This window comes from Methylobacterium sp. P5_C11, from assembly GCF_054049775.1.
Genome location: NZ_JBFULS010000053.1, coordinates 1 through 42,135 on the forward strand (window position 1 = coordinate 1; position 42,135 = coordinate 42,135).

Annotated in this window: 41 protein-coding genes, 1 pseudogene and 1 riboswitch; of the genes and pseudogenes, 22 read left to right on the forward strand and 20 right to left on the reverse strand. The window is 72.5% G+C overall.

The window, feature by feature from the left end; translation table 11 throughout:
• Positions 1 to 205, forward strand: a pseudogene (locus ACXJKQ_RS22065) (ISL3 family transposase); the annotation flags it as partial.
• 195 nt (positions 206 to 400) lie between these two features.
• On the opposite strand, the gene ACXJKQ_RS22070 reads toward ACXJKQ_RS22065, so the two are convergent.
• Positions 401 to 931: an STM3941 family protein gene (locus ACXJKQ_RS22070; RefSeq protein ID WP_457107836.1), complete on the reverse strand. Its 531-nt coding sequence runs from the start codon at positions 929 to 931 to the stop codon at positions 401 to 403.
• 621 nt (positions 932 to 1,552) lie between these two features.
• On the opposite strand from ACXJKQ_RS22070, the gene ACXJKQ_RS22075 reads away from it, so the two are divergent.
• Both ACXJKQ_RS22075 and ACXJKQ_RS22080 read left to right on the forward strand, forming a co-directional pair.
• Positions 1,553 to 2,062, forward strand: a complete 510-nt coding sequence (locus tag ACXJKQ_RS22075; RefSeq protein ID WP_457107837.1) for a hypothetical protein — start codon at positions 1,553 to 1,555, stop codon at positions 2,060 to 2,062.
• On the forward strand, positions 2,059 to 2,553 hold the full coding sequence (locus ACXJKQ_RS22080) for a hypothetical protein (RefSeq protein WP_457107838.1): 495 nt from the start codon (positions 2,059 to 2,061) through the stop codon (positions 2,551 to 2,553). The genes ACXJKQ_RS22075 and ACXJKQ_RS22080 overlap by 4 nt, the downstream gene beginning before the upstream one ends.
• A 29-nt stretch (positions 2,554 to 2,582) precedes the next feature.
• On the opposite strand, the gene ACXJKQ_RS22085 is transcribed toward ACXJKQ_RS22080, so the two are convergent.
• Complete coding sequence (locus ACXJKQ_RS22085) at positions 2,583 to 2,837, reverse strand: hypothetical protein (protein WP_457107839.1); 255 nt, start codon at positions 2,835 to 2,837, stop codon at positions 2,583 to 2,585.
• 242 nt (positions 2,838 to 3,079) lie between these two features.
• On the opposite strand from ACXJKQ_RS22085, the gene ACXJKQ_RS22090 reads away from it, so the two are divergent.
• The 4 genes from ACXJKQ_RS22090 (at position 3,080) to ACXJKQ_RS22105 (ending at position 7,271) form a co-directional block, all read left to right on the forward strand.
• Positions 3,080 to 3,244: a hypothetical protein gene (locus ACXJKQ_RS22090; protein ID WP_457107840.1), complete on the forward strand. Its 165-nt coding sequence runs from the start codon at positions 3,080 to 3,082 to the stop codon at positions 3,242 to 3,244.
• A 108-nt stretch (positions 3,245 to 3,352) separates the two neighbouring features.
• Positions 3,353 to 4,132: an SDR family oxidoreductase gene (locus tag ACXJKQ_RS22095; protein ID WP_457107841.1), complete on the forward strand. Its 780-nt coding sequence runs from the start codon at positions 3,353 to 3,355 to the stop codon at positions 4,130 to 4,132.
• 53 nt (positions 4,133 to 4,185) lie between these two features.
• Positions 4,186 to 5,469, forward strand: a complete 1,284-nt coding sequence (locus ACXJKQ_RS22100; protein ID WP_457107842.1) for an amidase — start codon at positions 4,186 to 4,188, stop codon at positions 5,467 to 5,469.
• 992 nt (positions 5,470 to 6,461) lie between these two features.
• Positions 6,462 to 7,271: a class II aldolase/adducin family protein gene (locus ACXJKQ_RS22105; RefSeq protein WP_457107843.1), complete on the forward strand. Its 810-nt coding sequence runs from the start codon at positions 6,462 to 6,464 to the stop codon at positions 7,269 to 7,271.
• Between the two features lie 387 nt (positions 7,272 to 7,658).
• Here ACXJKQ_RS22105 and ACXJKQ_RS22110 read toward each other — a convergent pair whose 3' ends face one another.
• Complete coding sequence (locus ACXJKQ_RS22110) at positions 7,659 to 8,558, reverse strand: LysR family transcriptional regulator (RefSeq protein ID WP_457107844.1); 900 nt, start codon at positions 8,556 to 8,558, stop codon at positions 7,659 to 7,661.
• A 144-nt stretch (positions 8,559 to 8,702) separates the two neighbouring features.
• Between ACXJKQ_RS22110 and ACXJKQ_RS22115 the strand changes: the two genes are divergently transcribed.
• Entirely contained in the window at positions 8,703 to 10,850 is a 2,148-nt protein-coding gene (locus tag ACXJKQ_RS22115; RefSeq protein ID WP_457107845.1) for a malate synthase G, read from the forward strand.
• An 85-nt stretch (positions 10,851 to 10,935) separates the two neighbouring features.
• On the opposite strand, the gene ACXJKQ_RS22120 is transcribed toward ACXJKQ_RS22115, so the two are convergent.
• Together ACXJKQ_RS22120 and ACXJKQ_RS22125 are read right to left on the reverse strand one after the other, a co-directional pair.
• A complete protein-coding gene (locus ACXJKQ_RS22120; RefSeq protein WP_457107846.1) occupies positions 10,936 to 11,502 on the reverse strand; it encodes a DUF1993 domain-containing protein in 567 nt (188 codons plus the stop codon).
• A 13-nt stretch (positions 11,503 to 11,515) separates the two neighbouring features.
• Positions 11,516 to 12,298: an EscU/YscU/HrcU family type III secretion system export apparatus switch protein gene (locus tag ACXJKQ_RS22125; RefSeq protein WP_457107847.1), complete on the reverse strand. Its 783-nt coding sequence runs from the start codon at positions 12,296 to 12,298 to the stop codon at positions 11,516 to 11,518.
• A gap of 43 nt (positions 12,299 to 12,341) precedes the next feature.
• Between ACXJKQ_RS22125 and ACXJKQ_RS22130 the strand changes: the two genes are divergently transcribed.
• The 4 genes from ACXJKQ_RS22130 to ACXJKQ_RS22145 are packed head-to-tail and all read left to right on the forward strand — an operon-like array spanning position 12,342 to position 15,754.
• On the forward strand, positions 12,342 to 12,515 hold the full coding sequence (locus ACXJKQ_RS22130) for a hypothetical protein (protein ID WP_457107848.1): 174 nt from the start codon (positions 12,342 to 12,344) through the stop codon (positions 12,513 to 12,515).
• The gene (locus tag ACXJKQ_RS22135; protein WP_457107849.1) at positions 12,512 to 13,789 is read left to right on the forward strand and encodes a chemotaxis protein; all 1,278 of its coding nucleotides are present in this window, start codon (positions 12,512 to 12,514) and stop codon (positions 13,787 to 13,789) included. Before ACXJKQ_RS22130 ends, ACXJKQ_RS22135 begins: the two co-directional genes overlap by 4 nt.
• A complete protein-coding gene (locus ACXJKQ_RS22140; protein WP_457107850.1) occupies positions 13,786 to 15,249 on the forward strand; it encodes a flagellar hook-length control protein FliK in 1,464 nt (487 codons plus the stop codon). Before ACXJKQ_RS22135 ends, ACXJKQ_RS22140 begins: the two co-directional genes overlap by 4 nt.
• A complete protein-coding gene (locus tag ACXJKQ_RS22145; RefSeq protein WP_457107851.1) occupies positions 15,209 to 15,754 on the forward strand; it encodes a transglycosylase SLT domain-containing protein in 546 nt (181 codons plus the stop codon). The genes ACXJKQ_RS22140 and ACXJKQ_RS22145 overlap by 41 nt, the downstream gene beginning before the upstream one ends.
• A 310-nt stretch (positions 15,755 to 16,064) precedes the next feature.
• Here the strand turns inward: ACXJKQ_RS22145 and ACXJKQ_RS22150 are convergent, their stop codons facing one another.
• Both ACXJKQ_RS22150 and ACXJKQ_RS22155 read right to left on the reverse strand, forming a co-directional pair.
• Complete coding sequence (locus tag ACXJKQ_RS22150) at positions 16,065 to 16,472, reverse strand: hypothetical protein (RefSeq protein ID WP_457107852.1); 408 nt, start codon at positions 16,470 to 16,472, stop codon at positions 16,065 to 16,067.
• Positions 16,473 to 16,690: 218 nt separating this feature from the next.
• Positions 16,691 to 16,882 carry a hypothetical protein gene (locus tag ACXJKQ_RS22155; protein ID WP_457107853.1) on the reverse strand — a complete coding sequence of 64 codons (192 nt, stop codon included), beginning with the start codon at positions 16,880 to 16,882 and terminating at the stop codon, positions 16,691 to 16,693.
• 87 nt (positions 16,883 to 16,969) lie between these two features.
• On the opposite strand from ACXJKQ_RS22155, the gene ACXJKQ_RS22160 reads away from it, so the two are divergent.
• On the forward strand, positions 16,970 to 17,221 hold the full coding sequence (locus ACXJKQ_RS22160) for a hypothetical protein (RefSeq protein ID WP_457107854.1): 252 nt from the start codon (positions 16,970 to 16,972) through the stop codon (positions 17,219 to 17,221).
• 42 nt (positions 17,222 to 17,263) lie between these two features.
• Here the strand turns inward: ACXJKQ_RS22160 and ACXJKQ_RS22165 are convergent, their stop codons facing one another.
• Positions 17,264 to 17,866 (reverse strand): cell wall hydrolase, encoded by a 603-nt coding sequence (locus ACXJKQ_RS22165; protein ID WP_457107855.1) that lies wholly within the window; start codon positions 17,864 to 17,866, stop codon positions 17,264 to 17,266.
• A 251-nt stretch (positions 17,867 to 18,117) separates the two neighbouring features.
• Positions 18,118 to 18,309, forward strand: a riboswitch (cobalamin riboswitch).
• Positions 18,310 to 18,545: 236 nt separating this feature from the next.
• On the opposite strand from ACXJKQ_RS22165, the gene ACXJKQ_RS22170 reads away from it, so the two are divergent.
• Positions 18,546 to 20,570 carry a TonB-dependent receptor gene (locus ACXJKQ_RS22170; RefSeq protein WP_457107875.1) on the forward strand — a complete coding sequence of 675 codons (2,025 nt, stop codon included), beginning with the start codon at positions 18,546 to 18,548 and terminating at the stop codon, positions 20,568 to 20,570.
• A gap of 13 nt (positions 20,571 to 20,583) precedes the next feature.
• Here the strand turns inward: ACXJKQ_RS22170 and ACXJKQ_RS22175 are convergent, their stop codons facing one another.
• The gene (locus tag ACXJKQ_RS22175; protein WP_457107856.1) at positions 20,584 to 20,910 is read right to left on the reverse strand and encodes a DMT family transporter; all 327 of its coding nucleotides are present in this window, start codon (positions 20,908 to 20,910) and stop codon (positions 20,584 to 20,586) included.
• Positions 20,911 to 21,255: 345 nt separating this feature from the next.
• On the opposite strand from ACXJKQ_RS22175, the gene ACXJKQ_RS22180 reads away from it, so the two are divergent.
• A complete protein-coding gene (locus ACXJKQ_RS22180) occupies positions 21,256 to 22,488 on the forward strand; it encodes a serine hydrolase domain-containing protein (RefSeq protein WP_457107857.1) in 1,233 nt (410 codons plus the stop codon).
• Positions 22,489 to 22,508: 20 nt separating this feature from the next.
• On the opposite strand, the gene ACXJKQ_RS22185 is transcribed toward ACXJKQ_RS22180, so the two are convergent.
• Positions 22,509 to 23,915 (reverse strand): DUF4105 domain-containing protein, encoded by a 1,407-nt coding sequence (locus ACXJKQ_RS22185; RefSeq protein ID WP_457107858.1) that lies wholly within the window; start codon positions 23,913 to 23,915, stop codon positions 22,509 to 22,511.
• A 656-nt stretch (positions 23,916 to 24,571) separates the two neighbouring features.
• Between ACXJKQ_RS22185 and ACXJKQ_RS22190 the strand changes: the two genes are divergently transcribed.
• Complete coding sequence (locus ACXJKQ_RS22190) at positions 24,572 to 25,000, forward strand: MucR family transcriptional regulator (protein ID WP_457107859.1); 429 nt, start codon at positions 24,572 to 24,574, stop codon at positions 24,998 to 25,000.
• A gap of 195 nt (positions 25,001 to 25,195) precedes the next feature.
• Here the strand turns inward: ACXJKQ_RS22190 and ACXJKQ_RS22195 are convergent, their stop codons facing one another.
• The gene (locus tag ACXJKQ_RS22195; protein ID WP_457107860.1) at positions 25,196 to 26,149 is read right to left on the reverse strand and encodes a PAS domain-containing protein; all 954 of its coding nucleotides are present in this window, start codon (positions 26,147 to 26,149) and stop codon (positions 25,196 to 25,198) included.
• 711 nt (positions 26,150 to 26,860) lie between these two features.
• On the opposite strand from ACXJKQ_RS22195, the gene ACXJKQ_RS22200 reads away from it, so the two are divergent.
• Positions 26,861 to 27,796, forward strand: coding sequence for a sugar kinase (locus tag ACXJKQ_RS22200; RefSeq protein WP_457107861.1), 936 nt, complete (start codon positions 26,861 to 26,863; stop codon positions 27,794 to 27,796).
• A gap of 118 nt (positions 27,797 to 27,914) precedes the next feature.
• A complete protein-coding gene (locus tag ACXJKQ_RS22205) occupies positions 27,915 to 28,712 on the forward strand; it encodes a DUF502 domain-containing protein (protein WP_457107862.1) in 798 nt (265 codons plus the stop codon).
• A 102-nt stretch (positions 28,713 to 28,814) separates the two neighbouring features.
• Here the strand turns inward: ACXJKQ_RS22205 and ACXJKQ_RS22210 are convergent, their stop codons facing one another.
• Together ACXJKQ_RS22210 and recG are read right to left on the reverse strand one after the other, a co-directional pair.
• On the reverse strand, positions 28,815 to 29,138 hold the full coding sequence (locus ACXJKQ_RS22210) for a hypothetical protein (RefSeq protein WP_457107863.1): 324 nt from the start codon (positions 29,136 to 29,138) through the stop codon (positions 28,815 to 28,817).
• A gap of 297 nt (positions 29,139 to 29,435) precedes the next feature.
• Entirely contained in the window at positions 29,436 to 31,652 is a 2,217-nt protein-coding gene (recG, locus tag ACXJKQ_RS22215) for an ATP-dependent DNA helicase RecG (RefSeq protein ID WP_457107864.1), read from the reverse strand.
• Positions 31,653 to 31,750: 98 nt separating this feature from the next.
• Here recG and ACXJKQ_RS22220 point away from each other — a divergent pair, with 98 nt between their 5' ends.
• Both ACXJKQ_RS22220 and ACXJKQ_RS22225 read left to right on the forward strand, forming a co-directional pair.
• On the forward strand, positions 31,751 to 32,635 hold the full coding sequence (locus tag ACXJKQ_RS22220; protein ID WP_457107865.1) for an alpha/beta fold hydrolase: 885 nt from the start codon (positions 31,751 to 31,753) through the stop codon (positions 32,633 to 32,635).
• 304 nt (positions 32,636 to 32,939) lie between these two features.
• Positions 32,940 to 34,193 (forward strand): UbiH/UbiF family hydroxylase, encoded by a 1,254-nt coding sequence (locus tag ACXJKQ_RS22225; RefSeq protein WP_457107866.1) that lies wholly within the window; start codon positions 32,940 to 32,942, stop codon positions 34,191 to 34,193.
• A gap of 103 nt (positions 34,194 to 34,296) precedes the next feature.
• Here the strand turns inward: ACXJKQ_RS22225 and ACXJKQ_RS22230 are convergent, their stop codons facing one another.
• The gene (locus ACXJKQ_RS22230; RefSeq protein ID WP_457107867.1) at positions 34,297 to 34,641 is read right to left on the reverse strand and encodes a hypothetical protein; all 345 of its coding nucleotides are present in this window, start codon (positions 34,639 to 34,641) and stop codon (positions 34,297 to 34,299) included.
• A gap of 161 nt (positions 34,642 to 34,802) precedes the next feature.
• Positions 34,803 to 36,068, reverse strand: a complete 1,266-nt coding sequence (locus tag ACXJKQ_RS22235; protein WP_457107868.1) for an AMP-binding protein — start codon at positions 36,066 to 36,068, stop codon at positions 34,803 to 34,805.
• Between the two features lie 454 nt (positions 36,069 to 36,522).
• Here ACXJKQ_RS22235 and ACXJKQ_RS22240 point away from each other — a divergent pair, with 454 nt between their 5' ends.
• Positions 36,523 to 37,299: an invasion associated locus B family protein gene (locus ACXJKQ_RS22240; RefSeq protein WP_457107869.1), complete on the forward strand. Its 777-nt coding sequence runs from the start codon at positions 36,523 to 36,525 to the stop codon at positions 37,297 to 37,299.
• Positions 37,300 to 37,482: 183 nt separating this feature from the next.
• Here the strand turns inward: ACXJKQ_RS22240 and hspQ are convergent, their stop codons facing one another.
• From hspQ to ACXJKQ_RS22255, 3 genes are all read right to left on the reverse strand, one after another.
• Positions 37,483 to 37,821: a heat shock protein HspQ gene (hspQ, locus tag ACXJKQ_RS22245; protein WP_091776447.1), complete on the reverse strand. Its 339-nt coding sequence runs from the start codon at positions 37,819 to 37,821 to the stop codon at positions 37,483 to 37,485.
• Positions 37,822 to 37,960: 139 nt separating this feature from the next.
• On the reverse strand, positions 37,961 to 38,260 hold the full coding sequence (locus ACXJKQ_RS22250) for a hypothetical protein (RefSeq protein WP_457107870.1): 300 nt from the start codon (positions 38,258 to 38,260) through the stop codon (positions 37,961 to 37,963).
• Positions 38,261 to 38,270: 10 nt separating this feature from the next.
• Positions 38,271 to 38,993, reverse strand: a complete 723-nt coding sequence (locus tag ACXJKQ_RS22255) for a DJ-1/PfpI family protein (RefSeq protein WP_457107871.1) — start codon at positions 38,991 to 38,993, stop codon at positions 38,271 to 38,273.
• A 54-nt stretch (positions 38,994 to 39,047) separates the two neighbouring features.
• Here ACXJKQ_RS22255 and ACXJKQ_RS22260 point away from each other — a divergent pair, with 54 nt between their 5' ends.
• Complete coding sequence (locus ACXJKQ_RS22260) at positions 39,048 to 40,031, forward strand: GlxA family transcriptional regulator (protein WP_457107872.1); 984 nt, start codon at positions 39,048 to 39,050, stop codon at positions 40,029 to 40,031.
• Between the two features lie 221 nt (positions 40,032 to 40,252).
• Here the strand turns inward: ACXJKQ_RS22260 and ACXJKQ_RS22265 are convergent, their stop codons facing one another.
• A complete protein-coding gene (locus tag ACXJKQ_RS22265) occupies positions 40,253 to 41,302 on the reverse strand; it encodes an HpcH/HpaI aldolase/citrate lyase family protein (RefSeq protein ID WP_457107873.1) in 1,050 nt (349 codons plus the stop codon).
• 141 nt (positions 41,303 to 41,443) lie between these two features.
• A partial coding sequence (locus ACXJKQ_RS22270) for a DUF2778 domain-containing protein (RefSeq protein ID WP_457107874.1) occupies positions 41,444 to 42,135 on the reverse strand: 692 nt, incomplete at its 5' end.

The window sequence follows — 42,135 nt, forward strand, 5'->3', positions numbered from 1 at the left end:
GACGCGCCCCTGCGGCGTGGCGGCATTGGAGACCTTCGCGGCTGGCTTGGCGCAGGACGGGCCGGCGGTTCGGGCGGCGCTGACGACGCCCTGGAGCAACGCGCAGGCTGAAGGGCAGATCAGTCGGCTGAAGATGCTCAAGCGTACCATGTACGGCCGCGCCAGCTTCGCACTCCGCCGCCGCCGCGTGCTCCTCGCTGCCTGATCCACGCAAAGTGCGGAAGAACCGCGAAGCCGAGGGAGGATCAGTCACAGGTTCGATCCCTGTCGCGCCCACCATTCAACCGACGGAGGTTGAATGGATTTCCGAACCGATAGCGGTCCCTCGGGTTCGGCAAACCTGAATCGGTCCGCCCCCTCCGGTCGAAGACAGCCTGGACCCTGACCGATCGGGGTCTCATCACCGGACTCCGCCGCTCCGATCGGACCAGCCGCGCTCGACCGCCGCGGACAGCGCCGGGAATCCCCCGCGCATTTCGATAGCCGCCATCCAGTATCGATGATCGCCGAGGACCCGGTTCAGCCGCGCGACGCGTCGCGCGCAGTTCGTCCAGGGAAGGGACGCATCGACGCGGGGATCGACCTCGAGCGCGATCACGCGCTGACGCCGGATCGCCACCGTCGCGATGCCGCGAATGGCCGTCCAGGGAATCCAGTCGGTCGAGAGCCTCCGATCGAAGATCCCGCGTGGCCCCACTGAGACCACCGGGCCGCGCTGGAACAGCATCGGGACCACGAGGGCCGCACAGAGGCCGAAGACACCGAGGCCGACATACGCCACGCAGGCCGTGAAGCTCCCGGTTGTCACCGCGGCGCGACCGGGTCCCGGAGGGTCGCCGATCAGCCAGAGGCAGGCGGCGACGAAGGCGCAGGCCCCCGCGAACAGCCCGGCCACTCTCCAGGGCGACCGGTGAATCTCGACGACGGTCAAGGCGATGGGCTCCCGCCGGCTTCCGGCCCGACCCGGCCGGCCGGACCGGGATCCTATAGCGAGGGCTCCCCGGCGGGTACCCGGTCGGGCTGGCCGCCCTGCGGGAGCCCCGTCCGGAGCGGCCCCAGCGGTCGCGGGCCTCGACCGACATCTCCAGCAGGGCCGAGGCGGTCGCCATGATGGCCAAGGCCGTCGCCGACCCGGCCGAGATCAGGACGACAATCGTTGCGACGACTTGCGGAGCGGTCATGGCGCACCTCCTCGGGTGCCATGATAGTGAGGATGGACAGCTATGACGGTGGCGGACGCGCCTGCGTGCGGGTGAGCACGGGCCGCATCGCGTCCCCGCCGGCGCCCCGTGCGGACCCACGGCGGTCGCAACGCACCCTCGGCCCAGGAGTGAGAACCGCAGCCCGTCCGGCCGCACACCGGTCCGACGGCGCCCGCCCGTGTGCCGGCGCAGCCCCCGTGATCGCGGATGCGGCGCGCCCGGCCGGGCTCCGCGGCCACCACCCGCCGCGTTAAGATTCCACCGGCCTGCGGCGGATCGTTTAACTATTTGTTAACCCATCTAAACAGTTTAGTCGGATCAGGATTGCGTTGACAGCGAGTGGAGGATCCGTGAGCGAGCTGCAGAGGCTTCTGAACGATCCCCGGTTCCGGCCGGCCGACAAGAGCCCCCGTGAAACCGGCGCCGCCCCCGAAGCCAATCTCGGCAGCGTCCTGCGCGTCGTTTCGTCGATGCACGCCCGGACCGAGTTTCCGAAGCCGCCCGCGTCGTCGCAGGACTGGGACGCGCTGATCCACCGGGTGCAGGCCGCGGCCCGTCAGGCGCGGGTGATCGAGGCGCAGGCCCGCGAGCGGGAAGAGCGCATCGAACACGTGCTGGAGCAGGTCCGGGCCGAGATCAACACGTCCAACGAGCGTGCCCGGATGGCCGAGATGCAGGCCCGCGACGCGCAGGTGCGCGCCGAGGCGCAGATCATCGCCGCCGAGGAGCGCGCCAAGGCCGCCGAGGCCCGCGCCGGCGCCGCCGAGGACCGGGCGCGGCAGGCCGAGGAGTGGCTGGAACGCGTCCAGCAGGCGATCCTGTCCGAGTTCTCGGATCTCACCGATCAGGCGGCGGCATGAGCATCGCAGCCCGGGCGCGGGCCGACCTGACGGAGGCGTCCCCCCTGGCCCCTCCGGTCGGGCCTCGCGACGGCGATGCCGCTCCGATCGACCGGGTCGTGGCACTGTTCGCCGGGGCCGCGGCGGCCGCCCCCACCATCCCGGCGGACGAGGACGACTGGACGACCTCCCTGGCCGCCGTGCGCGGCGTGGCGGTGCGGGTCCGCACCCTGCAGGCGCAGGCCCGCGACTCGGTCCGGGAGGCGCAGGGTTCGGTGCGCGCGGCCGAGGCGGCGATCCGCGCGGCGGAGGAGCGCGCCCGCCACGCCGAGACGCTGCTGCGGGCGGCCCTCGAACGGGCCGAGCACGCCGAGGCCGAGGCCCGCGCGGCCGGGGAGCGGGCCGACCGGGCGGAGGCCCAGCGGACCGAGGCACGCGCCTGGCTGCGTYGCATGCACGAGTGCATGGTCACCGAGTTCGGTGCCCTGTCCCGGGAGCCGGGCCAGGCCTGAGCGGGCCGGCGCCGGCGAGGGCCGCCGGGCTACGCCGCCGCCGGCGCGGCCATGACGTCGACCGCGTGCTGCGCCCAGCCATAGGGCTCGATGGGGCCGTGATAGACCGCGATCTCGAGCTGCAGGATCCGGATGCAGGCGTCGGACAGGCCCGGCAACAGGTCGCATCCGTCGCCGTCGACCGCGGACAGGATCCCGGGGAGCGGCCGACCCTCGGCATAGGTCACGAGGACGGTCTCACCGGCCTGGGGATCGAGCGGGTTGACGCAGTAGCGGGCCGGCATCCGGTCAGTCCTTCCCATGAATCACCCTGAGGATCGCCCCGATGATCCTCCAGGGCGCTGCGCCCTACCGCGGCCGTGTAACGCCCCGATGAAGGTCAGCCGCCACCGGCGCCGCGCCGGCCCGGATGTCCGCGTCCGGACGGTGCGGATCACCTGTGATTTCGACACCGACCCTTGCAGTCCGACCCCACAGCTTAATCCTGCGAAAACAATTCTCAGGCCAGAGAGTGAGGATCTCGTCGTTGCGTCTTCCGCGTGGCAGGCTCGCCGTGACCCTCAGCCTCGTCCTCAGCACGTCCCTTCCGCTTCTGACCGCGGCGATGGCCCTGTTGTGGGCGGGGTTCGTCGCCCCGGAGCGGGAGGAGCGTCCGGACGTGCGCGGCGCCCGCGACCTGCGCACGTGGTGAGCGCCGCGCCCCGTCCGGGCGCGCCGGGGCTGCTTCCGGGGACCGCGTCCGGCGCGCTATGACGGCCCGGACGCCCTCGCGGCGAGGGCCGGTTCGGGGAGGGCGCACATGGATCTCGGCTTGAGCGGGCGCCGGGCGCTCGTCTGCGCGGCGAGCAAGGGGCTGGGCAAGGGCTGCGCGCTGGCACTAGCCCGGGAGGGCGTCGCGGTGACGATCACCGCCCGGACCGCGGAGATCCTGGAGCGGACCGCCGCGGAGATCCGCCACGAGACCGGCGTCACGGTCACCGCCGTGGCGGGGGACATCGCCACCGAGGCCGGCCGGGCCGCCGCGCTCGCCGCCTGCCCCGCGCCCGACATCCTGGTCACCAATGCCGGCGGCCCGCCCCCGGGCGATTTCCGCGAGTGGGACCGCGACGCCTGGATCCGGGCGCTCGACGCTAACATGCTGGCGCCGATCGCGCTGATCCAGGCCACCGTCGACGGCATGATCGCCCGCGGCTTCGGCCGGATCGTCAACATCACCTCCGGCGCCGTGAAGGCGCCGATCGCGCATCTCGGCCTGTCGAACGGCGCTCGCTCGGGGTTGACGGGGTTCGTGGCCGGCCTCGCGCGGCAGACGGTGCGGCACGGCGTGACGATCAACAACCTGCTGCCCGGCCCCTTCGACACCGACCGGATCCGCAGCAACGCCGCCGCGGGCGCCGCCAAGGCCGGCACGACCGTGGAGGCGTTCCTGGAGGCCCGCGCCCGCGACAATCCCGCCGGCCGCTTCGGGGAGCCGGAGGAGTTCGGGGCCGCCTGCGCGTTCCTGTGCAGCCGGCAGGCCGGGTTCATCACCGGCCAGAATCTCCTGATGGACGGCGGTGCCTATCCCGGCACGGTCTGAGGCGGGTCCCCGCCTTGCATGGGGGTGCGCGGGACGAGGATGCGGTGAGGGTCATGAGCATACGCGAGATCGTCGAAGAACGCCTGGCGCGGATCGAGGCCGGCGATCCGGCGGTCTTCACCCGCCTCTACCGGGACGGCGCCCGCGCGGCGGCGGAGGCCGCCGAGGCCCGCCGCCGGGACGGCGTCGCGCTCGGGCCGCTCGACGGCGCGATCGTGTCGATCAAGGACCTGTTCGACGTGGCGGGCGAGACGACGCGCGCCGGCTCGGTCCTCCTGGCGGACGCCGCCCCGGCCGGGGCCGACGCCCCGGTGGTCGCCCGCCTGCGCCGGGCCGGGGCGGTGATCCTGGGCAAGACCAACATGTCCGAGTTCGCCTTCTCGGGGCTCGGGCTCAACCCGCATTACGGCACCCCCGGCAACGCCGCCGATCCGGCGCGCATCCCGGGGGGCTCGTCCTCCGGCGCCGGGGTCTCGGTGGGGCAGGGGACGAGCGACATCGCGATCGGCTCGGACACGGGCGGCTCCGTGCGGATCCCCGCCTCCCTGAACGGCGTGGTCGGCTTCAAGCCCACCGCCCGGCGGGTGCCCCTGGAGGGGGCCTTCCCCCTGTCGTTCTCCCTCGATTCCCTCGGCCCGCTCGCCCGGACCGTGGCGGCGTGCGCGGCGGCCGACGCCGTGATGGCCGGCGCGGAGCCCGCACCGCTTGAGGCGTTCCCCCTCGCCGGCCTGCGGATCGGCGTGCCCCGGGGCCTGATGTTCACCGAGACGGAGCCCTGCGTCGCCGAGGCCTTCGAGCGGGTGCTGGCGCTCCTGTCCCGGACCGGCGCCCGGGTCGTCGACCACCCGATCGACGATCTCCTGGCCGCCATGGACGCGGCCCTGCCGGACGGCTCCATCGCGGCGATCGAGGCGGCGGCGATCCATGCCGACTGGCTGGACAGCGAGGCGTCCCGCTACGACCCGCGCGTCCACCGCCGGATCGCCGCCGGCCGGTCGGCGCCGGCCGCGCGCTACGTCCGGACGATGCGCCGCCGGGCCGAGCTGATCGCGGCCCTCGACCGGCGGCTCGCGCCCCTCGACGTGCTGGCCCTGCCGGCGACCGCCGCCACGGCGCCGCTGACCGCGCCGCTCCAGGCCGACGACGCGGCCTTCCTGGCGATGAACCGGCTGATGCTGCGCAACACGGCCTTCGGCAACTTCTTCGACCTCGCCGGCCTGTCCCTGCCGATGCCCGGGCTCGCCCGGCCGGCGGGGCTGATGCTGCTGGCCCGGCACGGGCAGGACCGCCGCCTCCTGGCGATCGGGGCCGGGGTCGAGGCCGCCCTGGCGGCCTGACACGGGGCGGCGCGCCCGTCCGACGCCGCCCCGGGATCCGGGCGGGACCCGGCCGTCCCGTGGCCCGGGACTCCCTTGGCCCGGAACTCCCTTGGCCCGGAACTCCCTTGGCCCAGGACACAGGGAAGCGGCCCCGCGCGGCGCACCGCCGGGGGCATGACGAAATCCGTGGCCCCACCCGCCTCCGGGGTGACGCGGGACGCCGCGAAGCCCAAACGCAACGTTGCTCAAAGCCGGCTTCCCGGCGTCCCGCGGACGCGCCGCGCGCACCGGCAGGCCGGTGTCCGTCCGCGTCCGTTCGTGCGTCCGGTGTCCGTCACGCGGGGGCTCGAATGACGCTAAGTCGTTCCAGGGTGCGGATCGCCCCCCGACGCTTCCGAGCGAGCCTTCGTCGCACGCCCCCTCGTGATGGAGGGCGCCGTCTGACCACCACACCGCCCAGGACAGGGTCGCCGATCGGCCCTGAACGGCCCGCGGCATTTCCTCCGCCGGCCGCCGCCCAGCCCGAGCCGGGGGCATGTCGAGTCCCGCGCCCGGGGCTGCCGCAGCCGACGGCAGACGCAGGCACCGTCCCGCCGCCACCGGTCCGGCGGCTGACCGGACCGACGCCCCGAGGCGCCTCACGGCGCGTCACGGCAAGTGGGGGACTTGGAGCACAAAATAGGAACATTGTCAAGATGCGGCGGCGCCCTTCGCGGCCGTTCCCCTCCGTATCCGCAGCCTGCGGCACCCGCGCCGGCGCCTCTCGCAGAAGCCGGCCAGCAGGACGCCACAGGCTCCCGTCGAGCCGCAGGACGAGAGCGCGGGCGGGAGGAGGGGGGCCGCCCGCCCTGGGCCTCCCGGTCCGGCGCATTGCCGGACGGCGTCCCGTGGTGCACCCTGCCGGCGTTCCCGGCCCGATCCGCGCCCCTGGCGCGCGGCCGCGCCGGGGGACCGGGACCGCCCGCGCCGGGCGGCGATCCCGATCGGACCGGCCGGCAGGGAGCCGTCGCATGAGCGCAGCCACGCAGTCGATCGTCGCGGACCGGGACGCGGAGCCCGGCGGAGGGGATCGGGAGGCGGTCCAGGCGATGCGCGTCGATCTCGCGGCGGCCTACCGGCTGATCCATCGGCTGGGCCTCGACGACAGCATCTACACCCACATCTCGGCGCGGCTCCCCGGGGGCGGGCACCGGTTCCTGATCAACCCCTACGGGCTGCGCTTCGAGGAGGTCACGCCGGCCAACCTCGTCACCGTGGATATCGACGGGCGCGTGATCGAGGATCCGATGGGGCTCGGCATCAACCCGGCCGGGTTCACGATCCACAGCGCCATCCACGCGGCGCGCCACGACGCGGTCTGCGTGCTGCACACCCACACGGTGGCGGGGGTCGCGGTCTCCTGCCAGGAGGAGGGGCTCCTGCCCCTGAACCAGTGGTCGATGCAGTTCGCGGGGCGCCTCGCCTACCACGACTACGAGGGCATCGCCCTCGACCTCGACGAGCGGCAGCGGCTGGTGGCCGATCTGGGCGACAAGCCCGTGATGGTGCTGCGCAACCACGGGCTGCTGACCTGCGGGCGCACGGTCGGGGAGGCGTTCCGGCTGATGCACAACATGGAGCGCTCGTGCCGGGCGCAGCTGGCCCTCCAGGCGGCGGGTGCCCCGGTGATCCGGCCGTCGGCCGCCGTCGCCGCCAAGACCGCCGGGCAATACGCCGCCGGCTACGACCGCGTCGTGGTCCAGGGGGCGCCCGACAGCGAGTGGGCGGCGTTCAAGCGGATGCTGGCGCGCACGGATCCGGATTTCTTCGCGGCGGGGTAACGACGCGGCCCCGCAGAGCCGTGCGGGCCGGCGGGCTCGACGCCGGCGGCTCAGGGACGGCGGGTCCCCGCTCCACCCGAGCCGGGCTTGCCCGGCTTGGGCTCCCCGGTGCGGATCTTGGGCAGGCCCGAGATCCGTCGGGAGAGGGACAGGTTTAGGGATGTGCGGCATCCGCAGACAGCGCTACGCGCCCGCCTGCCGACCTCGTGCTCCATCCTGAAGGTTCTCGACCCTCACCCCAACCCTCTCCCGCACGGGAGAGGGGGCGCGTCGCGCTCCGCCGCCAGCGCCCGTGTCCGACCCGGTTGTGTGCCCCTCTTAGCCGGTGCGGGCGCGGGGCCGGTGGCGTCACGGCCCCGCGCCGCCTGACCGGACCGGTCCGCCCGCTCACCCCTCCGCCCAGGCTGCGCTCGACCGGTAGATCTGCCGGAAGAACGCGATGAACGCCCGGGTCTTGGCGGGCACGAAGGCCCGGCTCGGATAGACCGCGAAGATCCCCGCCGAGGCCGCCGCCGTGTAGGCGGGCAGGACCACCTCCAGCAGGCCGTCGCGCAGCTCCGCGTGCACGTCCCAGGTCGAGCGCAGCGCGATCCCGAGGCCGCCGATCACCGCCTCGCGCACCACCTCGTTGGAATGGGTGCGCAGGGGACCCGACGCGCTGACCGTGCAGGGGCCCTCCGGCCCGATGAGCCGCCAGGGATTCTGGTTCTCGGTGGCGAGGCAGACATGGTCGCGCAGGGCGTCGAGGGTCTCCGGGCGCCCCGCCGCGTCGAGGTAGCCCGGCCGCGCGCAGAGGACCCGCCGCACCGGGGCGAGGCGCACCGCCGTCAGACCCGAACTCTCCAGCGCCCCCACCCGGATGGCGAGGTCGTAGCCGCGCTCGACGATCGATTCGAAATCGTCGCTCAGCTCCAGGTTCAGCACGAGGTCGGGGTGGAGGGCGAAGAAGGCCCGCAGGTGCGGGACGATGTGCAGCCGCCCGAAGGAGCTCGGCGCCGTCACCCGCAGGGTCCCCCGCGCCCGGGTCGCCGTCTGCGACACGAGGCTCTCGGCCTCCGCGATGGCGTCGACGATCGGGGCGATCCGCTGGAAGAACGCCGCGCCGACATCGGTCGGGGCCACCCGCCGGGTGGTGCGGTGCAGCAGGCGCACGGCGAGGCGCTGCTCCAGCCGCTTCAGCCGCTTCGAGACCACCGCCACCGACAGGCCGAGCTCCGACCCGGCCTGCGTGAGGCTGCCGGTGCGGACCACCCGGGCGAAGATCTCCAGGTCGCTCTGGTCGTGCATTCTCAACGCTGCGGAAAAAATCAAATCCCTTTTGGCGCCTTTCTCGCGGGTGCCAAGGGGTCTATCGACTAACAGCTCAAAAAAATTTCACCCGTCGTCCGAATTTTTCTGACGGCCGGGCCGTCCGCAGCTGAAGGAGCCGCCATGTCGGGTCTCATCGTCGCCGAGGAACTCCGCACCTTCCTGTCCGAGGAGGCGCTGCCCGGGACGGGCCTTTCGGCCGACACGTTCTGGTCGGGCTTCGAGTCCCTCGTCCGGGATCTCGCACCGCACAACCGGGCGCTGCTCGACCGGCGCGACGGCCTCCAGGCCGACATCGATTCCTGGCACCGCGACCATCGCGGCCAGCCGCACGACCCGGCCGCCTACGCGGCCTACCTGACCCGGATCGGTTACCTGCAGCCGGAGCCCGCGGCCGTGCGGGTGACCACCGGGAACGTCGACGCCGAGATCGCCGCCATCGCCGGCCCGCAGCTCGTCGTGCCGATCTCCAACGCCCGCTACGCGCTCAACGCCGCCAATGCCCGCTGGGGCAGCCTCTACGACGCCCTCTACGGCACCGACGCGATCCCGCAGGACGGCGACCTCGCCGCCGGCAGCGGCTTCAACCCGGCCCGGGGCGCCGCGGTGGTGGCCAGGACCAAGGCGTTCCTCGACGCCGCCGCGCCGCTCAGCGTCGGCTCCTGGGCCGATGCCGTGGGCTTCGCCGTGGCGGAGGGCCGCCTCGCCGTCGATCTCGGCGCCGGCCGGAGCGCCAGCCTGACGGGCGGGGCCGCGTTCGCGGGCTTCACCGGCGAGGCCACGGCGCCGACCGCGCTCCTCCTGCGCCACAACGGCCTGCACATCGAGATCGTCCTCGACCGAACGAGCCCGATCGGCCGCACCGACCCGGCCGGCATCGCCGACGTGGTGCTGGAATCCGCCCTCTCGACCATCATGGACATGGAGGATTCGGTCGCCGCCGTGGACGCGGCCGACAAGGTCGCGGTCTACCGCAGCTGGCTCGGCCTGATGCGCGGCGACCTCGTCGCCACCCTGTCCAAGGGCGGCCGCACGGTCGAGCGGCGGCTCGCCGCGGATCGCACCTACACGGCCCCCGACGGCGGGCGCCTGACCCTGCCGGGGCGGTCGCTGATGCTGGTCCGGCACGTCGGCCACCACATGGACACCGACGCCGTGACCCTCGACGGCGCCGAGATCCCCGAGACGATCCTCGACGCGGCGGTGACCGCGCTCATCGCCCTGCACGACCTGAACGGCACCGGCGCCTTGCGCAACAGCCGGACCGGCTCGGTCTACATGGTCAAGCCGAAGCTGCACGGCCCCGACGAGGTCGCCTTCGCGGTGGAGCTGTTCGGGCGCGTCGAGGCCCTCGTCGGCCTCGCGCCGCGGACCCTCAAGATCGGCGTGATGGACGAGGAGCGGCGCACGACGCTGAACCTCAAGGCGGCGATCGCCGCGGCATCCGACCGGCTGTTCTTCATCAACACCGGCTTCCTCGACCGGACCGGCGACGAGATCCACACCTCCCTGGAGGCCGGCCCCGTGGTCCGCAAGGATTCCATGAAGGCGACCGCCTGGATCCAGGCCTACGAGGACGGCAACGTCGATGCCGGCCTCGCCTGCGGCCTGCCGGGCCACGCGCAGATCGGCAAGGGCATGTGGGCCGCCCCCGACCGGATGGCGGCGATGCTGGAGGCCAAGGGCGCCCATCCGGAGGCCGGCGCCAACACCGCCTGGGTCCCGTCCCCGACGGCCGCCACGCTCCACGCCCTGCACTACCATCGGACGGATGTCCGCGCCCGCCAGGCGGACCTCGCCAGCCGGGTGCCCGCCACCCGGGAGGCCATGCTGACCCTGCCGCTCGCCGAGGGCGCCTTCGCGCCGGAGGCGGTGCGGGAGGAGCTCGACAACAACTGCCAGGGGATCCTGGGCTACGTGGTCCGCTGGGTCGACCAGGGCGTCGGCTGCTCGAAGGTGCCGGACATCCACGAGGTCGGCCTGATGGAGGACCGCGCCACCCTGCGGATCTCCAGCCAGCACATCGCCAACTGGCTGCGCCACGGGATCGTCGACCGGGCGCAGGTCGCCGCGGCGCTGCGGCGGATGGCGGCGGTCGTCGACCGCCAGAACGCCGGTGATCCGGCCTACCGGCCGATGGCCCCGGACTTCGACGGCCCGGCCTTCCGCGCCGCGGAGGCCCTGGTGTTCGAGGGGGCGCAGCAGCCGAACGGCTACACGGAGTTCGTGCTGCACCGGTTCCGCCGGGAGGCGAAGAACCAAGCGGTCTGAACACCGATCACGGGTTCCGGGGGCGCCGCGCCCCGGGATCCGTGCGGCCGACACCGCAGGAGGCGCGGCGGCGCGGCAGCATCGCTCAGACCCGCCCCGCACCGGCCCGGCGATACGCGAACATGTGCGGCACGTAATCAGCCTTACCGATGGCGATGCCCTGGTTCCGCAGGATCGCGTAGGCGCCGACGACGTGAAAGTAGAATTGCGGCAGAGCCCAGTCCCGCGCGTAGGACCCGCCCGTCAGATCGAAGGTGAGGCCCCCTGGAAGATCGAGGGCGATCGCGAAGTCCGCTCCGCCATCGAGGGCAGCGGGCTCCAGCTCGTCCAGACAGGCGAGCGCCTCCGTGATCCGCGCCTTCGCCGCAGCGACAGTGCCGGGCCTGTCGCGCATGTCCCAGCCCTCCGCAGCGATCTGCCCGAGCCAGGCGGGGAGCGCCCGGCCGGTGAGCCGGTAAACCGCCTCCTGAGCCTGAAACGCCGCGAAGCGGATCTGCGAGGCGAGCGGAAGCATATCCGGCGCGAGCCGGGCAGCGAGGAGATCCTCCGCCACATCAGGTCTCTGTTCCAGAGCCTTGTCGAGCAGGCCCGCCAAGGTCCGCAGCATCTGCCGGTAAGTCGGAACGAGCAGATCGGTCAACGACATGGCCATGCATCCTCTCCGCTCAGCGCCGCTTGCGCGTCATCACGTAGACGAGCAGGTTCGCCACCGCCCGGTAGAATTCCGCCGGGATGGCGTGGTCGACTTCGACATGGTCGTACATCGCCCGGGTCAGGGCCTTGTCGACGACGACCTCGATGCCGTGCTTCTCGGCGATCTCGCGGATGCGCAGGGCGATCAGGTCCTTGCCCTTGGCCAGCACCATGGGGGCGTCGTTCTCGCCCTGGTCGTAGCGCAGGGCGATCGCATAGTGCGTCGGATTGGCCAGGATCATCGTGGCGCGGGGGACCGCCGCCATCATCTGCTTGCGCCGCCGGTCCTGCGCCAGGGAGCGCAGGCGGGCCTTCACCACCGGATCGCCCTCGAGCTGCTTGAACTCGTCCTTCAGCTCCCGCCGCGACATCCGCAGGTCCCGCTGCCAGCGCAGGCGGGACCAGACCAGATCGCCCGCCACCAGCGCGATGGTCGCCACGCTGACCGCGGAGATCAGGCGGACCGACAGGGTCAGCAGGAACTCGGGCAGGCCGATCGGATCCACAAACATGACGTTCACGATCTCGTGCCGGTCTGCGCGCAGGACCATGAAGGACATGCCGCCGATCGCCAGGAACTTGAAGAGACTTTTCCCGAACTCGACGAACCCTTGCGTGCTGAAGATCCGCTTCCAGCCGCTGGCGGGCGAGATGCGGGACCATTGCGGCTGGATGCGATCAAACACGATGCGGGGCGCGTTCTGAAAGATCGAGGCGGCGATCCCGGCGACGAGCAGGATCACCAGGATGGGCATCAGGAACCGGCCCATCTCCAGGGCCAGGGCCTCGATGAGGCGCGTGGCGTCCGGGCTGGCCTACGTTCCATCCTACATGCTCACCCGGGCCGGCCTTGACGAGGGGCGGATCTGGCGGGTCGAGGGGGCTGCGGACCGGACGCCGCGCAACGCCGCGGATCCGAAGGCCCCCGAGAACAGGCGGATCGAGATCCTCTTGCAGGGATCTCCGGGATGAGGCGGACCTTGCCGGGCCTGATCAGCCTGATCGCCGTGGGGCTCGCGGGACCGGGCGCCGCGGAGCCGGCCGCCCCGCCGCAGCCGGCGCCACAGGTGGAGCGGCAGCCCATCCCGGATCCGAACGCGCCCAATGCCCCGATCGGCGCGCTGCCGGCCGGGACGGGGGGACCCGTCGCCTGGGTGCGCACGCTGCAATTGCTGCAGGACCGGGTCGCCGCGGGATCCCTGGTCGCCCACGAGAGCCAGCCCCTGCTGATCGCCCGAATCAACGCGGATCTGCTGAACGCGACGCCGGACGCCTGGTCCGATCGCCGCAACCTCCGGGCGGCCGTGGTCTTCGCCCTGAGCGGCGGTGGTCCCGCCATCCTGCGGCACCTGACCGCGCGGGACGGGCTCGCCGAACCCGAGGCGTCGCTCGCGCGCGGGGCGCTGGCCTATATCGAGGGGCGGGAGGCCGAGGCGAAGCGTCTCCTCGGGGAGATCGACACGACGAGCCTGCCGCCGACGCTGGCCGGCGCGATCGGCCTGACGCAGGCTTCCCTCGCCCTGACCGAGAACCCTGTCCGCGCCGTCGACCTGCTCGATCAGGTCCGGTTGCTGCTGCCGGGAACCCTCGCGGAGGAGGGAGCCCTGCGCCGCGAGATCTTCACCCTCGGGCAGACCGGCGACCTGACGAAGTTCGAGGCCCTGGCCATCCAGTACCTGCGCCGTTACCCGCATTCGGTCTATGCCGGCAATTTCCGGCAGCGCCTCGGTTTCCAGCTGACCCAGTTCGACGTCGGCCAGGACCCGGCGCGCTTCGCGACGATGAACCGGATCCTGAACGAACTCGGCTCCGACAGCCGACGGGACCTGTACCTGCTGATGGCCCGGACGGCGATCCGGCAGGGAAGGACGGGCGCGACCCTTCTGGCCGCCGACCGGGCATTGGCGCTCTGCGCGCCCGGGAGCCGGGAAGCGCATCAGGCCCGGCTCTACCGGGCAGCGGCCGAGATCGTCAGCCTGGCGACGTTCCAATCGGGGCTACTGACCTTGCGGAGCCTGGACAGGACCAAGCTGCCGGCCGGCGACCTGTCCCTTCTGGCGACGGCGCTGTCGACGGCGGAGGAGATCGGGCGCGGTCTGGAGGGCCGAACGACTCTTCCGGAGGCCAAGGGCCTGTCCCCGCGGCCGGTGCAAGCAGCAGCGGCCGACGGACCCGAAAGCCTGATCCCCAAGGCCCGAGCGACGATCGATCACGTCGATCTGCTCCTCAGCAAGGCGCGTCCGTGACCCCGATCTCCGCCACGGCTCAGAAGTCCTCCCCGAAGCTCGACCGGGACATCTTGGCGCCCAAACCGGAGGCCGATCCGCCGGCTGCGTCGGAGGCGGTCCAGCCGCGTGGGTTCGGGGCGGTCCTGCAGGCGGCCGCGCGTCCCCCCGGGGCCGCCCCTGTCGCGGCCGGACCGGGTGAGGCGGACGAGGAGGCCGGGTTCGCCGAGGCCGCTGGATCGGGGGATGGGCCGGGCGTCTCCGGGACCATCCCGGCCTTGCCGACAACCGACGCCGCCGCGATCCTCGCCGGCATCCTGAGTACGATGCGTCCGGCCGACGTGCCGGCGCCGGCCTCTGTGGCCGGCACCGGGGATGGGTCCCCCCGCCCGGCCGGATCCGCGTCTCCCGGTTCCGGCATCCCCGCGACGACCGGGGATGCCGGCGGCCCGGGAGTGCCGGACGACGTATCCGGCCTCGGACGGGCTCCGGCGGTCGCGGTGCTCGACCGCGCCGTGCACTTCAAGCCCGTCCTGTCCAGCGCGGTGCCGGGCGCCGACACGGCACCGGGCGCCCCTGAGAAACCGGTCACCACCGCGGGGGCGGGCTCTACGCGGCCGACCTTCGCCGCGCCCGGCGCGCCCGCGTCAGCGAAGACTGATATCGCGGCAGATCCGCCTGTCCGGACCGGACGGCCGAACTCCGCCGCCGCCGGGACACCGCAGGTCCCGCTATCGGTCCGAATCCCGCCGGAACCACAGCCGGGCGACAGTGCCCCCGGCAGCCCTGCAGCCGCACCTGATCGGTCGGACGTCCCCAAGCCGGAGGACAGCTGGGCGGTCGTCGGGATCGCAGGTTCCGGCACTGCCAGGACCGTCATGGCCTCAGCCGACCGGCACGCGCCGGCGAACGGCCCGGCCTCCGAATCCCGGGCCGCGGCCGGGGCCGGGCCGGGCACACTCGTTCTCGCCCTGCCGACGATCGCCGCGGCCATCGCGGATGAGATCGCGCGTGCGGCGACACCCGGCCCGGATCCGGTCGGCAATCGTGCCGACCCGGCTGTGGCTCCCCCCCCGGACGGGCCGCTGCGGGTGCTCAGGATCCAACTGAAGCCGGAGGAGCTGGGGACCGTCACGGTGGAGCTGCGGCTCGCGAACGGCCAGCTGGAGACGCACCTGCGGGCCTCGCGGCCGGAGACGGCGACCCTCCTGCACCGGGACGCGGCGATCCTCACCGACCTGCTGAAGCAGGCCAACTATCAGGCCACCGTGACCGTCGGGCCGGCCCGCCCGGCCGATGCGGGGGGCTTTTCCGGAGGCGCCCCGCCCCAGGGGCAGCCCAACTTCACCGATGGGGGCGCACGGCCGGGCACGGGCGAGAACCGGCAGCGTCGGGCGGCGCATCCCTCGGCCACCGGCCGGCACGACGGAGAGCGGATGGATGAAACGGTACGTCCTCGCGACGGCGGCGTTTATCTGTAGCGCGGTCCCGGCCGCGGCGACGGTGTGCGAGGCCGAGATGGGCCGTGCCTCGGCCCGCTACGGAGTGCCCCTCGGCGTGCTCTACGCCGTCGGCCTCACCGAGACGGGCAAGCGCGGCTCGCTCCAGCCCTACGCCATGAATATCGAAGGGAAGGCCTATTTCGCGACCGGGCTCCAGGACGTGCTCGCCCACTTCACCGAGGCGCGCCGCAGGGGTGCGCGCCTGATCGATCTCGGCTGCATGCAGATCAACCATCGCTATCACGGCGGCAAGTTCGGCTCGGTGGAGGCCATGATCGACCCGCACGCGAATGTCGACTACGCGACGCAGTTCCTCCGGGACCTGAAGAAGCGGGAGGGCAGCTGGACGATGGCCGTGGCGCGCTATCATGCCGGCCCGCACAACAACGCGGCGCAGAAGATCTACATCTGCCGGGTGGTGGCGAACATGGTCGCGACGGGCTTCGGCCAATGGACGCCAGCCGCAGCGCAATTCTGCCGGTGATCGGCCGCGTTCGGGACGGCGGCCCGGACGGAGGGATTCGGGCGGGGAGGCGGCATGGAACCAAGCGGACGACCGATGTCTTTCGCCAGAGGCCAGGCATCCGCCGTCGCGCATCGAGCAGGACGGTCGCCCGCGTCCGTCCAACGGCCCGGAGGAGCCGCATGACCGATGCCCCAGATCCGCCGGAGGGGCCATCCGGGAAGACAGCCCTGCTGATCGCCCTGACCCTCGCGGCCATTGCCGCCGCCGCTTACTTCCTGGTCCACATGGATTAGCGCCCGCCGCGGCGGCGACCGGTCCGGCGCCGCCACTACAGGGTTCGGCAATTCCCGTAGGTGACCCTGACCTCATGGCGCTCTTCGGGGTTGAGCTGCGCTTCGACGAAGTTCATCTTGTTCAGGTCGATCAGCAGGAAATAGACGCCGTTCTGGCATTTGATCGCGTTGCGCGGCGTGCGTTCGTTCAGCCGCGGCGATGCGGTCTGGCACTCGTAATAGTCGGAGCGCCCGGCCGAGATCACGGTCAGCAGGCCGCCGCTGGTGACCAGCGAGAAGGTCCGGGCCTTGTGGGGCTGCGGTTTCGCCCCCTCCGGCGGGTCGGGATCGAGACCGACCGACCCCTCCTCCGTACAGGTCATCGGACGGCGCAGCTGAGCGGCCGACGGCGTGATGCTCAGCAGGAGGAGCGCACCGGCGAGCGCTACCCGTTTCGCGATCATCGGCGGAGGATCCGTGATTCGTGGGTAGTTTCTACCGACAAGCTAAGCCACGTTCCATCCGTGTAAATGCCGCATGCTCCAGTGGACAGGCCGTTCAACAGATTTGCCGTCCCATTCGATTGTCCGAAGCGAATATTTATGCGTTCGATCGGTCCCGGCGCGGCCGGCCTGACGCTGCCCGGCCGGCCAGGCCGGTCCCCGCACCGGCGGCGCACACGCTAATCCTCGGGCGCACCCGGATTGTCGTTGGCGGCCGCATCCGCGTCGCGTCGCGCCGCGATCGCCGTTCCGATCTCCAAGAGCAGCAGCCGAGACAGGAGTTGCATCGTCGCCGTGCCGTTCGAAACAAGGAGGTGATGGGCCGCGATGGTCGCCTCCACCATGCGGTCAAAACCGTCGTCGTCGGACATGGCGGGGCAATAACCTGGTTGAATGCAGAGCATACAACTTAAAGGTAAGGATCCGGTTCGATCGCCCGCCCACAAACAGGCTTCCCCGTGCGCCCGACCGCCCGAGCCGACGCTCTGCTGGGGCGACTGGCCGAGGCGCTCGGGCATCCGGTCGAGATCTTCTTCGCGGAGGTCGGCCCGGAAGCCGCACCGGACCGCGAACCGATCGCGACCCTGGAGCTGCTCCGCCTGTGGAGCGCCCTGCGGGAGCCGCGGAGCCGGCAGCGGGTCCTGGCCGTCGCCCGGCAGGAAGCCCGCGCCCTGCGCGAGACCCGGGCGGACGACGCGGGCCCCCGCTGATCGCACCGGTCGCGCGCCCGGGCCGGGTCGGTGTGGACCGCTCTACTGCGCCGCCGGAGCGGGCACGGCCGCGTAGGTCAGGGCCATCGCGGGCAGGCCGGGCGCCGCAGGTGCGGCCGGCTTGTCCAGCTTGGCCGCGCGGCGGTCGCGTTTCTCGTAGAAGGCGTTGCCGCCGGCGACGGCCACGTAGTGCATGTTGTCGTAGGGGTAGTGCCGGCCCGCGGTGTGGAAGTACATCGCCTTTCCGACCTTCGGGTGGCGCTCCCCGGCCAGGACGGCGTCGGCGGCGTCGGCGACCTTCAGCAGGTCCTTCTCCTGCATCGGCTTGGTGAGGACGCCCGGCGCGAATTGCCCCGGCTGCCCGACCACCGCGCAGATGCCGCCCGGGAAGATCGCGTTCTCCAACCGGTTCATCACCACCGTGCCCACCGCGACGAGCCCGTCGCTGTCGCTGCGGTTCGATTCGAAGTACATGGCGCGGCCGAGGCAATCGCGCTCGGCATCGCTGACGACCATCGGCGCTTTACGGTCGGGGATCGAGCCCGTCGTGAGAACCGGCGAGGCGGTGTTGCAGGCCCCCAGGCCGCCGGCCGTTGCCAGGACGATCAGTGCAGGACCGATCCGCGTCCTCTCGCTACCCCGCATGCATGTGCGCTCCGTGCTCGCCCAACCTGGCCGCATCGGGCGAGGCCCCGCCCGTGCGAAGGCGAAGCTTGACCGCACGTTCGCGGCGAGGATGTGGCAGCGGCATCCGCGCCTTCGGGACCGGCCCGGGGCCGAGGCGGGCTCCATAAGGCCGCCGACAGGTCCCGGGACCGCACTGTCGCTGCCGCGCCCCGGGGGCGCCACAGGGCCTGCCGCCTGGCTTCGGCGTGTTGACGTGGCCCGCCCGCCCGACGGATGGTAGGCGTGACGGTTTCCTTCGGGGATCAAAAGGGAACGCGGTGAGGGCTCGCCCCGAAGCCGCGGCTGCCCCCGCAACTGTGAGCGGCGAGCCCTTCACCACCACGTCACTGGGTCACCCCGGGAAGACGGTGCGAGGGCGGCGACCCGCGAGCCAGGAGACCTGCCGTCAGCCGTGGTCACACGCGAAACGCGCCGGGCGGGGTGTCCTGGCGGGTGTCGAGGCGCCCGCGCGCGAGCACGGACGCCGAGGCCTCGTTCGCGGTGACGTGCCACTGCCGCCGCCCGAGATCCCGTGACCCGTCTTGCCCGCCGCTCCGCGCTCCCCATCCTCGCCGCACTGGCGAGCCTGACATCCGCGGCCTCCGCCCTGGACCGGACCGGGCCGGACCCCACCGAGACGCGACTCGACGAGATCTCGGTGACCGCCGAACCCGCCGCGGCCGCGGCTCCGCAAATCGGTCCCTCCGCGAGCGCAGGCTATGTCGGAGGCACGACCGGCATCGGCGGGATCAGCACGCCCGTGGACTCCGCCAGCTCCGGGCTCATCACGGGTCCGCAGGTCAACAGCCGCCCCGTGACCCGCCCCGGAGAAGTTTTGGAAGCGGTGCCGGGCCTGATCGTCACCCAGCATTCCGGTGAGGGGAAGGCCAACCAGTTCTTCCTGCGCGGCTTCAACCTCGACCACGGCACCGACATCGCCCTGTCCCTGGACGGCATGCCGCTCAACATGCGTACCCACGCCCACGGCCAGGGCTACGCCGACATCAACGTCCTGATTCCCGAACTCGTCGGCGCGGTGGAGTTCCACAAGGGGCCGTACTTCGTGCGCGACGGCGACTTCGCCTCCGCGGGGTCGGTGCGGATCGACTACCTCGACGCGACACCCAAGAACGTCGCCCTGACCTCGATCGGCAGCTTCGGCTACAAGCGCGCCCTGTCGATCACCACTGTGCCGCTGGGCGAGGGCAACCTGCTCCTGGCTGGCGAGGCGCAGGTCTACGATGGGCCGTGGGTCGTCCCGGACGCGCTGCGCAAGATCAACGGGGTCGCCCGCTACAGCCAGGGCACGGCGCTCGACGGCTTCTCGGTCACCGGCATGGCCTACGCGGCGCGCTGGACGGCGACCAACCAGATCCCGGAGCGGGCCGTCACCGAGGGGCTGATCAGCCGCTACGGCACGATCAACCCCACGGACGGCGGCGACACTTCCCGCTTCTCGATCTCGGGCAAGTTCAGCGCGACGGACGACACGGGCGTGACAAGGGCCTCGGCCTACGTGATCCGCTCGCAGCTCAACCTGTTCAACGACTTCACCTACTTCCTCAACGATCCCGTCAACGGCGACCAGTTCCACCAGCTCGACCAGCGCATCATCGGCGGCGGCGAGGCGTTGCATATCTTCCAGGGGGACCTGTTCGGGCGGCCGATGGAAAACGAAATCGGCGTTCAGACCCGGACCGACTCGATCCGCGTCGGATTGTTCAACACCACGAACCGCCAGTACCGGTCCGGCGTGCTCGACGATCGCGTGCTGGAGACAAGCGGGGCCTTCTACTTCGACAACCGGGTCCGCTGGACCGACTGGCTGCGCACCGCGATCGGCTTCCGCGCGGACGGCTACTATGCGCGCGTCGTCTCGGACACACCCGCCAACTCCGGCAACGCGCGAGACGGCATCGTCAACCCGAAGCTGGGCCTGACCCTCGGCCCGTGGTTCGATACCGAACTCTACGTGAATTACGGCGGCGGCTTCCACTCGAACGACGTGCGCGGCGTGACCGCCACCGTCGATCCGACGAGTTCGCTGTTCAACACCACGCGCTCGCCGTTCCTGGTGCCGTCCACGGGCTACGAGATCGGGCTGCGCAACCGCTCGATCGCCGGGCTGGAGACGAGCCTCGCCCTGTTCCGGCTCGACTTCGCCTCGGAGAACCTGTTCCAGGGGGATAGCGGCACGACGGAGCCGAGCCGCCCGACCCGGCGCTTCGGCGTCGAGTGGACGAACCGTTACGCGGTGACGCCCTGGCTGTCGCTGGAGGGCGACCTGACGATCACCAACGCCCGGTTCTCGGACTACGACCCGGTGGGCAACCGGGTGCCTGAGGCCCCCACCACCATCGCGTCGGCGGGCGTCACGTTCGGCGAGCCGCTCGGCTGGTTCGGCGCCCTGAGGTTCCGCTACTTCGGACCGCGTCCGCTGATCGAGGACAACGCGATCCGGTCGCGGCCGACCGCGCTGTTCAACGGCCGGGTGGGCTATAACTTCGAGACTGGCATCAGCGTCTCGCTGGACGTGCTGAACCTGACCAACAGCAAGTCCGACCAGATCACCTACGCGTACGTGTCCCGCCTGCCCGGCGAGCCGGCCGAGGGGCTCGTCGACCGCGTGCTCCACCCGGTGGAGCCCACGGCCGTGCGCCTGACGATCGCGGGGCGGTTCTGAGGATGCGCGGTGGTCAGTGCTGGCCCTGCCCGGCGGCCAGGATGGTCACGCCCACGGCGATCACCCCGATACCGGCCAGCAGGGTCGGGTTGAGCGCCTCGCCGTACAGCCACGCGCCGCCGAGCGCCGCGCCGATCATGCCGACCCCCGACCAGATCGCGTAGACGACGCCGATGGGCAGCATGTCCATGCTGGTCGACATCAGCCACAGGGCGGTGCCGTATCCGAGGGCCACGATCACCGTCGGCCCCGGGCGCGTGAGGCCCTCGGCGGCCTTCAGCGCGAGGGTGGCGGTCACCTCTGCGCCGATGGCGAGCCCGAGGATCAGGTACGGATTCATGGCACGGCGACCTTTCGGGCTGTCGGGGCAGCGTGAATCGGGCGATCGAGGCGTGGAGAACCGGTTTCGAATCGGACGCCCGAGCAGACGGGGAGTCGACGGGCCGGCCCAACTCTGCGGCGAAGCGGCTGCAGGATCGCGGCGGACGACCGGCACATCGCCACAGAATCCATGAACATTTCCGAACCGGCGCCCGAGATCTTCACCGACGACGGAGGGCGTCCGTCCCGGGCGGGGACCGAGTGGGGCTTTCGTTAAGGCCTGCCCCTCACGGTGGCCGCGCGCCGGCCCCCGCCGCGGGAGCGGCCGCGCCACGGCGACGATTCAGAGCGACACAGACCCAGCATGACCGCGTCCTCGGCGATCCCGGATTCTCCGGCCCGCACACGCCGGGGCCGCCGGTGGGGCGTGATCGCCGCGGCGGGCGCGACCGCCGTGGCGGGCTGCGCCTGGACCGCCGCCGCGCTGATCAACGTCCCCGATCCCCTGACCCTCACGGCGCTGGCGGTGATCGAGCCGTCGTCGGTGGGCACGTGGTTCCCGAGCCGGATCGTCCAGGCCCCGGCACGGGGGAGCGAGCTGCCGGCCCGGCCGCGCCCGATCCTCGACCGCGTCCCCTGGAAGGGGAAGACGGTCCCGCTGATGACGGTGCTGGAGGCCACCCACACCAATGCCTTCCTGGTGGTGCAGGACGGGGGACTGATCCACGAGTGGCAGCGCCCGGGCACCGGACCGGAGACGCTGTTCCCGTCCTGGTCGGTGGCGAAGTCCGTCGTCTCGCTGCTGGTGGGCGCCGCGGTGGCGCGGGGCCAGCTCGCCGAGACCGACCGCGTCTCCGCCCTCCTGCCCGAGCTGAAGAACGGCGCGGTCTTCGGACAGATCACCGTGCGCAACCTCCTCGACATGGCGAGCGGGATCGCCGTGCCGGAGAACTACGATCCCCGACACCCCCTGACCGGCACCGCCGGGATGTACCTGACGCGAGACATCACGGCCTTCGTGCGCGACAACGCCCATCTGGCGTTCAAGCCCGGCAGCAAGGGCCGCTACCGCAGCATCGACACCGAGCTGCTCGGCCTGATCCTCGCCCGGATCGAGGGCAGGCCGCTGGCCGACATCCTCTCGGAGCGGATCTGGAAGCCGATGGGCGCCCAGGCCGACGCCACCTGGAACCTCGACCGGCCCGGCGGGATCGAGAAGGCGTTCTGCTGCATCAACGCGACGGCCCGGGACTTCGCCCGCCTCGGCCTGCTGGTGGCCGATCAGGGCCGTCTGAACGCCAACCGCATCATCCCGGCCCGCTGGATCGAGCGGATCATGACGCCGGCCCAGCGCGCGGTCGACGGCTGGCAGTACTCCGCCCAGTGGTGGCACGCGCCCGGCGGCGACGACGACGACATCTCGGCGATCGGCGTCTACGGCCAGTACATCTACGTCAACCGCGAGACCGGCACGGTGATCGTGAAGCTCAGCGACCACGGGGCGGAGCAGGACGAGATCGAGACGCTCGCGGTGATGCAGGCCATTGCGGCCGATCTCGCCGCCGGCCGCGCCGCCGCGGCCGGCAAGACCCCCTGAGGGGGGGCGCGCGTTCCGCCTCAGGCCTCGGTCGGTCCCGCCTCCGTCCCGGCGGGCTGCCGGCCGATCCGGCCCAGGCGCGTCAGGCTCCGTGCCCGCCAGTTGCGCAGGACCCGCCATCCGACGCGCCTCCAGGCGATCGACGGCACCGGCGAAGCGGGATCGACGAGGGCGCTCAGCGCCCGCGTGTAGTCGAGCACCAGGCCCGGGGTCCACGTCATGGACCGCGCGCCGCCGCGCAGGAAGGCGGCGGCCCAGAATTCCGGCGTGGTCAGCGCCGCGGCGAGCGTCCGCCAGGGATGGCCGCCGCGGCTGAACGCGCCCTCGACGGCGACGTCCAGAGACCGGGCCACCGTGGTGGAGCAGTTGCGGCTGATGAAGTTGTAGGTGGTGTCCGCGCTGTAGCGCGCCCAGAATGCCCGCAGCCGGGCGGCGTCGATGCCGTTCAGCCGCACCGCCACCGTCGCCGGACACCAATCCGCCACCTCCGCGTCGTGGGAGGGCAGGAAGCGCCCCGGCACGTCGTTCTCGGGACCGGCGCGCAGGCTCGACCGCAGATTGGCAGGTGAGCGGTCGATCTCCACCGCCGGATAGTGGCTGACGTAGAGGTCGTCCTCCAGCAGGAGGGCGGCGTGGCCCGTGGAGAACCGCCCCGCCTTGTCGACGGAGGCGACGTAGCGCCGGATCAGGCGCTGACCTGCGGGCGTCGTCGCCTGCCCGGTGGGCGTCCAGACATAGACCGTCAGGCCGCCGGGCTCGGCGGCGCAGCCGGGCTCGGCGGCGGCGCCGGACAGGGCCGGCTCGGCGACGCCCAGGCGCCGCGTCCGCAGGCCGACCAGCGCGAGGTTGGCGCCGTTCAGGATCAGGAACATCCCGATGCAGTAGCCCACCGTGCCGGCGTACCACGTCGGCCACGGCTGGAGATGGAACACCCCGAAGGCGATGCTGAGGCCCCCGAGGGCCACTGACGCCCGCCAGCCGGCGAATTTCAGCAGGCCCGCGATCGTGATCCGGACCAGACCGTCGACCACGAAGGCGATGCCGAAGATCATGGCGAGCAGGAAGGTGCTGTGCCGCGTGGCCATCATGATCAGGACGGCCATGACCGACAGCAGGCCCCCCTTGAAGAGGCGCAGCCGGCGGGCGGCGCCGATTGCCGACAGCCCGACGGCGAGGGAACTCACGCCCTCCGCGAGCAGGATCAGGCCGAACCACCGGTCTGGGACGTGGAGCGCCCCGTCGAGGGAATCGACCACCACCAGGATGCCGAGCGACGACCACAGCAGGCCCATGGCGCCGATGAGGTGCCAGTGCCGGCGGACCGCGGCCCGCCCGACGAGGAGCATCCAGAGGGGCGCCGTCCGGCCGCCGGCCGCCTCCGCGCCGTCCGGCTCGAACGCGTCGCGCGTCGACAGTGCGCGCGGCATGGAGGTCGGACACGGTCCGGACATAGGGTCGCCCTCGAAAGCGCTTCGACGCGTCGGTCGCACAGATGACGCCGTGCCGTCACGGCCGGAGCCCGTCGCCCGGYACGCGCGCGTTCGGCGAAGCGCCCGGGGCGCACGATCCACAACTTGGCTGATGACTTTGTTAATCGCGGCGTCGCCCGGACATCCGCCGGTGCGGACCGCCCTCGGATCGCCGGACTGAAGCCCGGATTCCCGCCGTGCCCCGGTCGGTCGCGGTCCGGCGGGGCGGAAAGGTCAGGGCGGGGCTCCGCCCGTCGCGGGTCGAGATCCCGTTCAGGCCCTGTCTCCAAACCTGATTCGTGGGTCCGCAGCCCGTCATCGTGAGACCATCCGAAGTCATCGCCGACAGGCGGCCGATCCAAAGATCGACACTGCGCAATATTTGCTGCGCATCCGAAGCAGAGCAACCTCATGTTGCCTCACCGGAACAAAAATTGTTCAAAGATCATCTTGAGATAAACTGTAGACAAATCGCACCGATTTTGTATTGTTACGTGCCGATCTTGGCAGACGCGAAGCAATTTGGCGCACGATTGGGCGGTAAATGCTGATCCTGGAATCGGCTTTATCGATGCGCCAGTCTTCATGCCTCGCTTCTCACGACTGGGGGATCCATGAACACTATCGATTTGCACGAAAAGTCGACGGATCTGAACACAGATCTGATCAAGTGCACGACATCGTTGGTTGCGGCCTACGTGTCTCGGAATGCGGTGGGCGTGGGGGACCTGCCGGTTCTCATCGACCAGGTGCACTCGGCCATCACGGTGCTGCAGGGCGGCGGCTCCGGATCGGGTGCGGGCTGGACCGGCCCGACCGCGGCGCAGATCGAGGCCTCGATCCAGGAGGATGGCCTGATCAGCTTCATCGACGGCCGCTCCTACAAGACCCTGAAGCGCCACCTCACCGCGCACGGGCTCACGCCGGAGCGCTACCGGGCCAAGTACGGCCTGCCCGCCGACTACCCGATGGTCGCCCCGGGCTACGCCGCCAAGCGCTCGGAGATCGCCAAGGCGATCCAGCTCGGCCACAAGGCGGCCTGAGCACGATCCGCGCCGCATTGCCCGCCATCGATGGGCCGCGCGGTCCGCCATTTCGAGCACTGCGGAGTGGCGCGCCGGGTGCCGGATCGCGGCGCGATCCGGCACCCGGTCCGACCGGGCGGGCATCCGCACCGAGGCGCCGGGGGCGTGGTCGGACGGATCCTGCGCGCCGGCCCCGCCGATCGCTTGCGGCGCTCAGGCCCGGGCGACCGCCAGGGTCCCGTCATCGATGGGAACGAAGCGGACACCCGCCCGGTGCAGGGCCTCGACCGCGTGCAGGCGGGACCGACTGCCCCGATGCTCGCTATCCTCCTCCAGGCGCCGCACCGTGGAATGCGACAGGCCGCTCGCCTGGGCGAGATCCATCATCGACCAGTCGAGGAGAGCCCGCGCGGCGCGCAGGTGGTGCCCGGCCACCGACTGCTCCAGCCCCTCGGGCAGGCCGACCGGGGCCGGTGCGTGGTTGCGGACGGGATATTTGAGACCGCCGCGGCCGAGATAGGTTCCGTCCGGGTCCCAGATCGGCATCGTGAGGATCCGGAAGTGCCAGAGCTCGCCGTTGGCGAGGCGCTCGTGGGCCGTGCCCTGGAAGAACGCCCGCCGCTCGATCTGCTCCAGGGCCGCCGCCCGCAAGGCCCGGCGTTCCTCCGGGACGACCATGAGATACGGATCGGCGCAGATCTCGTCGAGCGGCAGGCCGTGGACCTCGGCGACCGTGAACGGGATCTCCCGGATGAGGTCGAGCCCCATCGAGAAGGTCGTGATGTGCTCGGTGAGATAGAGCGCGCCCTGGCGGCGGCGGTCCTCGTGCCGCAGGCGGGCCAGGCGCTCGCGGTCGCTGACATCGAGGGCGGTCCCGTTGAGGGCGACGGGCCGCCCCTCGGCCGAGAACCGCACCTCCATCGCCAGCGAGAGGGTGCGTGCCGTGCCGTTCGGCCGGATCACCCGGACGATGACCTCGCGGGGGACCTGGCCCTGCCGGATATCGGCGAGCGTGGGCATCAGGGCTCGATCCTCCGGATGGATCAGGCTCAGCAGCAGGTCGTAGCGCGCCTTCGCGGCATTCGGGACGAGACCGAGCAGCCGGTAGAATCCCGGAGACCAGACCAGTTCCCCGCCCGCGAAAACCCAGCTCCAGGCGCCACTCATCCCGCGACCTTCCGTGAGGGTCAGGAATTCGCCCGCAGAAAACGTCAGAGCACTTAAGGCCGTATGGAACATCTCAGCACCACATGGATCGCATCGGCGATTCCCAAGTTTCGAGGAATAATTTTTCTACATAAAATTCAGAATTCATTCATAGCAGATTCCGAGAAACGCACCGACATCTTCACCGGAGCGACCATCATACAGTGCCTTATTGAAAAGCGACATGGCGCCATCTTGGAAATTGCTTCGGATTCGACGCGGTCGCGGCACCGGCAGTCCGAAGCCGCCCAGCCCGGCTTGCATGACGCGCCACCGCTCTGGCACCGGCGCACCCAGCCTCCCGTCCCGCCCCGCCATGTTGTGGACCCGTCATGGAACACTTCGCGTTTCGGAGGTATGATTTTCCATGATCGCTTTGCCATGATTGTTCCACACAGATCGCCGACCATGGCTCATGACACCAAAAATACTCAGTCTTTGTTTTATTCGTTTCGATCATAGACAAGACTGTCGACACAATAATTGTATTGATTCTCCAATAAAATCCAGAATTATTTCTACTGCCAATGATCATTGCTATCCGGACAACGAGTCATCGGTCGCGCCACCCCGATCTCCGGATCGAGCCGGCGGGAATCGGGGCCGGGCGGGAGATTGACAGAGCGGGCCGAACAATGCGGGGAGACGGCATCGCGCATCGGGAGGAACCGCATGAGGGTCGCCTGCATCGGCGAGTGCATGGTCGAGCTGTCCGAGCGCCCGGACGGGACTCTGGTCCGCGGCTTCGGCGGCGACACGCTGAACACCGCGCTCTACCTCGCGCGCCTCGGCGTCGCGGTCGATTACGTGACCGCGCTGGGCGACGACGTCTGGAGCGACGAGATGGCGGCCGCCTGGGGCCGCGAGGGCATCGGCCTCGACCGGGTCCGGCGGCTGCCGGGCCGAATGCCGGGGCTCTACATCATCCGCACGGATGCGGACGGCGAGCGCAGCTTTCACTACTGGCGCGACCGCGCCGCGGCCCGGGACCTCTTCACCGAGGCGGGCTCCGCCGAGACCGAGGCGGAGCTCGCCGGCTACGACCTCGTCTACCTGTCCGGCATCAGCCTCTCGCTCTACGGCGAGACCGGACGCGCCGCCCTGTTCGAGACCCTGTCGCGCCTGCGGGCGCGGGGCGGGCGGGTCGCCTTCGACACCAACTACCGCCCCCGCGGCTGGCCCGACCGGGACGAGGCCTGGGCGGCCTTCCGTGCGGCCCTGGCGCTGGCCGACCTGATCTTCGCCTCGGCGGAGGATCTGGACTGGCTGTTCGGTGCGGCGGGCGCGGACGAGGTCCTGTGCCACCGCGACCGGGCCGAGATCGTGCTCAAGGGTTCGGACGGATCGGGGCCGGTCGCCCGGGTGCTGTACGGCCCGGCCGACACCACCGTGCCGGCCGGGCCGGCGGCGCGGGTCGTCGACACGACGGCCGCGGGGGACAGCTTCGCGGCGGGCTACCTCGCCGCGCGGATCGCCGGGCTGCCACCGGAGGCCGCCGCCGCCGAGGCGCATCGCCTCGCCGGCACGGTGATCGGGCATCGCGGCGCCGTGATTCCCCGGGACGCGATGCCGGCTCCCGCCGTCCKGCCGCCCGGCCCGGACGCCTGAGGGCCGGCGGGGCCGGACGCTGCGCCCTTGAGGCGGGGAAGCGCAACCGCTACCTCTGCCGTCGGGGGATGGCCCCCGCAGCAGGATCGCCGCGCGTGGTGCGGCCGAGAGGGCACCCGTGGCGCCGAGTCCCCCGCCGATCCAGGTACCCGAGCCCGACGCCGCCGCGACGGGCGGCGGCGCCCCGAAGACGCGGGTCAGCGCCCGCGGCCGGCTGCGGACCTACTTCCTCACCGGCGTCATCGTGGCCGGCCCCCTCGCGATCACCGCCTACATCACCTGGTGGTTCATCGCGCTGATCGATTCGTTCGTGAAGCCGCTGGTGCCGGCGAGCTACCTGCCGGACCATTACCTGCCGTTCTCGATCCCGGGGCTCGGCCTGGTCATCGCCTTCCTGGCGGTGACGCTGCTCGGATTCCTCACGGCCAACCTCGTCGGGCGGTCGGTCATCGAGTTCGGCGAGGTCCTGCTGGCCCGCACCCCGGTGATCTCCGGCCTCTACAAGGGCCTGCGGCAGATCTTCGAGACGCTGTTTTCCGCCAACGGCACCTCGTTCCGCACGGTGGGGCTGGTGGAATTCCCGGTGAAGGGCACGTGGTCGGTGGTGTTCCTGTCCGCCCCCGCGGCCCACGAAGTCGAAGGGGCGCTGCGGGCGCGGGGCGCCGCCGCGGACGACCTCGTCGGCGTGTTCCTGCCCTGCGCGCCCAATCCGACGACGGGCTTCTTCTTCTACCTGCCCCGGGCCGAGGTGGTTGAACTCGCCATCAGCGTCGACGACGCCGCCAAGCTGGTGATGTCGGCCGGGGTGATCCAGCCGGAGGACCCGCAGGGCCGGCTCAACGCCATGGCGGCCTCCCTGCGGACGGCGCAGCAGGCGGGCGGCTCGGCGCTGCAGCGGGAGCCGCAGGACGCGTGAGCGCCGCGCGCGGGAACGGGCGCCTGTCCGGGACCATCGGCCATGAAAAAGGCCGCCCCGCGCCTGCGGGGCAGCCCTGGACTTCCATCCTGTCGGTGCGGCTCAGCGCTGCAGCGAGGCCGTCTGCGGCGCGATGGTGGGCGGGGTCGCCTGTGCGACCGTCACGGCGCTGCGCGGCGCCGTCGGCACCCAGCCGGTGGCGCATTGCAGGGTGAGGGCGAGGCCCAGGGCGATGCAGAGCCCGTTGGCGACCAGCCAGAATGGCCGGGCGGCCCGCCGCACGGCGGCCTGCAGCTCGTCCGCGGTCTTGCTTGCCGCCTCGGCGGCGCGGTCCGAGATCGGCAGAAGCCAGGGCTCGGTCGGCAGCGCTTGGATACCGGCCATCTCGTGGGAGCCCGGCAGGTTTTGGAACAGTCCATTCGACATGTCCGTCCTCCAGATTCGTCCGTGATGTCCCGGCTTACCGGGCCATTCGTTCATCTCCAGTTAAGGGAAGAATATGGCTGATGCAAGGTCACGAGGCCTGCCCGCGGCCCTCCCGGTCGCCGACGAGGCGCCGCCAAGCTTCCGCTCAGCGCCGGCAAATCTTTGAAATCACTGCAATTTTTCGAAACCCTGTGGCAAAGCCGCATCGGACGACCGATCTGGCCGATCGGGGACGATGACGGCCTCGACCGTTCATGAACGTCGGACTTTCCTGAACGACGCCGTTCATGGCGCCGTTCATCCGGCGCCGATCAGCCGGATCGCGGCCTCGCGTTCGAACAGGTAGAGGAGCGCCCGCAGGGCCTGCCCCCGGGGGCTCTTCAGGCCGGGATCGCGCTCCACGATCAGCCGGGCGTCGTCGCGGGCGGCCTCCAGCAGGGCGCCGTCGCTCTCCAGCCGGGCCAGGCGGAAGGCGGCCATCCCCGACTGCCGGGTGCCGAGCACCTCGCCCTCGCCGCGCAGCTTCAGGTCCGCCTCGGCGATCCGGAAGCCGTCCTCGCTCGACCGCATCATCTCGAGCCGCGCCCGCGAGACCTGCCCGAGGGGTCCCCGGTAGAGCAGCAGGCAGGACGAGGCCCTGGAGCCGCGCCCGACCCGGCCCCGGAGCTGGTGGAGCTGCGCCAGCCCGAACCGCTCGGCGTGCTCGATCACCATGATGGTGGCCTCGGGCACGTCGACCCCGACCTCCACCACGGTGGTCGAGACCAGGAGCTTGGTCTCCCCGGCGGCGAAGCGGGCCATGGCGGCATCCTTGTCGGGACCCGGCATCTTGCCGTGGATCAGCCCGACCGCGTCGCCGAAATGCTTGCGCAGGTCGTCGAAGCGCTCGGCCGCGGCGGCGAGGTCGACGAACTCGGATTCCTCCACCAGCGGGCAGATCCAGTAGACCCGCTCGCCCCCGGCGATCGCCCGGGCGAGGCCGGCCACGACCTCGTCGATCCGCTCGGTGGACAGGGTCAGGGTGCGGATCGGCTGCCGGCCGGCGGGCTTCTCGTCGAGGATCGACACGTCCATGTCGCCGAAGAAGGTCAGCGCCAGGGTGCGGGGGATCGGCGTCGCGGTCATGACCAGGAAGTCCACCGCCTCGCCCTTGGCCCCGAGGGCGAGGCGCTGGTGAACGCCGAACCGGTGCTGCTCGTCCACCACCGCGAGGCCGAGGTCGCGGAAGGTGACCGCCTCCTGGAACAGGGCATGGGTGCCGACCAGGATGTCGATCGCGCCCGCGGCGAGGTCGGCCAGCGTGCTCTTGCGCTCCGCGGCCCGGTCGCGGCCGGTCATCAGGCGCAGGCGCAAACCGCCGGCCAGGGGCTTCAGCCGCTCGAAATGCTGCCGGGCGAGGATCTCGGTGGGCGCCATCAGGGCGGCCTGACGCCCGGCCTCCACCGCCGAGGCCATGGCGAGCAGGGCCACCGCGGTCTTGCCCGAGCCGACATCGCCCTGGAGCAGGCGCAGCATCCGGCGGGGCGCGGCGAGGTCGGCGCGGATCTCCGCCACCGCCCGGCCCTGCGCGCCGGTCAGCGCGAAGGGGAGGGCGGCCTCGATGCGGGCGCTCAGGGCGCCGTCGCCGGCATTGACCCGGCCGGCCTTGCGCCGCTGGCGGGCGCGCAGGAGGGCGAGCGCCAGCTGGGAGGCGAGGAGTTCGTCGTAGGCGAGCCGCCGCCGGGACGGGGTCGCGGGCGGCGGCTGGAGCGGATCCTCGGCCTTGGGGGGCGCCTCCTCGGGCCGGTGCTCGAGGCGCAGGGCCTCCGCGAAGGCGGGCAGGCGGTTCTTCTCCAGCCAGGCCGGATCCTGCCATTCCGGCAGGACCGGCAGGCGGTCGAGGGCCGCCACCGCGAGCTTGTTGATCGCCCGCGAGGTCAGCCCCTCCGTGGCCCCGTAGACCGGCTCGACGGCGGGCAGCTCGGCCAAGCCCGCCTCGTCCACGATCCGGGACGGGTGGACCATCTGGCGGGTGCCGTCCCAGAGGTCGATCCGGCCGGTGATGTAGCGGTGCGCCCCGAGCGGCAGCATCTTCTCCACCCGGGCGCGGGGCATGCCGAAGAACACCAGGGTGATGTCGCCGGTGGCATCCTCCACCAGCACCCGGTGCGGGCGCCGGCCCGCTCCGGCCTGGGCCGGGCGGTGCCCCACCACGGTGACGCCGATCGTCACCGGCTCGCCCACGGGGGCGTCGCTGATCGAGCCCATGAGCTTCCGCGCGACGCCGCCCTGGGGCAGGTGGAACAGCAGGTCCACCACCCGGGCCTCGCGCTCGGGGGTGCCGAGCAGCTTCTCGATGAGCGGCGCCATCTTCGGCCCGATCCCCGGCAGGGCGCGGGCCGGCGCGAAGAGCGGATCGAGGAGGCTCGGCCGCAGGGCGGGCGCGGCGGGCGCGCGGCCGGCCTCCCCCTCCGCGGCCTCGGCCGCGTCGGAATCCTTCAAGGCCGGGTCCTGAGTCGCGCGTGCATCTGTCATGGCGGTTCGGCGGACATGGTGCCGGAGGCGCCTTATCATCCGGTGCATCCCGGCGCGCCAGTGCGGCGGGAGGGGGACCGCCCCCGGAGATCGATCCCATGGCCAGCGACTTCCTGCCGGGCTTCGACCGGCACCGGATCGAGACCGCACCCGGCGTGACGATCCACGCCCGCTCGGCGGGCTCCGGGCCGCCGGTCCTGCTGCTGCACGGCCACCCGCAGACCCTGTCCACGTGGCTCCACGTCGCCCCGCGCCTCGCCGAGACCCGCAGCGTGGTGGCCATGGACCTGCGCGGCTACGGCGATTCGGGAAAGCCCCCGGGGGGCGAGCGCCACGTCGCCTATTCCAAGCGCGCCATGGCGGCCGACGCGGTGGCGGTGATGCGGGCGCTCGGCCACGACCGGTTCGCCGTGGTCGGCCACGACCGGGGCGGCCGCGTCGCCCACCGCCTCGCCCTCGACCACGCCCAGGCCGTCGCGCGGATCGCCCTGTTCGACATCGCCCCCACGGCGACCATGTACGCGCGCACCGACAAGGATTTCGCCACCCGGTACTTCTGGTGGTTCTTCTTCATCCAGCCCCACCCCCTGCCGGAGACGCTGATCGGGGCCGATCCGGAATACTTCCTGCGCCATCACGTCGAGGGCCAGTCCAAGACGCCCGGCTCGCCGCCGCCCGACCTCTTCGCCGAGTACCTGCGCTGCTACGCCGACCCCGCCTGCCGCCACGCGATCTGCGAGGATTACCGGGCGGCGGCCGGGATCGACTTGGAGCACGACGCCGCCGATGCGCAGGCGCGGATCACCGCCCCGCTCCTGGCGCTCTGGGGGGCGAGGGGCGTGGTCGGCCAGACCTACGACGTGCTGGAGACGTGGCGCGAGAAGGCCACCGCCGTCTCCGGCCGGGCGCTGGATTGCGGTCACACCCTTCAGGAGGAGCGGCCGGAGGAGGTCGTTTCGGAGCTGGCGGCGTTCCTGAGCTGACGGGGCTCAGCCGCCGGCCCGGACCGGGTCGACCGCACGGTGCGCCGGACCCGGGCGGGGCGAGGGACACGGACAGCGTGGAGACGGCCGCGGCGGCGAGGCGGACGGGGGCACCGGATCGCTCCGGCCTGAGGCCGCCGGGCTGCGGCGCTGTGGCCTTCGCGGATCAGGGTTGGCAGAGACACCGGAATGCTCAGATACGGGCACGGGCCGCGCGGAGAAGACGCCGCGGCCCCGGCCGGCCGCCGGGCACCCGATGGGTGGCCGGTCGACGGGGGACCGAGCGGAGATCGTGCGGGGCAGCATGTCGGTAGGAGCCAAGGCCGCAGGGGCCGTCACCGGGTCCGTCACGGGGTCCGGGACACCGTTCGAGGTTGCCGTGGTCGGGGCCGGGGCCGCGGGGCTCGCCGCGGCGCTGGCGGTCGCCCGGGAGGGGATTCCGACGGCGCTGGTCGGCCGCCACGCCCCCGTGGCGGACGGGCGAACCGTCGCGCTCCTCGACGGGTCGGTGCGGTTCCTGGGGGCGCTGGGCGCCTGGGAGGCGGTGGCGCCGCACGCAAGCCCGCTCTGCGAACTCCAGATCATCGACGACACCGGCAGCCTGTTCCGGCCGCCGCCGGCGCGCTTCCGCGCCGCCGAGATCGGCCTCGACGCCTTCGGCTGGAACGTCGAGAGCGCGCGGCTGGTCGAGAGCCTGCGCGCCTGCGCCCGGGGGCAGGACAACCTCACCCTGGTCGAGGCGGATGCCGCCGGCGCCGTCCCCGGCGAGGCGGCCGCGCGCATCGCCCTGGCCGACGGGGGCGCGGTCGAGGCCCGGCTGGTGGTGGGGGCCGACGGGGCGCGCTCGCCGCTGCGGGCCGCCAGCGGCGTCCGCGTGCGCGACTGGACCTACCCGCAGAGCGCGATCACCACGATCCTGGCCCATGCGCGCCCGCATCGGGACGTCTCCACCGAATTCCACACCCGGTCCGGCCCCTTCACCCTGGTGCCGCTCCCGGGCGGTCACCGGTCCAGCCTGGTCTGGGTGACCGGGGAGGGCGCCGCGCGCCGGCTGGCGGCCCTCGACGACGGAGCCCTCGGCCAGGCCGTGGAGCGGCAGGCCCGGGCGATGCTGGGTGCCATGCGGGTCGACGGCCCCCGCGGACTCGTGCCCATGCGCAGCCTCGCGGTGACCCGGCCGGTAGCGGATCGGCTGGCGCTGATCGGCGAGGCCGCCCACGTCTTCCCGCCGATCGGCGCCCAGGGCCTCAATCTCGGCCTGCGCGACGCCGCGACCCTGCGCGACGCGGTGCTGGCCGCCGCCCGCGACCGCCGCGATCCCGGTTCACGCGCCGTGCTCGACGGCTACGCGCGGGCGCGCCGCGTCGATACAGCGGCGCGCACCGCCGCCGTGGACCTCCTCAACCGCAGCCTGCTCACCGCCCTGCTGCCGGTGGACGCGCTCCGCGGCCTCGGCCTGCTGGCGATGACGCAGCTCGGGCCGCTGCGGCGGCTGGTGATGCGGGAGGGGGTCGTGCCGAGGCTCGGCGCGCCGGAGCTGATGCGCGCGACGCGCTGACTCCGTCGTCGGAGGCGCGGGCCTCGCGGCGGCCCAGACGGTCCGCCTGCGGTGTCCACTTGGCTGTCCGTCTTGCCCGGGCCGGATGCGACCGGGACGGGCGTCAGAGATCCGGCTGTGCGGCCACGTAGGCGCCGAGCCGGGTCGCGAGATCGACCGGGCCGCCGGCCCGGGCCTCCCCCGAATCGCCGATGAGAATCACCGGGATGCCGCGGTCGCGCAGATGGCCGCGGAGGCGGGCGGCGCGGCGGGCATAGGCGGGATCGCGCCGGGTGGGAGCCTGGAGCAAGACCGCGGCGGGTCGCGCGATCACGGCCAGCACGTCGTCCGCCGCCTCCATCGAGGCGGTCACGCTCGCATAGCCGAGGCTGGCCAGCTCGCCCGAAAGGGACCGGTCCACGGCGCGGACGCCGTCATCGACCACGAGCACTTGTTGCAGCGCACCCATAAGCTTGAGCGGTACTCCATCCCGGACGGCTTGGAAAGATAGCCGTCACGACAATCCGATGCAGAACCCGCGAACAGGCGGATCGGATCCGTCGGTCCGTGTGCAGATGCGAGATTATCTGCGCCGCCTGAGCGCCGGATGAACCGGTGCGGGGCCGCCGTTCAAGCCGCCACGACCGCGGCGGCCGAGCCGCCCGACAGGAGGGGCCGGTAGCCGGCGCTCCGCCACAGGTGCGGATCCGGCTCGGGCGTCCCGCCGCCGGGGAGCGGAGCGGACGCGCAGGCCGGCCCGCGAAAGGCGAGGCCGCCCTCGGTCCCGCGGGCGACGTCCAGGAGCCCGCGGGGCAGGGGGGCCTGCTCCGGATGGGCCAGGGTGGCGGCGAGGTCGTCCAGGCCGGGGCGCGTGAGCACCACCGCCTCGCCGAAAACCACCGAGTCGAGGCGCTGCGGACCCGCGGTCCCCGCGCTCCGCGGGGTCAGGCGCGTGGGCGCGCGGCGGACCACGTGGAGGACGCGGACGGTCCAGGGCAGGGGCAGGGCGGCCAGGGCAGGGTCAATCAGGGCGGGCTCGATCAGGGCGGGCACGACGAGCCGCGTGGGCACCGGCCGCAGCAGGGCGGCGCGGAACCCGGCCTCGTCGAAGGGCAGCACGGTCTCCAGGCCGGCGCCCGCCGCCAGGGCCGTGCCGAGGCCGGTCACGAGGCCGCGCAGATCGTGGCCGGGCAGGAGCGTCAGGACCCGCTCGTCCGCGGACAGGGGCAGCGCGTCGAGATGGGCGGCGATCGCCGCCGCGAGGGCCGCGGCGCTGCGATGGACCGGCCGGCCGGGATCGCCCCCCGCGAAGGTGACGAGGCCGCGGCTCGCCACCGGCGCGACCACGCCCCGCTCCAGGGCCATCGCGTCGAGGCTGATCACACCGTCCGGCACGCTCGGGCCGAAGGCCGCGAGGTAGCGCAGGCCGAAATGGCGCATGGCCGCCTGGGTGAGGTCTTCCGCGGGGCGGCGCGCGCCGCGGCGGCCCTCCGTGAGCACCGCCACCAGGCCGGCGGCCTCGATCCCGGCGGAGAGCTGTCCGGGATCCCAGGCGGCAGGCATCGCGCAGGGCAGGTGGCCGGCCGCCTCGACGGCGAGGTGGGCGAGGGCCGATTCGGCGCCTCCGGCGAACCAGAGCCCGATCCGGCTGCCGGCCGGAAGGCGCCACGCGCCGATGCCGCGGGCGAGGCGCCCGACGATCTCGGCGGCGGCCGCGTAGGTCCAGGTGATGGCCGGACGGCCGCACCAGGCGACGCGGTCACCCGAATCACGCAGGATCGTGCGCTCCGGACCGGTGCGCGCCGCCGCGAACAGGCAGGCCGCGAGGCCGCCGGATCGCGCGGACGCGTCCGGTGCGGCGTCGGCCGCCCACTCCGCCACCGCCAACGCGCTCAACCCGCCGCCCCCACCGAACCTGCCGATCCCGCCCCATGGTCGGCCCGGCAGGGTTAACCGACCGCTAAGACGCCCGGCGCGCAACCCCCGACGCGGCGGCCGCCGGCGCGATTCGATCACGCGCTCGTGCCTCGCGCCCGGGCCACGTCGTGCTTGCGGCGGGGCGGATGCGGGCCTATCGGGGGCCGGGCGCGGCCAGGACGGTCCTGACAGCCCTCCCGGCCGCGGTGTCATGCCTTCGCCTCATTCACGGGGAAAGGCAGGCCGCCCGGTCGCCGGGGTGAGGGATGCGCGCCGACGGGCGCCCGTCCCGCCCCGATGGTCGGACCGATTCATCCGGAGTTCCGGTCAGCGCGCCAACGCGGCGGGCATCCGGACGGTCCGGCGGACCTGCCGCTAGGCCGGCTCCGCATCCTGCCAGCCACACCACGTCTCTTCCAAGGGGTCAGAGCCGATGTCCTTCACCCGCACCGCGACGCTCGCGCGCGCCGCCCTCCTCGGCCTCGCGGGCCTCGGCCTCGCGGCCGCACCGGCCCTGGCGCAGCCGAAGAAGCCCGCCGCTCCCGCGCCGGCCGCGCCGGCGCCGACCGCGCCGGGCACCCCGGCGGCCAACACCCCGGCCGCCCAGACCGGCCCGCAGATCGTGACGGTGAAGTCCGAGCCGAGCCAGGCCGACTGGACCAAGGTCTGCGGCAAGGACCAGGGCTCGGGCACCGACATCTGCTACACGACCCGCGACTTCGTGTCCGACCAGGGCCAGCCCGTGCTGGCGGTGGCGGTCTACGAGATGAAGAACGCCGCCCAGAAGCAGGAGGTGCGCGTGGTGCGCTACCTGCTGCCGCTCGGCCTGCTGCTGCAGCCGGGCATCCGCTTCAACGTCGACAGCCAGAGCCCGACGGCCGGCCGCTTCGCGGTCTGCTTCCCGAACGGCTGCTTCGCCGAGGCGGGCGGCGTCGATGCCGGCGTGATCGCCGCGATGAAGAAGGGCACGACCCTCAACGTCTCGGTCCAGAACCAGACCCAGCGCGAGGTCACCTTCGCGGTGCCGCTGGCCGGCTTCGGCAAGGCCTTCGACGGCCCGGCCATCGACCCGAAGGTGCTCGAGGAGCAGCAGAAGAAGCTCCAGGCCGAGCTGGAGAAGCGCTCCGAGGACATGCGCAAGAAGCTGGAGCAGCAGGGCGGCGCGGCCCCGGCTGCCGGCGCCGCGGCACCGGCCCCGGCGGCCAAGTAAGCCCTCACCGGGACCGCGATCGTCATCGACCCGCCGCAGGGCGGGTCCGCACCGGGGGCCGGGCCGCGAGGTCCGGCCCTTCGCGTTGTGGGCCGCCCGCCCGCGCGATCGACCGGTTGCCCACGGATTCCGGACCCGGCTGGACGATCAGGGCGCTTGCCAGGGCCTCGACGCGCCCGGCCCTCAGTTCGTGGCGCGGTCGCGCATCCGGTACGCGCCGGCGGCGTCGCGCTCGAACATCTCGGCGATGCCGGCATGGCGCAGGGCCTCGCCCGACGTGTCGGGCAGGAGGTTCTGCTCCGACACGTAGGCCACGTACTCGGTCTCGGCGTTCTCGGCGAGCAGGTGGTAGAAGGGCTGGTCCTTGCGCGGCCGGACCTCCTCGGGGATCGCCAGCCACCATTCCTCGGTGTTGTCGAACACCGGGTCGACGTCGAACACGACGCCCCGGAACGGGTAGATCCGGTGGCGCACCACGGCGCCGATCGCGAATTTCGCGGTTCTCAGTGTTACGTCCGACATGGTTCAACCCGTCCAGATCGGACAGATAGGTCCGATGACGGATCGTGTCACCCGGTCGCCGCGGAAGTCGGCGTTTCCGCGGCGCGGACCAGGCTGTCCCGGACGGCGATCGCCTCCGGAAGCGGCCGCCACAGGACGGTCATCTCGTCGCTGCGCCCGGCCGCGTCGAGGCGCCGGTCATCCATGCCGTCGAGCCGGTGGGGGCGCGCCGAAGACGGCGGCGGCATGTGCGAGGCCTTCCAGGATCTGGCGGATCCGCGAAGGCCTCGACCGCCGCGAGCAGGGCGTCGACCACCGGCCGGATCGCCGCCTTCCCGCGCACGGGCTCGGCGGCGAGCGGCGTGTTGAGCACCACCGCCTCGGCCATCTGCGCCCGCACGGCGTCCCGATCCTTCGCCGCCAGGGCGGCCGCGCAAGCGCGAACGTGGGTGAGGTCCATCGGAGGTCTCCTACGGGATCCGGATGCCGAGCTCGGCCGCGATCGCCCGGGCGGTGGCCTCGCGCCGGGCCGTGATGTCGGCCGCCGCCGCCCGCGCCCGCGCCACGAGGGCCGGGGCGGCCGTGCGCGGCGTGCCGCTGTCGAAGGGGGGTTCGGGGGCGTATTGCATGCCGAGCTGGATGCTCCGGGCGGCCTCCTCGCCGCGCAGCGCGGCGGCGAGGCGCAGCGCGCCGTCGATGCCCGCGGTGACGCCGGCCGCGAACACCCAGGTGCGGCCGTCCGCGTCGCGGTCGATCACCACGCGTTCGTCCACCGGCTCGGCCCCGAAGAACGGGAGCAGATGGACCGCGTTCCAGTAGGTCGTCGCCCGGCGCCCGACCAGCAGGCCGGCCGCCCCGAGGAGCAGCGCGCCGGTGCAGACCGAGAGCACGTGGCCGGCGCCGGCCGCCTGGTCGCGGATCCAGCCGAGCAATGCGGCGTCGCGCATCAGCGCCTCCTGGCCCTGGCCGCCGGGCACGTGCAGCACGTCGAGGCGCGGGGCCTCCGCGAGCGTCGCGTCCGGCAGCATCCGGAGGCCGCGCACGTCGCGGACGGGCTCGCGGCCCGGCGCGTAGATCCGGTAGGTGCTGTTGGGAACCCGGGACAGCACCTCGAACGGGCCGGTGAGATCGATCTGGTCGAGCCCGTCGAACAGCAGCGAGCCGATCTGCAGGTGGGTGTCGGGGGGGATCATGCCGGAGCCTCCGTGGTGGACAGGGAGACCCTACCGCGGCAGGATCTGGCCGAAATGCCAAAGACCCCTCGTTTCTCGCCAGATCCGCCGCGCCCCGTCGAGGTGCTGGCGTTCCCGTCGGTGCAGCTCCTCGACGTGGCCGGGCCGCTCCAGGTCTTCGCCACCGCCAACGAGCATGGCGGCGCCGGCATGCCCTACGCGCCGCGGGTGATCGCGGCCGGCGACCCGGGGCTGACCGCCTCGGCGGGCCTTCGGCTGGTGGCCGACCCGCTGCCGGATCCCGACGCGCCGGTGGACACGCTGGTGATCGCGGGCGGCCCCGGCGTCGTCGCGGCCTGCGCCGATCCCGCCCTGGTGGCCTGGGTGAGAGCCCGGGCGGGGCGAGCGCGCCGGGTCGCCTCGGTCTGCACCGGGGCGTTCCTGCTGGGCGCGGCCGGGCTCCTCGACGGGCGGCGGGCCGTGACCCATTGGAAGCACTGCGGCGCCCTGGCCGCGCGCTACCCGCGCGCCCGGATCGAGCCCGACCCGATCTTCGTGCGCGACGGCCCGGTCTGGTCCTCCGCGGGGGTCACGGCGGGCATCGACCTGACGCTGGCCCTGGTCGAGGAGGATCTCGGCCGCGCGAACGCCCTGGCGGTGGCGCGCCACCTCGTCATGTTCCTGAAGCGCCCCGGGGGGCAGGCGCAGTTCAGCGCGGCGCTCGCCCTGCAGGCCGGGGAGRAGCGGTTCGGGCGGCTCCACGCCTATATCGCCGACAACCTGTCCGGCGATCTGTCCCTGCCGGCGCTGGCCGCGGCGGCCGGGATGAGCGAACGCAGCCTGAGCCGGCACTATCGGGAGGCGACCGGCCTCACCCCCGCCAGGGCCGTGGAGCGCCTGCGGGTGGAGGCGGCCCGGCGGGCGCTCGCCGAGACGGCGCAGCCGGTGAAGCGCGTCGCCCGGACCTGCGGCTTCGGCTCCGAGGAGACGCTGCGGCGCAGCTTCCTGCGGCACGTCGCGGCGACCCCGCAGGCGTACCGGGCGCGGTTCGGCGGGTGAGGGGGCTCAGACCGTAGGGACGAGAACTGTCCGGATAAGGCGCGCCCTGTGGCGCCTCGACGACGCGCTCGATCCTGTGAGTTCTCTACCCTCACCCCAACCCTTTCCCGCACGGGAGAGGGAGCCCATCGCGCTCAACCGTCAGCGTCGGCGTCCGACTCGATCTGTGGCTGTCGCACCGGCCCCCGGGGACTGCGTCAGTCGCGGCCCCGGCAGCCCGCTCACCCCAGCTTGTAGACCGCCGCCAGCTCCGGGTCCTTGGCGGCGACCAGCTTGGCGAGGTCCACGATGACCTTGGCCTGCTTCCAGGTGGCGTCGTCCTGCATCTTGCCGTCGAGCATCACCGCGCCGGTGCCATCCGGCATGGCCTCGACGATCCGGGCCGCGAAGGCCACCTCGGCCGGGTCCGGCGCGAAGACCCGCTTGGCGATCGCCACCTGGCTCGGGTGCAGCGTCCAGGCGCCGGCGCAGCCCATCAGGAAGGCGTTGCGGAACTGCGCCTCGCAGGCATCGCCGTCGGAGAAGTCGCCGAACGGGCCGTAGAAGGCCTTGATGCCGTTGGCCATGCAGGCGTCGACCATCCGGGCGATGGTGTAGTGCCAGAGGTCCTGCTGGGCGGTGGCCCGGGGGGCGTCGCCCGACGGGTCGCTGAGCACCCGGTAATCGGGGTGGCCGCCGCCGACCCGGGTGGTCTTCATGCCGCGGGACGCCGCGAGATCCGCCGGCCCCAGGCTCATGCCGTGCATCCGCGGCGAGGCCGACGCGATGGCGTCGACGTTGGCCACGCCCTCGGCGGTCTCCAGGATCGCGTGGACCAGGATCGGCTTCGTCACGCCGTGGCGCGCCTCGAGCTGGGCCAGAAGCTGGTCGATGTAGTGGATGTCCCACGGCCCCTCGACCTTGGGCACCATCACGACGTCGAGCTTGTCGCCGACCTCGGCCACGATCGTGAACAGGTCGTCGAGAATCCAGGGCGAGTTGAGGGCGTTGATCCGGGTCCAGAGGCCGGTGCCGGTGGCGGCGAAATCGGTGGCCTGGGCCATGGCCACGAAGCCCTTGCGCGCGGCCTCCTTCTGGTCGGCCGGGACCGCATCCTCCAGGTTGCCCAGCACCACGTCGACCGTGCCGGCGAGCTCCGGCACCCGGGCGCGGACCTTGTCGTTGTGGGGCGGCACGAAGTGGATCATCCGCTCCAGCCGCACCGGCAGGTCGCGGAACGGGGCCGGCGCGCCGGTGGCGAGGGGCTGGAAGAAGCGGCGGGGCAGTTTCATCGGGTGCCTCTTGTCAGGGCTGGCGTCTGAGCCCCGTTAAGGCAGCTGGGGCGGGCGCGTAAAGCCGCGCCGCGCCGAAGTGATCTCGGACGTTCGTGATTTCGGACCTTCGGCCCGGCGCGCCGCCGGGGCTGCCGATCCTCAGCCCCGGCCGCCCCGGCGGCCGATCATGCCGATCCGGTTGAGGATGCCGCCGTCGCCGCTGCCGGCCACCACCACGAGGCGCCGGACCTCGCCCCGCAGGAAGGCCTGCAGGAAGCGGTTGTAGTCGCGGAAGGAGACGCACCCGTTCGAGGCGCCGGGCTGACGCAGCATGTAGGTGTGGGCGAGCAGGCCGTCGCGCCCGTGGATCGCGCCGCTGCCGCCGACCGGGTTGAGGCGGATCGCCCGGACCCCGTGGAACAGGCGCTCGCGCTCGGTCAGGTCGTAGGTGCCGGGGGGCGTCGAGCCGCGCATGCGCAGGTGGACGTAGCGCGGGTTGTCCATGGCCTCGCCGAGGCCGGAATGGGCCTCCAGCACCTCGCCGGAGGGCAGCGTCACCGTGCGGGCGCTGATGTCGTAGACGGCCGTGCCGGCCACGGATTCGGGCGCCGGGCTGATCCGGGTGCGCGGGGCCTGCCCGGGCAGGGCTTCCTGGGGCAGGGCGTCCGGGCTGGCATAGGCCAGGGCCTGGCGGGTTTCCGGGCGCCGCTCCTGGCGGGGATCTTCCTGGGGCGCGGCGGTCCCGACGCCGAACAGCTTCTCGAAGAAGGACGGCTCCTCCGCCATCGCGGCGCGGAACACGTCGCGGGTGCGGGGCAGGGCGCGGGCCGCGACCCGGGCGGCCGGAGCGG

Bases quoted from the DNA above. Each gene is read 5' to 3' on its own strand.
- ACXJKQ_RS22115 (WP_457107845.1), top strand. From the start codon at position 8,703: ATGTCGGGTCTCATCGTCGCCGAGGAACTCCGCACCTTCCTGTCCGAG.
- hspQ (WP_091776447.1), bottom strand. From the start codon at position 37,821: ATGTCGGACGTAACACTGAGAACCGCGAAATTCGCGATCGGCGCCGTG.
- ACXJKQ_RS22230 (WP_457107867.1), bottom strand. From the start codon at position 34,641: ATGGGTGCGCTGCAACAAGTGCTCGTGGTCGATGACGGCGTCCGCGCC.
- ACXJKQ_RS22240 (WP_457107869.1), top strand. From the start codon at position 36,523: ATGTCCTTCACCCGCACCGCGACGCTCGCGCGCGCCGCCCTCCTCGGC.
- recG (WP_457107864.1), bottom strand. From the start codon at position 31,652: ATGACAGATGCACGCGCGACTCAGGACCCGGCCTTGAAGGATTCCGAC.
- ACXJKQ_RS22100 (WP_457107842.1), top strand. From the start codon at position 4,186: ATGAGCATACGCGAGATCGTCGAAGAACGCCTGGCGCGGATCGAGGCC.
- ACXJKQ_RS22085 (WP_457107839.1), bottom strand. From the start codon at position 2,837: ATGCCGGCCCGCTACTGCGTCAACCCGCTCGATCCCCAGGCCGGTGAG.
- ACXJKQ_RS22225 (WP_457107866.1), top strand. From the start codon at position 32,940: ATGTCGGTAGGAGCCAAGGCCGCAGGGGCCGTCACCGGGTCCGTCACG.
- ACXJKQ_RS22195 (WP_457107860.1), bottom strand. From the start codon at position 26,149: ATGAGTGGCGCCTGGAGCTGGGTTTTCGCGGGCGGGGAACTGGTCTGG.
- ACXJKQ_RS22255 (WP_457107871.1), bottom strand. From the start codon at position 38,993: ATGATCCCCCCCGACACCCACCTGCAGATCGGCTCGCTGCTGTTCGAC.
- ACXJKQ_RS22110 (WP_457107844.1), bottom strand. From the start codon at position 8,558: ATGCACGACCAGAGCGACCTGGAGATCTTCGCCCGGGTGGTCCGCACC.
- ACXJKQ_RS22145 (WP_457107851.1), top strand. From the start codon at position 15,209: ATGAAACGGTACGTCCTCGCGACGGCGGCGTTTATCTGTAGCGCGGTC.
- ACXJKQ_RS22190 (WP_457107859.1), top strand. From the start codon at position 24,572: ATGAACACTATCGATTTGCACGAAAAGTCGACGGATCTGAACACAGAT.
- ACXJKQ_RS22095 (WP_457107841.1), top strand. From the start codon at position 3,353: ATGGATCTCGGCTTGAGCGGGCGCCGGGCGCTCGTCTGCGCGGCGAGC.
- ACXJKQ_RS22185 (WP_457107858.1), bottom strand. From the start codon at position 23,915: ATGCCGCGCGCACTGTCGACGCGCGACGCGTTCGAGCCGGACGGCGCG.
- ACXJKQ_RS22150 (WP_457107852.1), bottom strand. From the start codon at position 16,472: ATGATCGCGAAACGGGTAGCGCTCGCCGGTGCGCTCCTCCTGCTGAGC.
- ACXJKQ_RS22165 (WP_457107855.1), bottom strand. From the start codon at position 17,866: ATGCGGGGTAGCGAGAGGACGCGGATCGGTCCTGCACTGATCGTCCTG.
- ACXJKQ_RS22120 (WP_457107846.1), bottom strand. From the start codon at position 11,502: ATGGCCATGTCGTTGACCGATCTGCTCGTTCCGACTTACCGGCAGATG.
- ACXJKQ_RS22265 (WP_457107873.1), bottom strand. From the start codon at position 41,302: ATGAAACTGCCCCGCCGCTTCTTCCAGCCCCTCGCCACCGGCGCGCCG.
- ACXJKQ_RS22180 (WP_457107857.1), top strand. From the start codon at position 21,256: ATGACCGCGTCCTCGGCGATCCCGGATTCTCCGGCCCGCACACGCCGG.
- ACXJKQ_RS22250 (WP_457107870.1), bottom strand. From the start codon at position 38,260: ATGGACCTCACCCACGTTCGCGCTTGCGCGGCCGCCCTGGCGGCGAAG.
- ACXJKQ_RS22210 (WP_457107863.1), bottom strand. From the start codon at position 29,138: ATGTCGAATGGACTGTTCCAAAACCTGCCGGGCTCCCACGAGATGGCC.
- ACXJKQ_RS22155 (WP_457107853.1), bottom strand. From the start codon at position 16,882: ATGTCCGACGACGACGGTTTTGACCGCATGGTGGAGGCGACCATCGCG.
- ACXJKQ_RS22175 (WP_457107856.1), bottom strand. From the start codon at position 20,910: ATGAATCCGTACCTGATCCTCGGGCTCGCCATCGGCGCAGAGGTGACC.
- ACXJKQ_RS22220 (WP_457107865.1), top strand. From the start codon at position 31,751: ATGGCCAGCGACTTCCTGCCGGGCTTCGACCGGCACCGGATCGAGACC.
- ACXJKQ_RS22105 (WP_457107843.1), top strand. From the start codon at position 6,462: ATGAGCGCAGCCACGCAGTCGATCGTCGCGGACCGGGACGCGGAGCCC.
- ACXJKQ_RS22135 (WP_457107849.1), top strand. From the start codon at position 12,512: ATGAGGCGGACCTTGCCGGGCCTGATCAGCCTGATCGCCGTGGGGCTC.
- ACXJKQ_RS22125 (WP_457107847.1), bottom strand. From the start codon at position 12,298: ATGCCCATCCTGGTGATCCTGCTCGTCGCCGGGATCGCCGCCTCGATC.